We start from the raw sequence: 56,922 nt of genomic DNA on the forward strand, positions 1-56,922 counted from the left end.
TGTCCATCAGGACCACGTCGGGGCGCAGGCGTTCGACCAGTTCCTCGACCTCGCTGCCGTCCGCGCCCTCCCCGACGATGTCGACGCCCTGGCCGCCGCCGAGCATGAGGGTCAGCCCCGCCCGGACCAGCGGGTCGTCGTCGACGATCAGCAGCCGGACGGGCGGGGGCGTGGCGGAGTCCGGGGACGGCGGGGACGGCGGGGACGGCGGGGTGATCATGACGGCCACCGTAGCCAGCCGGTGCCCGTACCCGACCGGCCGGTGCCCTTGTCCGACCGGAAGGCACCCTTGCCCGACCAGTCAGTGCCCGCATCCGACCGGCCGGTCCCCGGCCCCCGCGCGGCGGGCGTCACGGCGCGGGCCACGGCAGACGGGCCCGGACCGCGAAGCCGCCGTCCTTCGTCGGGCCGTGCTCCAGCGCTCCCCCGGCCAGGGTGGCGCGTTCGGTGAGGCCGATGAGCCCCTGGCCGGAGCCGGGTACGCGCTCGAAGGGCTCGGTGGGAGCGGGGTTCTCCACCACGACGGTGAGTCCCTCGCCGGGGCCGCCGTCGACGGTGAGGGATACCTCGGTGCCGGGTGCGTGCTTGCGGGCGTTGGTCAGGCACTCCTGCGCGATCCGGTAGACCGTGCGGCCGGTGGCGGCGGGCGCTTCGCCGGGGTCGGTGACCCGGTTGTCGAGGGCCACCTTCATGCCCGCGAGCCGGGACTCGGCGACCAGGGCCTCCAGGGTGGCGAGAGTGGGCTGCGGCCGGTGGCCCTCGTCCGCGTCGCCGGGCCCGCGCAGGACGCCGATGATCTCCCGGAGGTCCTGGAGCGCTTCGTGGGCGCTGTCGCGGATGACGCCGGCCGCCCGGCCGACCTCGGCGGCCGGGGCGTCGGGCCGGAATTCGAGGGCGCCGGCGTGCACGCTGAGCAGGGTGAGCCGGTGGGCCAGGACGTCGTGCATCTCGCGGGCGATGGCCTCCCGGGCGAGCCGCTGGGCCTGTTCGGCGCGCAGCTCCGCCTCGGCCTCGGCGCGGTGGGCCCGTTCCCGCAGGGTGACGACGAGCTGGCGCCGGGAGCGTACGGCCATGCCCCAGCTGATCACCAGCAGGATCAGCAGGGCGCCGAAGATGACCGAGGCGAGGTAGCCGGTCGTGGGGTCGGGGCGCAGGAACGGCTGCAGCGGCACCAGGGCCAGGGCGAGCGCGCCCACGATCGCGACCGGCTTGAACGGCCGGTGGACGGCGAGGCTGAACAGGGCCACCAGCAGCGCCCCGGCGGCCACGGGCTCGACGGCGGACAGGACGGTCAGGGCGACCGCGAGGCCGACGGGCCAGCGCCGCCGGAGCCAGAGGGCGCAGCACGCGACCGCGCCGACCACCGAGTCCACGAACACGACGACGTCCGCCGTGGTCTCGTCGGCCTCGATGGTGCCGAGGGCGAGCAGACCGATGCCCGCGGCGATGAGGAAGGCGGTGATGTCGACGGCCCAGTCCCGCACGGTCCGCCGCCCCCGGAGCCGGTCGTCCGGCAGCTCGGGGTCGGCCATGGCCGAGGGGAGCAGCCAGCGGTACTCGGTGCGCGTCATATCGACAAAGTTACGCAGCTCCCGGCCGCCCGGGCGGCGTCGTGGGCCGGGCGGCGACCAAAGTCGTACGGTCCGCTACTTTCGGCGGGGCCGCGGGGACCCTCGGACGACGCGGTGGGCCCGGCCTCGGGGAGAGGCTCGGCGCATGAAGAAAATCGTCGAGACGATCGGGTTCCTGGTCTTCCTCCAGGGCGTGGGCGGGCTGCTGTACGAGTGGACGGGCTGGTTCCGGCTGTGGACGCTGGTGCGGCACATCGATTTCCTCAGCGACCGCATGCTGTTCGTCAACATCGTGCTGATCGTCGCGGGGGCGGCCGTGATGATCGCCGCGGACGCGATCAAGAGCTGACGGGGCCCGGCGGAAGGCCGTCTCCCGGAAGGTGCGGCGCCGCTCCGGAGGGCGCCCGTCCCCCGGACGCCGCGCCCCGCGCCCCGGCCGGAAAAGGAACACCTGTCGTAAGGGTCGGCATGTTCCCGGGCAACTCCCGTGGTCAGGGGCGGTCGGGCCGTCCGGAGGGGCGGGAACCGGTCCGTCGGCGACTCCGCCGATCCCTAGACTGACGCCTCGATAACTCTGAGGCACGGAGTGGTCACATGACGTCGGTAAGGGCGGACGGGCGGGTCGAGCGCGGGGAACGTACCCGGCAGCTGATCCTGGGGCGGGCGGTGCAGATCGCCTCGGTCGAAGGGCTGGAGGGCCTGTCGCTGGGGAGGCTGGCCACCGAGCTGGGGCTGAGCAAGAGCGGGGTCTTCGCGCTGTTCGGCTCGAAGGAGGGGCTCCAGCTCGCGACCGTGCGGTCGGCGGTGGCGGTCTACGTCGACCATGTGCTGCGCCCCACCCGGTCGGTGCCGCCGGGGCTCGGCCGGCTCTGGCGGATGTGCGAGGCGTGGATCGCCTACTCCCGGGACCGCGTCTTCCGCGGCGGCTGCTTCTTCTACGCGGCGACCGCCGAGTTCGACGCGCGGGGCGGCAAGGTGCACGACGCTCTGGCCTCCGCGCAGACGGGCTGGGTCACCTTCGTCGAGCAGACGATCGAGGAGGCCCGCGCCACCGGGGAGCTGGCCGAGGACACCGATGTGTGCCAGCTCGCCTTCGAGGTGATCGCCCTGCTGGAGCTGGCCAACGCGGAGTCGGTGCTGCAGAACAACAACCTCGGTTACGAGAAGGCGGCGCGGGCCATCCTGGTGCGGCTGCGGGCGGCGGCGACGGATCCCGCGCGGCTTCCCGCGTGCCTTCCGGCCCAGCCCCCCTCCCACCCCGCCTCCGCGCACCTCCCCGCCCAGCCGCCCTCGCCATGAGCCGCCCGGGCGGGCGCGGGCATCCGGGCGGTGGGCGACTCGGCGGGCCCGGGCTTCCGGACGGCAGCGGGTACCCGGGCGGGAGCGGGTACCCGGGCGGGCGTGAGCGTCCGGGCGGACGTAGGTGACCCGACGGGGGGCGTGACCGGACGGGAGCGGGTGGCCCAGCGGGCGTGGGTGTCCGATACCCGCCGGTGCGCGGGGCACGGGGCGCGTTTGCTGAGGGACGTCGTCGGAGCGACGGCATCCCGATCAGCGAGGAACCAGCCATGTCCAGCACCCTCTCCCCCGCCGTTCCCACCGGTCTCACGGGCCGGGCCGCCCTGGTCACCGGGGGCAGCCGGGGCATCGGCGCCGCGACCGCGCTCCGGCTCGCCCGGGACGGCGCGGACGTCGCCGTCACCTACGTACAGGACGAGGCAGCGGCCCACGCGGTCGTCGCAGGGATCGAGGGCTTCGGCCGCCGGGGCGTGGCCCTGCGCTGCGACGCGGCCGACGCCGGGGCCGCCGCCGACGCCGTGCACCGGGCGGCGGACGCGCTCGGCCGGCTCGACGTCCTGGTCAACAACGCGGGCATCGGCCTCCTCGCGCCGATCGGGGAGCTGACCGGGGAGCAGGTGGACCGGACGCTGACGGTGAACGTGCGGGCGGTCTTCCTCGCCTGCCGGGCCGCTGCGGAGCGGCTGGCCGACGGGGGCAGGATCGTCTCGGTGGGCACCGCCCTGACCCGGTACACGGGCGGGCCCGGATCGACCCTCTACGGGCTCAGCAAGTCCGCCCTGATCGGACTGACCAAACCGCTCGCCCGCGAGCTGGGGCCGCGCGGCATCACGGTGAACCTGGTCCAGCCCGGCCCGGTGGACACCGATCTCAACCCGGCGGACGGGCCGCTCGCCGAGGGGCAGCGGGCGGCGACCTCCCTGGGCCGGTTCGGCACGGCGGAGGAGGTCGCCTCGCTGATCGCGTACCTCGCGAGCGCCGAGGCGGGGTTCATCACCGGCACCGAGCTGGTCGTGGACGGCGGCCACGCGGCCTGAGCGGCGGGGCCGGTGACCGGGTGCCGGCCACCGCCGCCCGCCGGTGCGTGAGCGGGAAGCCCTCCGCGCCGGCGCCCCGCCCGGCACCTCGCGCCCGGCTGCCCCGTACCCGCCCCGGCCCTACGCTGGCCGGGACGGGGCAGCGACGGGAAGGACGGGACCAGCACATGTCCGGCACACCGGATCACGCGCTCAACGACGGCACGCGGCTCCCGGCGGTGGGGCTCGGCACCTACCCGCTGGACGACGCGGCGGCCGAGGAGGCCGTCGCCGGGGCCCTCGGGCTCGGCTACCGGCTCATCGACACGGCCCTCAACTACGGCAACGAGACCGGAACCGGCCGGGGCATCGCCCGCAGCGGAGTCCCCCGCGAGGAGGTCCGCCTCACCACGAAGGTGCCCGGACGCCACCACGGGTACGAGGAGACGCTCGCCTCGTTCGAGGAGTCGCGGGCCCGGCTGGGCGTCGAGTACGTCGATCTGTACCTGATCCACTGGCCGCTGCCCCGCGTCGACAAGTACGTCGACACCTGGAAGGCGATGGTCCGGCTGCGCGAGGACGGACTGGTCCGCTCGATCGGCGTCTCCAACTTCACCGCCGCGCACCTGGAGCGGCTGGAGCTGGAGACGGGCGTCCTGCCGTCCGTCAACCAGATCGAGATGCATCCGCTGCTGCCGCAGGAGGAGTTGCGGGCGGTGCACGCGGCCAAGGGCGTCCTCACGGAGAGCTGGAGCCCGCTGGCCCGGGGCCGTGAGGTGCTGGAGGACCCGACGACCGTGGCGATCGCGCGGGACCACGGGGTGACGCCCGGCCAGGTGGTGCTGCGCTGGCACACGCAGCTGGGCGCGGTGCCGATCCCGAAGTCCGCCGACCCGGGGCGGCAGCGGGAGAACCTCGACCTGTTCGGGTTCGAGCTGACGGCGCAGGAGCTGACGACCCTCTCGTCCGGGCGGCAGCGGCGGTTCGGCGGCGACCCGGAGTCCCACGAGGAGTTCTGAGCGCGGGGCACGTTCCCCGGCGCGGCGGCATTCGGCAGCGCCGCCGCGCCGGGGCCGGCGTCGTCCCCGCTCGCGCGGGGCGGCCGTCACCGCTCGCGCGGGGTGACCTCCGCCATGCGGGACCAGCCGGCGCCCTCCACCTCGACGTTGATGATCTCGGGAACGTCGGCGACCATGTCCGACATCGTCTCGATCGCCGCCTTGAAGTGGTCCGAGTTCACGTGCGCCTCGCCCGCCGCCGCGTCGGCGAACGCCTCCAGCAGGACGAACTCGTTGGGGTTCTCCACGCTGTAGGACCAGTCGAAGAAGACGTTGCCGGGCTCGCTGCGGGTGGCGACGGTGAAGTCCTCCAGACGGGGGAGCCAGTTGTCGCGCTCGTCGACGAGTGCGGTGAACTTGACGGCGATGCAGATCATGGGGGTGCTCCTGGTCGAGACGTCGGACGGTGCGGTTCACCTGCCCTTCGGGCCCGCTCCCACACCCCGGCCAGCCTGGCACACCCTCCCCCGGCGTGGCCTGCAGGACGCACCGCGATCCCCCTGCGACCGCGGTGCGCCGAGCGCGTACGGGATCAGCCGCCGAGCTCCCGGTGGCGGGCGGCCAGCGCGGCGGCGCCGTCCTCGGTGAGCGAGCCGTGGAGCCGCAGCCGGGAGATGCCGCCGTCCGGGAAGATGTCGACCCGTACGTGGGTGGCGCGGGCGGCCGCGTCGAGCACGAAGCGGTGGTCGGTGTCGGGCTGGAGCCGGGTCCGGGGCAGGATCTCGGTCCAGTCGCCGTCCTCCCCGTCCCGTACCGACAGGCTCGCCCAGCCGGCCGCGTTGCCCTTGAGGTAGGCGGTGTCGATCTCGACGGCCCGGATCTCGGACGGGGCGGCGAGGCGGTAGCTGATCCAGTCGTTGCCCCGGTCGCGCCGGCGGCGGGTCTCCCAGCCGTCGTCCATCTTGCGCGAGCGGCCGGGCTGGATGGTGTTGGTGGCCGGGGAGTAGAAGCGGTCGGAGGCGTCCTCGACCTGGCCGCCGTTCTCCAGGGCCGCCAGGTCGAACGTGCCGAGGGCGGCGAGCCAGGCGGGGTCCGGGACGACTTCGCCGTACACGCGCAGCCGGGCGATTCCGCCGTCCGGGTGCTGGTTGACCCGCAGGTGGGTGAAGCGCTGCTCGACGTCGACGGCGAAGCCGTTGGCCGCGTGGCCGCCGACCGCCGTACGGGGAACGAGCGTCGTCCACTTCACGTCGGGGGCGAGCAGGTCCTCGGGGGACGGCGCGCCGGGCAGGGCCGTCGCCTGGACGGAGACGGCCTGCGGGTAGTTGCCGCGGAAGTGGGCGGTGTCCAGGACGATGCCCCGGACGACGCCGGGTGCGCCGAGGCGGACGAGGGCCCAGTCGTGGTCGTCGGCGGTGGGGTGCGGTTCGGCGGCGCTCGCCCCGCGCCGGCGGCGGGTCTCCCAGCCGTCCATGACCTTGCCCTTGTGGCCGAAGTGCTCCGGGTCGAAGACGGCGGGCCCGGGCTTGAGCAGGTTCTCGCGCTCGGCGAAGAACTCGTCGTTGGCCGCGATGACCCCGGCCCCGAGGCAGCGGTCGGCCAGATCGACGAGGTGGGTGAAGGGGAAGTCGGCGGTGCGGTGGTCGGCGTACGGGTCGCCTCCCGCGTACGGGCGGGCATCACCGGTGAAGCGGGGTATCGCGGCGTCCGTCATGGTGGGGCGTTCCTTTCGGGGCGGTGGGCGCGTCGGGGCGGCGGGCTCGTCGGTGGTCGCGTGCGGGAGGAGCGTTCGGTGGGCCCGGTCAGCGGTCGCGTTCGAGGAGGCGGCCGGTGGGCTCGGCGAGTTCGCCGTCGGAGGCGATGCGGACCCCGCGCAGCCAGCTGGAGCGGACCACGCCGTGCAGGGTCTTCCCGGCGTAGGCGGTGACCTGGTTGCGGTGGAAGAGCTCGGCGGGGTCGACGGTGAAGGTCGCTTCGGGTGCGAGGACCGCGAAGTCGGCGTCACGGCCCGCCTCGATGGCTCCCTTGCGGGTCAGTCCCGCGAGTTCGGCGGGGGCGGCGGACATCCAGCGGACGACGTCGTCGAGGGAGTGGCCGCGGCGGCGGGCCTCGGTCCAGATGGCGGGCAGGCCGAGCTGGAGGGAGGAGATGCCGCCCCAGGCGGAGGCGAAGTCGGAGGTCTTGAGGTCGGTGGTGCACGGCGAGTGGTCGCTGACGACGCAGTCGATCGTGCCGTCGGCGAGGCCGGCCCACAGGGCGTCCTGGTTGGCGGCCTCACGGATCGGCGGGCAGCACTTGAACTCGGTCGCCCCGTCCGGGACTTCCTCGGCGGTGAGGGTGAGGAAGTGCGGGCAGGACTCGACGGTGACGCGGACGCCCTCGCGCTTCGCGGCGGCGATCAGCGGCAGCGCGTCGCTGGAGGACAGGTGCAGGACGTGGACGCGGGCGTTCAGCCGCCTGGCGTGGGCGATGAGCCCTTCGATCGCGGTGTTCTCGGCGTCGCGCGGGCGGGAGGCGAGGAAGTCGGCGTAGGCGGGGCCGGGGCGCTGCGGGGCGTCGGCCAGGTGGTGCGGGTCCTCGGCGTGCACGATGAGCAGTCCGCCGAACCCGGCGATCTCCGCCATGGAGCGGGCCAGTTGCTCCTGGTCCAGCTCGGGGAACTCCTCGACGCCGGAGGGCGAGAGGAAGCACTTGAAGCCGAAGACGCCGGCCTCGTACAGCGGGCGCAGGTCCTTGACGTTGGAGGGGATCGCGCCGCCCCAGAAGCCGGTGTCGACGTGCGCCTTGGGCCCGGCGACCCCCTGCTTGGTCCGCAGGTTCTCGACGGTGGTGGTCGGCGGGAGCGAGTTGAGCGGCATGTCCAGGAGGGTGGTGATGCCACCGGCCGCGGCGGCGCGGGTGGCGGTCCAGAACCCCTCCCACTCGGTGCGGCCGGGGTCGTTCACATGGACGTGGGTGTCGACCAGTCCGGGCAGCAGGACGTCGTCGCCGAAGTCCTCCAGCCGGGCGCCCGCGGGCACGTCGGCGTCGTACGCCAGGACCGCGTCGATCGTTCCCCCGGCGACGGCGACCGAGGCCGGGCGGGTTCCCTCGGGGGTGACGACGCGCGTCGAGCGCAGTACCAGGTTCACGTCCTGACCGGACACGCGTGCTCCTTCACTCCAGGAATTCAACGAACTGTTGAAGCTGCGGTGGAGTCTTCACGCGGGGAACGCCCTCGTCAAGACCCCTCCCCCCGGCGCGCGGGCCGCCGGAGCCCGCCACGAAGAGACCTCGCCCTCCTCCCGCCCCACGGTCACCCGGCCGCATCCGACAGGCACCCCGGGACCACTGGAGGTTTCCACAAAGTAAAAGTAGTTTTTCGAACTGCGGAACGTAGCATGGGCCAGGAGGGGCGGCGCGGAGCCGTCCGCTCCGACCGTCGGCACCCGGACAAAACAGGCCCTGACCGGCACGGACGCCGACCGGGGAGCAGTGGGCCGATCGGAAGCCGCCCGGTAGGCTGCTGCCTTGCCTTCCGCTTCGAAAGGATCGCCCACGTGCCGCCGTCCCACGCCAGCACCGCCGACTCCAAGCCCGCCGGTCCCAGCGGCGGGGTGCAGTCCCTCGAGCGCGCCTTCGATCTGCTGGAGCGGATGGCGGACGCCGGGGGCGAGGTCGGGCTGAGCGAGCTGTCCGCGAGCAGCGGGCTGCCCCTGCCGACCATCCACCGGCTGATGCGCACCCTGGTCGTCTGCGGTTACGTCCGCCAGCAGCCCAACCGCCGCTACGCGCTGGGCCCGCGCCTGATCCGGCTCGGTGAGTCCGCGTCGCGGCTGCTGGGCACCTGGGCCCGCCCCTACCTCAGCCGGCTGGTCGAGGAGACCGGCGAGACCGCGAACATGGCGCTGCTGGACGGGGACGAGATCGTGTACGTCGCCCAGGTGCCGTCCAAGCACTCCATGCGGATGTTCACCGAGGTCGGCCGCCGGGTCCTCCCCCACTCCACCGGCGTGGGCAAGGCGCTCCTCGCGCACACCCCGGCCGACGAGGTCCGCGCACTGCTCGCCCGTACGGGCATGCCGGCCGCCACGGAGAAGACGATCACCACCCCGGAGGGCTTCCTCGACGCGCTGGAGCAGGTGCGCCGGGCCGGGTACGCGGTGGACGACAACGAGCAGGAGATCGGGGTGCGGTGCCTCGCTGTCTCCGTGCCGAACTCCCCCACCTCGGCCGCGATCTCCATCTCCGGGCCGGCGGGACGGGTCACGGAGGCGGCAACGGAACGGATCGTGCCGATCCTCCAGCAGGTCGCCGGTGAGCTGTCCGACGCGCTGGCGAGCAACGGGACGAACGGGGGCTGAGGCCGCGTAGCCGGGGAGGCGGAGCATCCGGCCCTGACCGGATGCTCCGCCTCCCCGCCGCCCCACCCCGCTCCCGGCCGCCCCCGCCCTGCCCCCGGGCGGGCCCGGTCTCAGACCGGGGCCGGTGCGGTGGCCAGCCGGCCGTCGTCCATCGTGACCGTGCGGTCCATCCGGTCCAGGTGCGCCAGATCGTGCGTGACCAGCACCGTGGCGGTGGAGCGTTCCCGGGTCAGGGTCACCAGCAGGTCCAGCACGGCCGCGCCGCGCTCGTGGTCGAGCGCGCTGGTCGGCTCGTCGACCAGCAGGACGGCCGGTTCGTTCATCAGGGCCCGCGCGATGTTGATCCGCTGGCGCTGACCGCCCGAGAGCTGGTGCGGCCGCCGGTCGGCGCGGTCGGCCAGTCCGACCGCGTCCAGCAGCTCCAGGGCCCGGCGGCGGGCGGAGCGGGCCGGCCCGCCGGAGAGGTGGCGCATCACCTGGAGCTGTTCGGCGGCGGTGAGCGAGGGCAGCAGGTTGGGCTGCTGGAAGACGATGCCGATGTGCTCCCTGCGCAGGGCGGCCCGTCCGGCGCGGTGGAGGCCGGCGGTCGGCGTACCGGCCACCACGACCTCGCCCGAGTCCGGGGTGACCAGGGTGGCTGCGGCCGCGAGCAGGCTGGACTTGCCCGATCCGGACGGCCCGACGACGGCGGTCAGCGTCCCCGGCGGCACGTCCAGCGACACCCGGTCCAGGGCGGTCAGCCGCCCTTCGCCGTCCGGGTAGGTGAGGGTGACATCGGTCAGGGTGAGCGTCATCGGGCACTCCCGAGTGCGGTGAGCGGGTCGACGGCGGTGATCCGCCGGATGGACAGGGCGGCCCCTAGCGCGCCGAGGGCGATCATCACGGCGGCCGGGACGAGGACGGTCGCCGTGTCCAGGACGAACGGCACCGCTCCCCCGCCGATCAGGGCCCCGGCTCCGGCGGCGAGCGCGGTACCCGCCCCCGTACCGAGGACGAGCATGACCACGGCCTGGCCGAGCGCGTCGCGCAGGAGGTACGGGGTCGACGCGCCGAGCGCCTTCAGCACGGCCACGTCGCCGCTGCGCTGGATCGTCCAGACGGTGAAGAACGCCCCGATGACGAGTGCGGAGATGGCGAAGAGGAAGCCGCGCATCATCTGCAGGGAGCTGTTCTCCGCCTGGTAGGAGCCGATCGCGGTGAGGGAGTCGTCGAGGGTGAGCGTGCTGGTGCCCGCCGCCTCGTCCCCCGCCGCGAGGTCGGCGCCGCCGGTGGTGGTCAGGGCGATCACGGTGGCCTGTTCGGCGGGGCCCGCCCCGTCGTGGCCGATCTGCTGCCAGTCGTCGAGCGTGGTCCAGACGACGGGGGTGTGGCTGTAGGCGGCGTCCCCCGTGACGGCGGCGACCTCGCGCTCGGTCCGGCCGAGTGCGATCCGGTCCCCGGCCGACACGTCCAGTTCCTCGGCCGCCTTCTCCGACAGCACGACGCGGCCTGGCCCGGTCCCGTCCGGGCCGAGGGTGCCGTCCGGTTCGACGCCGAAGGCGGACACGGCGGCGGTCCGCTCCCCGGCGGTGGCGTTGAGCGTATGGATGCCGACCGGCTGCGCGGCCTCGACGCCGGGCCGGGCCGCCCAGGCCCGCCAGTCGTCCTCGCGGACGGTCGAGTTGGTGAACGACTCGGCCTGCCCGTCCGGGGGCGCGGCGAACGCCAGGTGGTCGGCGTCGAGCCCGGTGACGGCCGAGGTGTTCTCCCGGGCCAGACCGGCGGTGAGGCCGGACAGCAGGCCCACGAGCAGCGTGATCAGCACCACGACCGAGCCCATGAGGGCGAACCGGCCCTTGGCGAAGCGGAGGTCTCTCCATGCGACGAACATGGCTCCAGCCTCGTCGGGCCGGGGCCGGAAGACATCGCGCGGCGGACGGGCCCGGGATCAACCTTTCGATTGACCGGGGCCGGGAGGGGCGCGGCTACGCTGGACAGACCATGGATTCGCGTTCGCACACCCACGTCACGGCGGCCCTCCGGCTCTGCCTGCACGCCCTGCTGGCGGGGCTGCTGGCCCTGGTGGTGGTGCGGGCGGTGGGCGAGGGCGGGCCGCGGACGACGGCGGTCGTGGCGGTCGCGCTGCTGACGGCGGCGCTGTACGCGGCGGGGGCGCTGGTCTCCTCCGTACGCCCGGAGGACGAGGGGGCGGCATCGGTCTCCGCCGGGTCTCCAGGACGCGGGGCGGGTGCGTCGGTCTCCGCCGGGCGCCCTGAAGGCGGGGCGGGTGCGTCGGCTTCCGCCGTACGGCGGGGTGGCCGGGACAGGGCCCTGTTCGCTCCGGTGCGGCCCGGCAGCCGGGCCGGGGCGTGGTGGCTGGGCGCGTTGTGGGCGCTGTGGGCGGTGCTGCTGGTCCTGTCGCCGGACGCCCTGTGGATCGCCTTCCCGCTCTACTTCCTCCAGCTCCACTTCCTGCCGATGCGCTGGGCGCTGCCCGCCGTCGTGGTCACCGCGGCCGCCGCGATCACCAGCTTCGTCGTGCACCGGCAGGAGATCGCGCCGGGGGCGTTCATCGGCCCTCTGATCGGCGCGGCCGTCGCCGTCGCCACGGTCCTCGGGTACGACGCCCTGTTCCGGGAGAGCGAGCGGCGGCGGGAGCTGATCGTGGAGCTCGTCGCCACCCGCGCCGACCTGGCGGAGGCGGAACGTACCGCCGGGACCCTCGCCGAGCGCGAACGCCTCGCCCGGGAGATCCACGACACCCTCGCGCAGGGGCTGTCCAGCATCCAGTTGCTGCTGCGGGCCGCCGAGCGGTCGCTGCCCGAGGACGCTCCGGCCGCCGGGCACGTGCGGGCGGCCCGCGAGGCCGCGCAGGCCAATCTCGCCGAGGCCCGGTCCTTCGTCCGCGCGCTGACACCGCCGGATCTGGAGCACGGTTCGCTGGCCGGCGCCCTGGAGCGGCTCTGCGCCCGGACGACCGCGCCGGGCCTGACCGTGCGGTTCGCGGTCAGCGGGACCCCGGTGGAGCTGCCGACCCCGTACGAGGTGGCGTTGCTGCGGACCGCGCAGTCGGCGCTGGCCAACACGGTGCGCCATGCGGGGGCCGGCCGGGCGGAGATCACGCTGAGCTTCATGGACACCTCCGTGGCGCTGGACGTGGTGGATGACGGGCGGGGCTTCGACCCGTCCGCCGCCCCGGTCCACGAACGCGGCGACGGAGGCTTCGGGCTGCCCGCCATGCGGGCGCGGGCGGGGTCCCTCGGCGGTGCGCTGAGCGTCGAGTCGGCGCCGGGCCAGGGCACGGCGGTGGCGGTCACGCTGCCGCTGCCCGTCGCGGAAGCCGGTACGGGAACGGGGACAGGCGGGGGAACGGGAGCGAACGTGGACACGGAAGCGGGGCGTGCGGCGTGAGCGGGAAGGCGATCCGGCTGCTGCTGGCGGACGATCATCCGGTGGTACGGGCGGGGCTGCGCGCGGTCCTGGACACCGAGCCGGACTTCGAGGTCGCCGGTGAGGCCGCCACCGCCGAGGGGGCCGTCTCGCTGGCGGCGGCGGGCGGCTTCGACGTGGTCCTGATGGACCTCCAGTTCGGTGCGGGCCTGCACGGCTCGGAGGCCACGGCGACGATCACCGCCGTGCCGGACGGCCCCCGGGTCCTCATCCTCACCACCTACGACTCCGACGCGGACATCCTGGCGGCCGTCGAGGCGGGCGCCAGCGGCTATCTGCTCAAGGACGCGCCGCCGCAGGAGCTGGCGGCCGCGGTGCGCACCGCGGCGGCGGGCCGCTCGGCGCTCGCGCCCTCGGTGGCGCACCGGCTGATGGACCGGATGCGCACCCCCGCCGAGGCGCTGACCCGGCGGGAGCTGGAGGTGCTGCAGCTGGTCGGTGAGGGGCTGTCGAACCTGCAGATCAGTAAGCGGCTGTTCCTGAGCCAGGCCACGGTCAAGTCCCACCTGGTGCACATCTACGCCAAGCTGGGCGTCGACTCCCGTACGTCGGCGGTGGCCGCGGCCACGGCGCGCCGGCTCATCCGCCGCTGAGCCGGCGGAGTCCGCACTCCGGCGCGGAAGAGCGGTGCGGGCCGGGCGCACCTCCGTACCGGCGAAGCCCGGGCGACACCGCCGGGGCGACGGGCGCGGGACGGCGACCGCCGACGCACGAGGAGACCCCGCGTGGATGTCACCCGCCGACGACGCACGAGGAGACCCCGCATGGATGTCACCCACCGACGCACGGGGAGACCCCGCGCGGGTGTCAACCGCCGACGCACCGGCAGGCGCGGGGCGTCACCCGCGCGGGGGCTCCCCGAAGAGGTCGACCGCGTTGCGCACCTCGCGGAGGGCTGCGGCCAGGGCGCTCACCGAGCCGATCGCCCCCGCGATCAGCAGCAGCGAGCGGCGCATCCGGGGGATCTCCGGCACTCCGCTGACCGCCATGGCGTCCAGAGCCGCGAGCTCGTCCTCGGCGATCGGGCGGTCCGGGAACTCGGCCCGGAGCCCGGCCAGCTCCCTGCGGAGCCGGGAGACGGCCATGCGCAGCTCGGCCACTCTCGGATCCTCGACGCTTCCGGTCAGCCTCTTCCGCCCCACGCTTCGCAACACAGCATTCCCCCTCGCACGTCACGGCGCCGCTGTGACCCCCGCACCCGGGCTGTGGCCAAGTCACCGGGTTCGTCCGCAAGTTAACGCCATGACAGGCTGTGTGCGCCAGCCCACGCAAAGAAATCAGGGTTACCCCGGAGAGTGACATGCGTGTCGCGTGTGCGAACGGCTCGGTGGTATCCAGGCCCCATGGCTACGGAGACGACGACGAGCACGGACCAGGACCGGGCAGCCGGCACGGAGAACCCCAAGGTCGCGGGGGTGGTGCTGGCCGCGGGCGGGGGGCGGCGGCTCGGCGGCCGCCCCAAGGCGCTGCTGCGGCACCGGGGCCGCCCGCTGATCGAACACGCGGTCCGCTCCCTGCGCAACGGCGGTTGCGGACCGCTCCACGTGGTGCTCGGCGCCTCGGCGGACGAGGTGCGGGCCCGGACGGACCTGAGGGGCTGCGCCGTGAGCGTGAACCCGGCGTGGGAGGAGGGCATGGGCTCCTCGCTGCGGCTGGGGCTCGCCGCCCTGAGCGCGGCGGACGCGGACGCGGCGCTCGTCCTCCTGGTCGACCAGCCGGGCATCGGCGCCGAGGCGGTGGCGCGGGTACGGCTGGCGTACCGCTCACGGACGAGCCTGGCGGCCGCCTCGTACGACGGGGAGCGGGGCCATCCGGTGCTGTTCGGCTCGGACCGGTGGCGGGACATCGCGGCGGCGGCCGTCGGCGACCGGGGCGCGCGGACGTATCTGCGGGAGCACCGGGACGCGATCACGCTCGTGGAGTGCGGGGACGTGGCGGAGGCGTACGACATCGACACGGAAGCGGACCTCGGGCGCCTGGAGTGAGCGGCGCCGGGCCAGCGGCCCGGGGCCGGCGGCCCGGGGCCGGCGGCCCGGGGCCGGCGGCCCGGGGCCGGCGGCCCGGGGCCGGCGGCCCGGGGCCGGCGCGTCCGCGTGGGGACGCCCGCCCCGGCCGCGCGGGCCCCGGCACGCCGCCCCTCGCGCACGGGCGCCCCGGAACTCGCGCCGGTCCGCCCGCGCCGCCCGGCCGCCGACCCGGCACGTCGGCGGTCCACCCCGCCCGAAGGTCCGCCCTCGACGGTCCGTGGCCGTCCCGGCACGCTGCGCCGCCTGGGGGCCGTTTCTGTCGAACCGGAGAATCTCGACATCAACAAATCATTGAACTTCCACCATGAGGAAACTAGTATCCACTGATCAGAAGCCATCTGAACCTCAGACGGCACCCACGGCCGTATCTCGGAGCCATGGCACGCCGTGCCGTCTCAGGCGACCCGGCGGCCGGTGAGAGGCCGCCGCCCGCTGAAGGAGTGACAGCTCATGTCCGCACCAGCGCCGTCCACGCTGGCCATCGTCGATGCCGAGCCCCTGCCCCGGCAGGAAGAGGTCCTGACCGACGCGGCCCTCGCGTTCGTGGCCGAACTGCACCGGCAGTTCACCCCGCGCCGCAATGAGCTGCTCGCCCGTCGCGGTGAGCGCCGCGCCGAGATCGCCCGCACCTCCACGCTGGACTTCCTGCCCGAGACGGCGGCGGTTCGCGCGGACGACTCCTGGAAGGTCGCGCCCGCCCCGGCGGCTCTGAGCGACCGCCGGGTGGAGATCACCGGTCCGACCGACCGCAAGATGACCATCAACGCCCTGAACTCGGGCGCGAAGGTCTGGCTCGCCGACTTCGAGGACGCGTCCGCCCCCACGTGGGAGAACGTCGTCCTCGGCCAGCTCAACCTCACCGACGCCTACGAGCGCCGCATCGACTTCACCGACCCGAAGTCCGGCAAGTCCTACGCCCTCAAGGCCGCCGACGAGCTGGCCACCGTCGTGATGCGCCCGCGCGGCTGGCACCTGGAGGAGCGCCACCTCCAGCTCGACGGCGTCTCCGTGCCCGGCGCGCTGGTCGACTTCGGCCTCTACTTCTTCCACAACGCGCAGCGCCTGATCGATCTCGGCAAGGGCCCGTACTTCTACCTGCCGAAGACCGAGTCGCACCTGGAGGCCCGCCTCTGGAACGACATCTTCGTCTTCGCCCAGGACTACGTCGGCGTCCCGCAGGGCACGGTCCGCGCGACGGTCCTGATCGAGACCATCACCGCCGCGTACGAGATGGAGGAGATCCTCTACGAACTGCGCGACCACGCCTCCGGATTGAACGCGGGCCGCTGGGACTACCTCTTCTCCATCGTCAAGAACTTCCGTGACGGCGGCGCCAAGTTCGTCCTGCCGGACCGCAACGCGGTGACGATGACCGCCCCGTTCATGCGGGCGTACACCGAACTCCTGGTCCGCACCTGCCACAAGCGCGGTGCGCACGCGATCGGCGGCATGGCGGCCTTCATCCCCTCGCGGCGCGACGCCGAGGTCAACAAGGTGGCCTTCGAGAAGGTCAAGGCCGATAAGGACCGCGAGGCCGCCGACGGCTTCGACGGCTCCTGGGTCGCCCACCCGGACCTGGTCCCGATCGCGTTGGCCTCCTTCGACGCGGTGCTCGGCGAGAAGCCCAACCAGAAGGACCGGCTCCGCGAGGACGTCTCGGTGGCGGCGGGCGACCTGATCGCCATCGACACCCTCGACGCGAAGCCCACCTACGACGGTCTGCGCAACGCCGTCGCGGTCGGGATCCGCTACATCGAGGCGTGGCTGCGGGGCCTGGGCGCCGTCGCCATCTTCAACCTGATGGAGGACGCGGCGACCGCCGAGATCTCCCGCTCGCAGATCTGGCAGTGGATCAACGCGGACGTGGTCTTCGAGAACGGCGAGCACGCCACGGCGGAGCTGGCCCGCAAGGTCGCCGCCGAGGAACTGGCCGCGATCCGCGAGGAGATCGGCGAGGAGACCTTCACCGCCGGCAAGTGGCAGCAGGCCCACGACCTCCTGCTCCAGGTCTCCCTGGACCAGGACTACGCGGACTTCCTGACCCTGCCCGCGTACGAGCAGCTGCGCTGACCACGCCCGACGAACCCCGCCGCCCCGACACCGCACAGCGCCGGGGCGGCGGCCGCGCGCGGCCCCGACTCCCGGCGCCTGCCCGATCCCTCGGGCGAAAGCCCCGGTCGCGCCGTCACTTGCCCAGCTCCGCGGCCCTCTCGGCGCGGCGGGCGAACACCGCCTCCCGGGCTTCCGCCATCTCGCTCAGGGCCGTCCGGCGCTCCCGGCGGGCGAGCCGGTCCAGATAGAGGCGCCCGTTGAGATGGTCCGTCTCGTGCTGGAGGCACCGGGCGAAGTAGCCCCGCCCCTCGATCACCAGCGGCTCGCCGGTCCGGTCCCGGCCGCGTACGACGGCCCGGTCCGGGCGGGACACCACCCGGTAGGGGCCCGGCACGGACAGGCACCCCTCGGACTCCTCGACCAGCCTGCGCTGTTCGGCCGGGATCTCGTCCAGGACCGGGTTCACGACGTGTCCCACGTGGCGTACGCCCCAGTCGTCGGTGATGTCCCACACGAACACCCGCAGACCCTCCCCGATCTGGTTGGCGGCGAGTCCCGCACCCCCCGCCACCCTGTTCGTGGCGAACATGTCGTCGACGAGCCGGGCGAGTTCCGGTGTGCCGAACGCGGTGACCTCCTCGCAGCGGCGCCGCAGCACGTCTTCGCCGACCACGGTGATCCGGTGCACCGCACCCCGTTCGGCCTCCGGCACGACCTGCGGGTAGGAGTCGACCGGCCGCCCCTGGACACGGGTCCGGCGGTCCTGCGAAGAGCTGTCGAACCGAACAGCCATGAAGTACCCACACCTTTCACCGTGGCGAGCGCGCGTCCGAAACGCACGCTCCGGCCCGACGCACCTGTTGTGACGCCTCGGCCGAGCGCACCCGCGCCTTGACCGAATGCTTTGCAAAGTAGCACCCTTTGCAAAGTGAGTGATGAGAAACGTCCAACGACGTCCGCCCGCAGCACCCTCCCCGACCACCCCGTACGCGTCGCCCTGCTCGACCTCCTGGCCGAGACGGGCACCATCACGTCCACCCAGGCCGCCCACCGCCTCGGGCACAGCTCCGGCCTCTGCTCGTTCCACCTGCGCCAACTCGCCAAGCACGGACTCGTGGAGGAGGCCCCGCACCGCGGGGGGCGGCAACGGCCATGGCGGCTGCGCTGGGAATCCGCGCCCGGGACGCCCGAAGCCGCTCGGCAACGGCCCACGCCGTTCGACGACCTCGCGCGCGGGCTGGAGGACGAGAGCTACCGGCGCTGGCAGGAGAACCGCGCACTGGCGCCGGACGCGTGGCGACGCGAGGAGTCCTTCAGCGCGGTGGTCCACCTCACTCCCGAGGAGATGTCCGAAGTGGCCGACGCCGTACGCCGGTTGCTGGACCCGTACCGCGAGCGCGACGACCGGCCCGCCGCCCGCCCGGCGGGGTCCATGGCGGTGGCCACGATCACGCGGATGTTCCCCCTGCTGCCCGAGCACACCGACAACGACACGGACAAGGACGGGAGTTGAACCACACGATCAGTAGGGTGATCCCGCCATCGGTGTGCGTCGCAGCCGGACCGGATCCGGGTCGCGCCGGGGCTGCGGTGAACCGACGCGAACGGGGGCGCGATGACAGAGGTGGGAGCGGCCGAGGACGCGGCGCACCGCATCCTTCGGCAGGTCGAGAGGGCGGACGGCGACCCCGGGGCCATGGCCTGGTTCGCCGGGCCGGAGGCGGGACGGGCGGCCGACGACGTGCGCGCGGGCATCGCCGCGTCCGGCGGAGACCTCTGGGGCCTGGGAGTCCTGGCGCTCGGCTACGCCGACCTCTTCCGCTACGTCGCGTCCGGCGGGGCCGACCGGACCGCGCTCGCCACCGCCCTGTTCGGGTTCGCCACGGTCCGCGAGCAGGACCCGGACCAGGTGCCGCCCGGACTGCGCCCGCTCTACGCCACGCTGGCGGGCGAACCGGACGGCGCCGCCACCGCGCCCCGCGCGGCGTACGACGCGGGCGTGGGGATGATGGCGGTCTTCCAGCAGAGCCGCGATCCCGAGGCCCTGCGCGGGGCCGAGGCCCTGTTGCGTCATGCCGCCGGAGCGGTCTCCCCCGGCAGCGCCGAGCAGGGCGTCTGCCTGTCGGACCTCGGTCTCGTGCTCTTCTACGGCTTCCAGGACGGCGCCGGGCGGCAGGCGCTCGACGACGCGGTCGCCGCCGGGCGCGCCGCCGTGGCCTGCGCCCCGGGCGACCCGGACGAACAGGCCCGCAGGTACGGCAACTTCGGTCATGTCCTGCGCAACTCGGCGGATGCGACCGGGGACATGGAGACGCTCGGCGAGGCGGTCGCCGCGCTGCGGAGGGCCGTGGAACTCTCCACGGCGGACACCCCCCTGAGCGCGTACCACCGGGCCACCCTCGGTTCCGTGCTGTGCCTGGCCGCCGACCGGCAGGACGAACCGGCCCTGCGCACCGAGGGGATCGCGCTGCTGCGCACCGCGCTCGCGGAGCCGGGCGGCGTCGTGGCCGACCCCGCCGCGCTCCTGTCCGATCTGGGGGTCGCCCTCTTCGCCGAAGCGGCCGAGGTCATGCGGGACGACCAGCGCACCGGGCTCGCCGAGGAGGGGATCGCCGCCTGCCGGAGGGCGGCGGACACCGCGCCCAGCGCCTTCGAGCGCGCCGCGTACCTTGCCAACCTCACGCTGCTGCTGACCGGGTTCGCCCGTCATACCGAGCGCCCCGACCTGCTCGACGAGGCGATCGCCGTCGCCCGTGGGGCCCTCGAAACCGTTCCCGCCGGCCATCCGGTGCGCGCCCAGGCCCACTTCGCGCTCTCGCAGGCGCTGAGCGCCCGGCACTCGGCCCGCGACTCCCCGGCCGACCTGGACGAGGCGATCGACCAGGCCCGCCTCGCCGCGCGGTCAGGTCCCGCCGACGACGTGTCCCGCCGGGTCATGATCGCCACCCATCTCGCGGAGTGCCTCTGGAAGCGCGCGGCCTGGAGCACCGGGTACCGCCACGCTCCGGTGGGCTCCGGCGCGTTCGAGGCCCCGGTCGCCCTGCTGCGGGATCTCGCCGGGCAGGTGTCCGCCCGCTCCGCCGAACGGGCGCGCGTCCTGTGGGCGTTGGGCCGCTGCCTCCTCCTCCCGGGTGACCCCGACGGTGCCGAGGAGGCCGCCGACTGCTTCCGCAAGTGCCTCGTCCTGCCCGCGCCCAGCAGCGACTTCGCGGCCGGCGCGCGCTTCGCCCTGGGGGCGGCGCTGGCCCGGTGCGCCGGGGCGGACGCCGAGCGGTGGCGCGGCGGCGTCGAAGAGATGCTCCGGGGCCTGGAACAGCTCCGAGCCGACGGGCCGGACTACTGGGACTGCCGCACCGAGTACGCCGAAGCCCTCATGGAGCGGGCCGACCGGACGGGCGAAACCGGTCTGTACGAGGAAGCGGTGGTCCTGTTCCGCGACGGGCTCGGACGGGCTCCGCTCTCCCGCGCCCAGGACGCCGTACGCCGCTCGAACATCGGCTTCGGGCTGATGAACATCGTGACGCACACGGGCCGGGTCGAGCTGATCGACGAGGCGGTGGCCGCCCACCGGGAGGCCGTCGACCGGTCGGAGCCGGGAGACCGCTTCGCCACCCACCTGCTTCTCGGTCTCGGCGAAGCGCTGGTGACGTGCGGGGAGTTCCGTTCGGACACGGCCGCGTTGGAGGAGGGCATCACGGTGCTGCGCCGCGCCGTCGCCGCGTCCGACGCCGCCACCTTCGGTGGCGCCGACTGCCGGACGGCGCTGGGTGACGCCCTGCGCAACCTCGCCCGGCTCTCCACCGATCCCGCGTCACTGGAGGAGTCCGTGCGCTGCCACCGGGAGGCGGTCGCCATGGCGTCGGGACCGCCCTCGCCCGGGGCCCTGCTCGGCCTCGGCAACAGCCTGGGGGCGCTGTACCACCGCAGCCGTGACACGCGGCACGCGGACGAGGCGGAGCGCCACTACGAAACCGCACTGGCCTCGCCGGGACCGGTGGCGTACGGCCTTCGCGGTGCCGTCCTCACCGGACTCGGCTTCGTCCGGTGGCTCCGGGCCGTCGGGAGCGGGGACGAGGCACTCCGGGACCGGGCCGTCGCCGCACTGCGCGAGGCGGTCGACCGGTCGCCCAGGCTGCGGGCCGGGATGGCGCTCACCAACCTGGGCAGCGCCCTCATGGACCGGGGGCTGGCCTCCGGCAGCCGGGCCTGGCTGGCCGAGGCGGTGACGGTGCTCCGCCGCGCGCTGGACGACAGCCCGCCGGCGGCGGTGGAACGGACGCTGCACCTCAACAACCTCGCGGAGGCGCTGCGCTGCTGGTACGAGACCGTGGGCGACCCGGCCGCCGCCGATGAGGCCGCCGTACTGCTGCGGGCGGCGATGGCCGTACCGCAGGGCGACCGCGGCGGCACCGACCTGGCCGGGGTCAACCTGGGCGCCCTGCTGATCAACAGGGCGCTCCTGGAGGCGGATCCGCGACTCGCGGACGAGGCCCGGCGGGTCCTCGAAGACGCGGTCGCCCGGTTCGGGCCGGGCCATCCGTCGCGTCCTCACGCCCTGCAGAAACTCGCCTCCGCCTGGGTGATCTGCGCGCACCTGGCGGAGGAGCGCGCCGGGGCGGCTGCCCTGCGGGCGCTCCGGAACGCGGAGGCCGCGGCGCTGGACTCCCTTGCGGCGACCTCCCACGGCCACGGGCTGCACGGCGTCTCGCAGATGCTGCTGTCGACGGTACGGCTGGCGCGGGCGGCGCTCGGGGAACCGGTGGACCTGGCGGAGGTGGCCCGCCTCGCCCGTACCTGCGCGCGCGCCCCGGACACGCATCTCGGCGTCCGGATCCGGGCCGCCCGCGCCTGGGGCGTGGCCGCGGCGAACGGCGGGGACCGTGCGGAGGGGCTGGAGGGGTGTGCGTACGCCGTCGGCCTCTTGCCCCTGATGGCGCCGCGCAGCCTCGCGCGCGCGGACCAGGAGGCGCGGCTGCAGGTCAGCGAGGGCCTGGCGAGTGACGCGGCCGCACTGGCGATCGAGGCGGGGGACGCGGGACGCGCGCTCGCCCTGCTCGAACAGGGACGCGGCGTGCTGCTGGCCCAGGGGCTGGACGACCGGACCGACGTGTCGCGGCTGCGGGCTCTGGCTCCCGGTCTCGCGGCGGAGTTCGAGCGGATACGGGACCGGCTGAGCGAACCGCCGCGCGCCACCTCGGTCGTGGGCACGGGGCCGGGCGGCCCGCTGACCCCGTTCGACGGGGCACACGAGGCGGCGGTGGTCGCCGAGGACAGGCTCTCCCTGACCCGCCGCTGGGAGCGGCTCCTGGACGAGATCCGGACATCGCCGGGGCTCGACGGCTTCCTGCGGCCGCCCTCCGTACCGGAGCTGGTCGCCGCCGCGGCCGAGGGCCCGGTCGTCGTCGTCAACGTCAGCCGCTTCCGGTGCGACGCTCTCGTCGTGACCGCCGACGCCGGGATCGACGTGGTCCCCCTGCCCGGCCTCACCCTGCGGGACGTCGACGCGTGGGCGGCGGAGTACGTCGAGGGGGTCGGCACGGCGTACGGGAGGAACGGGGTGGACGAGGCCGTCGCCATGATGCGCCGGCTCTCCGGAATCCTGGGCAGGCTCTGGGCCACCGTGGCCGCGCCCGTACTGGAGCGCCTCGGCCTGGACGCCGCCCCGCGTGAGGGCGCTCCGTGGCACCGCGTGTGGTGGTGCCCCACCGGGCGGCTGTCCTTCCTCCCGCTGCACGCCGCGGGCCGGGGCGCGGCGGACTCCGGCGACTGGGTGCTCGACCGTGCCGTCTGCTCGTACACGCCCACCGTGCGCGCCCTGGCCCGTGCCCGCGACGGTCTGGCCGCCGGCGAGCGGGGCGGGCGGGCCTCCACAGGCCGGGGCGGTCCCGTCCCCGGCGGTCGCGGGCGTCCCGCACCGCTGGTCGTGGCCCTGGAGGAGACACCGGGGGCCGCACCCCTGCCGGGCGTCGCACGGGAGGCGGCGGTGCTCCGGGAGCTGTTCCCCGAGGGGAGGCTGCTGTCCGGGCCCGAGGCCACGGTGGCGGCGGTCGGCCGGGCCCTGGAGGCGCACCCGTGGGTCCACTTCAGCTGCCACGGCGTCAGCGAGCTCCTCGACCCGTCACGGAGCGGTCTGATCCTGTACGACGGGCGGCTCACCGTCTCCGACGCGGCGGCCCGGCGCCCGGGGTCCCCGGAGCTGGCGGTGCTGTCCGCCTGCTCGGCGGCGCAGGGCGGGATCAGGATCCCGGACGAGGCGGTCCAACTGGCGTCCTCCTTCCAACTGGCGGGCTATCCGCATGTGATCGGCACCCTGTGGCCCGTCGCGGACAAGCTGGCGACGCGGCTGACCGAGGAGTTCTACACGACGCTCGCGGCAGACCTCGACCGCGGGCGGGCCCTCGACCCGGCCACGGCCCTGCACCACCCGGTCCGGGCCCTGCGCGACCGCTACGCGCAGGCCCCGCACCTGTGGGCGGCGCACATCCACACGGGACCGTGAGGTGCGCGGAAGGCACAGCTGCCCCGTCGACAACCCTGCGGCCACTACATCTGGTCGCCGCGCTCCTCGAACCACTCCCGCGCGCCCGGGTTGAGCCGTGCGCGCGGTCCGGGCTTCGGGTCGTGGTAGGCCGCGTACGCCTCCGCGAACCACTCCTCCGGTGTGGAGAACTGGTAGTTGGACACGGCGTGCTGTTCCCGTTCGGCCCGCAGATAGCTGACCCACTGCCCGTAGTGGTCGACGTGGTACGTCCGGTTCCCGATCGCGAGCGTGTCCCCGCCGCCGTTCGTGAGCGTCCACGGCTGCGCGAGGGCGAGCCGTCCGAACTCGACGACGCGGGCGAGCCGGGTCCTGAACTGGTCGTCCTGGTCGGGGAAGCCGTCGGCGAGGTTCGTCAGGCGTTCCGGAGCGGCCCTGGCCCCCTCCGGATCCAGGGCCACCTCGACCGAATCGATGAGAGACATGTGATAGCGGTCCGTGACGTCCAGTTGGTCGCCGAGCCCCGCCTCGGTCAGGATCGCCAGCGCTACCTGCCGCGCGCTGCCGTAGGCCTCCCAGCCCCCGAACCGGGCTTCGTGCTTCAGGTTCTGCGCCCAGCCCGACTGCTTGTCGACGGAGTGGCCGATCTCGTGCCGGAGCGTCCACTTCACCAGGTTGCCGTTGGCCAGCACGTCCGACGTGCCGCCCATGACCTGACGCTTCTCCCCGGCGATGCCCAGGGCCTTGTCCCCGGCCTCGCTGATCCCCTCGTAGTCGGCCATCGCCCCCTTGTCCATCAGGGAACGCTGCCAGGACGCGGCCCGGTTCAGTTCCGTGTAGAGCCAGGAGGGCATGCCGAACGGGCTGACCATGGTGATGCTCCGGTCGTCCCCGTCGTACAGGCTGGCCGCGCTCTCCGTGTCGGCACCGGCGGGCTGGATCGCCACCAACTCCGGGTTGTCCCTGACGTCCTGGGTCGGCAGGCTGCCCAAGACCCCGTCGATCCGATTGAGCATGGAGTGGCTGAAATGATCGTTCGGCCGGTCGTCCGGCGGCCCGATGCGGATTCCGTACTTGGCACTGAGCGCCGTCTCCCGCTCGGCGGCTCCGGTGTTCGCCACCAGCCCGCCGAGGCCGTACCCGCCGGTGTTCCGGTGCGTCATCTGGATCACGACGGCGTTCCCGACGGTCCGCTGCAACGCCATGGCCCGCGCCGCCCGTTCCTCGTGCCGCTCCGTCCGCGCCCGCGGAACGGCACGCGCCCCGTCCGTCTCCGCTTCCCGCCGTGCGTGCATGGTTCTCCTGCCTCGGATTGGTCCAGCGTCCCTCTCCCAGCATTCACCGTCTGCGGGGTGCGCGGGGAGAGACGGGAGGGCAGACCTGGGGGGTGACGGGGGCAGGTTCCGGAAGGTCCTCTCCGCTCTCCGCCCTGGTGGCGTTCCCGCCGTTTCCCCGGCTCGACGCGTACAGAGGCATCCGGGCCCCCGCCCGTACTCAGGGTCCTTCCGGATCGGTGGATCCCTGGGTGGTCGGCGCCTCCGCGCCCATCGCCGTGCCGGATGGGCCGGGCGGCAACTCGTCCGGCTCGGCCATCAGGTCGGTGGGCCGGTAGGTCTTGGTGAAGGAGAACTCCGCGACGAGTTCCGCCAGTTCGGCGTCGCTCCCCGCCCCGTGCTCTCCGCCGTCCCCCGGCCGCGCTCTCTCCGTCATCGGTCACTCACTCCCTCCGGCCGCTGACGCCGCGGGCGGCAGCAGCACCTCCAGTACATCCACGTCGGCCGCCCGCACGTACACGCCGGCCGTACCGGGCACCCTGCCGAGGAAGGTGCCGTCGGGTCCCATCCGGTACTGCGCCTGCAGATAGAGGTCGCCCGGCTGCGGGTACGCCGAGACCGCCGACCGCGAGCCGAGCCAACCGCCCACCCACAGGCCGTTCTTGAGCCGTACGCGGACGAAGCAGGAGCCCCGGTCCTGGAAGAGGGCGTCCCACGCGGTCGGCGTCGGTTCGTACCGTGCCCGGGCGCGCCGCCGCCACCACGACGCCTCCGCCCAGGCCAGCGCGGCGGGCGCGGCGACGATCAGCAGCAGCGCGGCGAGCCCGGCCTCGCGGGGCTGCCGCAGCACACCGGCCATCGGGCCCTCCCCTCCCCCGGCGAGCAGCCGCACCAACCAGGGCCCCGCTACCACCGCGTAGACGAAGTCGAGGAGGGCGCCCGCCGCGATGGCGCGGACCAGCCGGTTCTGCGGCTCCTGCTCGCTGGCCAGGGAACCGCGCAACCGCTCCCGCACCGCCTGGTAGAAGAATCCGGGCAGCACGAGGATCAGCAGAATCGTCAACTGCCCGACTGTTCCCGGGACCATCGTGGTGCCGCCCCCCGTGCTCGTCGCCTCGGCGCGGTCGGCCTCGCCGTCGCCGTCGCCGTCGCCGTCGCCGTCGCCCAAGGATGACGTACGGCCCCCGGTACGCCCAAGCCCCTCAGCTCCCGGCCGTCCCCCTTTTCGGCCGTGCCGTCCCGCCCCTCGGCGCCGCGCCGCCCCGGTCGTTCACGTCCACACCGCGCCCAGTGCCACGAATCCGCAGATCAGGGCCGCCAGGACGGCCAGCAGCGGCCAGACGAACCGCAGGTAGCGGTCGTAGCCGACCTTCGCGAGCGCCACCCCGCCGATGGTGACCGCCGTGGTCGGGACCCAGAGGTTCATCCAGCCGCTCGCCGCCTGCCACGCGGTGACGACCACGGCGCGGGAGACGCCCGCGAAGTCGGCGAGCGGGGCCAGGATCGGCATCGCGAGGGTGGCGTGACCGGAGGTGGACGGGATGAGGAAGGCGAGCGGCAGGTTGACGAGGAAGACGAAGACCGCGAAGAGCGCCGACGAGGTGCCCGAGACCACGCCCTCGATGGAGTGCAGCACGGTGTCGGTGATCCGCGCGTTGTTCATGATGACGGTGACCCCGCGCGCGAGCACGATCACCAGGGCCGGGGAGATGAAGTCCGCCGCGCCCTGGACGACCGTCGCGCTGAGCCGCTGCTCGCCGAACCGGGCGACGACGCCGACCAGGACCGCCGCGACCAGGAACAGGGCGGCCAGTTGGGGGAAGGACCAGCCGAGTTCGAAGCCGTACGGGGTGGCGTCGGCGTCGCCCGTCAGCGCACTCGACCACGGGACGACGGAGAAGATCATGAACCCGAAGACCAGGGCGACCAGGACGAGGACGGCCCGGTGCAGCCCGGTCAGCTCCGGGGGCTCCGCCGCCCCGGCCGCGTCGTGCTCGCGGTCGCCGGGCAGGAAGCCGGAGAGCGAGCGCCCGGGGTCCGCGCGGACCCGGTTCGCGTACCGGACGACGTAGGCGATCGTCACCGCCGTCAGCACGACCCACATGATCGCGCGCAGCACGATGCCGTCGCCCAGCGAGATGTCGGCGGCGGAGGACGCGACCCCGGTGGCGAAGGGGTTGACCGTGGAGCAGAGCACCCCGATGCCCGCGCCGAGGATGATCGTGCCGGTGGCCACCATGCGGTCGTAGCCGAGCGCCAGCATCAGCGGGATGATCAGGCCGTAGAAGCCGAGCGTCTCCTCCGCGAACCCCTCGACCGTGCCGAGCAGCGAGAAGACCAGCATCACCCCGGCGATGAGCAGCGCGCCCCGGTCGCGCAGCCGGTGCGCGAGGCGGCCGATGCCCCGGTCCAGGGCCCCGGTGGCGAACACCACGGTGATGAACGCGCCGATGGCGAGGACGAAGAGGAACACGCCGGCGCTGCCGTACAGTTCGCCGGCCAGATCCGGGCCCACCTCCCCCGTCTTCGCGTCCTGGACCCCGTACAGCCCGTTGACCGGGGAGAGGAAGAGGTCGTTGAGGCGGTCGACGAGGCTCTGGTCGCTGTCGACCCGGTGGTACGTGCCCTGGACCGGGGCCCCCTCCGCGTCGCGGTCGTAGGCGCCGGGCGGGATCAGGAAGGCCAGCGCCCAGACCGCGAGGGTGACCACGACGAGGACCGTGAGGGCGCTGGGGAAGGTGAACTTCCGCCCCGCTGGGGGCTCCTCCCGCTGGGCCGGTCCCGTCTCGGCCGCGCCGCTCACGCCGCGTCCGGGGCGCGGCGGTGCACGGGTGTGGCGGTTCGTGGGATTCCGGTGGGAGGCCGGGCCTCCGGACGGGTGACCGGGGGCTCCGGACGGGTGACCGGGACGCGCCGGGGCTCGCCCGGGGGCGGCCCCGGGGCTGGGGGCGGCCCCGGCGCGTACGGGGTGATGGTCGCCGCCGCGCGCGGGCGCACTCGGCGGCCGGCCGTACGCCCCGGGCGAGCGGGCGGCCGCCCGGTCGGCGGGTCCGCCTGCCCTCTCGGGTCGTCTCCCAGGTGCATGGCCCAGCCCCTTCGGTCCCGTGGTCCGCCGCTCCTCCGGCACCACGGGATCACAGAGCGCGGGGCGCCGCACGCCCGGTGGAGCGACCGCCCCGGCCCTGACGCAGGCGCGGGAGCGACGTCAGGGGAGAACCCGGGACCGGCTCCGGGGCCGAGGCTCCGGGCCTCCGGGGCTCCGGAGCTCCGGGACTCCGGACGATGCCGGGGTGAACCCGGGACCGGCTCCGGGGCCGGGGCTCCCGGGGCGCATCACCCCGGTCGGGCCGTCCCGGTCCGCTCAGTCCGGCAGGACGACCGTCCGCTGAGCCGAGAAGTCGCCCCACTTGCCGTCCGGAAGCTTGGCCCTGAGCTTCACCGAGTACCGGGTGCCGGCCGGGTCCGCCAGGTCGAGCCGATAGGTGGCGCGCCCGGTGGGCGGCGTACCGCCCCAGACGATGGTGGTGGTCAGCTTGCCGTTCAGGTACAGCTCGTAGGCGGGGATGCTGCCGCCCGTCTCGGGCTGGTCCCAGGACAGGTCCAGCACGTAGCGGCCGTCCTTCTCGGTGACCTCGGGCCGCAGGCCGGTGGGCGCGGTGCTCGCGGGGGCGCCGGGGGCGGACTCGGTGGTGAGGTCGAGCGCGTTGCTGTCGGCCGAGGACTTGTCGGAGGCGTCGCGGGCCCGGACGGTGAAGGTGTAGACGGTCCCCGGGCGCAGACCGGTGAGCCTGGCCGTGGTCTCGGAGCCGGACACGCTGTGGACCCGGGAGTCCTCCTGGTAGATGTCGTACGAGGTGACGCCGACGTCGTCCTTCGCCGCACTCCAGGTGAGGGTGGCGGCCCGGCCCCCCTCGGCGCGACCGGTCAGCTTCGTCGGGGTGGTGGGCGGCTCGTCGTCCCGGGGCGGGGTGTCCTGGGTGGTGACCGGGACGGCCTTGCTGGGTTCGGAGAGGTTTCCGGCCGTGTCCTTGGTCCGGACGCTGAAGGTGTAGTCCGTGGAGGCGGTGAGGCCGTTCACGTCGATCATGGTCTTCGTCGCCGGGACGCTCTTGACCTTGGTCTTCCCCCGGTAGACCTCGTAACCGGCGACCTTCTCGTTGTCGGTGGCGGCCTTCCACATCACGTGCACCGACGTGGAGCTGCTGGCCTGGGCGGTGACGCCCCGGGGGGTGCCGGGCGGCTGTGTGTCGGCTTCGGCGGTGCCCCCGCAGGCGGCGAGGAGTGGGGCGAGCAGCAGGGCGGAACAGGCCAACGCGGCAGAGACGTGGGGGCGTTGCACGGTGGTGCCTTCCATCCGGAGAGCAATGGTCCAGACCTGTATGCCACGGCACGGGGGCGGCCCACAAGAGGCCGGAGCGGAACCATCCGCTATGTGACGGTGTGCGCGCCGCCCGCGCGTCCGTGCACCGCGCGTCCGCGTCGGTCACCCGCGTCGACCGCGGGCGACGTGGACGCGGTGGCCGGAATAGGCGGCACGGGCCGTCGCGTTGAACGGACTCGTTGGCGACGACCGGCTGCCGGGCCGGTCCCCGGGCGGCCGTGGCCCACTGCTGTCCGGTGTTCGGACGAGACGACCGGGAGCGGCCCGATGACCATCCTCAAGACGTACGCGCGCCTGTGGAGCGACGACCTGGACCGGGCGCTCCCGCTGCTGGAGGAGCTGACCGGCGAACAGCCCCATCTGCGCATGGCGTTCGAGGAGGTGGCGCTCGCCGCGATCGGCGATTTCCTGGTCATCGCGGGCCCGGCCGAGGAACGCGCGCGGTACGGCCACGGCTCCGCGACCGTCGTCGTGGACGACATGGACGCCCTGCTCACCACGCTGGCGTCCGCCGGGGCGGTCATCACCACCCCGGCCACGCCCGGCCCGACCGGCCGGTTCCTCTACGCCCGCCACGCGGACGGCACGGAGATCGAGTACGTCGAGTGGACGCCGGAACTCGTCCGCCGGATCATCCGCCCCTGACCGCCGCGCGCACCCGGGCGCGCAGCCGCTCGTCGGCGCTCTCCACAGTGCCGTCGAGGCCCGAGTGGATCACTCTGCGGTCGCGCTCCGCCAACTCCGCGAACCGCGCCCGCTGTTCGACGGTCAGCCCGGCGACACCGAGCGCCACCAGCGCCTCCACCGCCTCGGCGGGGGCCGCGCCCGCCTCCGCCGCGTCCAGCAGGAGGTCCGCCGCACGTACGGCGCCCAGCACGTCGGGGGCGACGGCGTGCAGGGCGACGGCCGCCGCCGCGCGCAACTCCACATCGGCCAGGAGCGGTTCCAGTACGGGGACGAGGTCGCGGGCGTCCGGGCCGATACGGGCGGCGGCCTCGGCGGCGCGTACAAGGGTCCAGCGCCGCCACCGCGGTTCAGCGGTGCCGAGGACGCCCGCCAGGACCGCCACCGCCTCCGCCGCGTCACCGGTGAGGCGGTGCAGGGCGGCGGCCAGCGCGATGTCGGCGTCCATCCGCGGGTTGGTCCGCTCGATGCCGGGTGCGGAGAGCGCGGCGCGCAGGGCGGGGACGAGCGGGACGGCGGCGGGCCCGAGGTCGGCGGCAGCGGCCGCCGCGGCGCGCACGCCGTCCCGGACTCCCCCGCCGTCCGTCGCCAGGACCTCGGCGAGAGCGTGCAGCAACGGACCGTGCTCGCCGGTCAGTCCACGGAGGGCGCGCGCCGCTTCGAACCGGTCCTCCAGGGGGCCGGCCTCCGCCTTGCGCGCCAGCGCTTGCGCCACCTCCGTACGGTGCTCGGGCGCGTGGACGGCGGCCAGTGCCTTCGGGACCGCCAGGGGGTGTGCCTCCAGCGCGGCGAGCAGTTCGGGCACGGCGGCGGACGCGTCCGGACCCCAGGCCGTGAGCAGCGCCACGGGCCGGTACGGGGCGCCGCCGCCCGGCTCGCCCTCGGTGAGCCGGCGCCGGACCGCCTCCAGCAGCTCCGGGTCGTACGGCAGGACGGGGAGGGTGCCGACGGGGCCGCCGCACGCCGCCTGGAATGCCCGGGGCCGCCGCGGGAGGTCCCGGGCCAGCAGCGGGGCGGCGCGCTCCGGGGCGACGGCGATGAGGGCTTCGAGCGCGCGGTCCGCCGGGTCGCCGTCACCGTCGGCCCGGGTGGCGAGGAGGTCGGCGGCGGGTGCGCCGGCGGGTCCGAGCCGGCCGAGGACCGCCAAGGCGCCGGTATCGTCGCCGTCCTGCTCGGCGGCCGCGATCAGGGCGGGTGCCAGGCGCGCGGGCATGCCCCGGGACAGTTCGCAGGCGGTGGTGGCCGCCCAGGCCGCCTCGGCGCGCGCGTCGGGGTCGTCGTGGCGCAGGGCGGCGTCGAGCAGCGCGCCCACCGCGTCCCGGTCGGCCTCGGTGTCCCGTTCCAGCAGGGTGAGGGTGAGGTGGTGGACCGGCTCGTTGCGGGTTTCGTCGTACCGGCCGGACACGTGGGGCTCCAGCGGAAGCAGGTCCACGGCCGCCGCGTGGTGGTCCCGCGTCCAGGGCAGCCCGGCGTCCGCGCAGGCCAGGAGGGCGGCGGTCCGCAACTGCGGCGGGTGCTCGGGGCCGATCGCCCCGGCCGCCAGGGGGCCGCTGCCCTCGGGATCCAACTCCACGAGGGCTGTGAGCAGTTCGGCGCGGACGCCCGGCTCCGGCTCGGCCTCCAGCCGGTCGCGGAGAGCCGGTACGGCGAGGGCGGCGCCCGCCGCTCCCGTCCATCCGGCGGCCCAGGCGGCGGCCTGGCGCACGCTCGGGCTCTCATCGGTCAGCGAGGCGATGAGCAGCGGCAGTTCGGCGACGACGGCCCGGCGGCAGGCGACCTCGTCGCTCTCCCCGGCCCGCCCCTCGCTCGGCCCGGTCTCCTCCCGAGGCTCGGCGCCGCACGTCGGCCGCGGGTCCGCGCCGCCCTCCGCGATGCCGCCGAGCAGCAGGAGCACCTCCGCCGCACGGATGCCGGCGGCGGCCGTCCGGGCCAGGAACGGCACCGCCTTCGCGGACGCCTCGTACACCGATCCCTGGTGCAGGATGCTGCCGTACAGCTCGCTCTGCGCCTCGTCCGCCGCCCCGTCGTCGTCCCCGGCGAGGGCGCGCAGATGGCCGGGGACGTCCTCGGCGCTGCCGTAGGCATGGGTGTACGAGGCCCAGGGCTGAGCGTCCAGGTCGGCGTGGAACAGGCCGTGGTCGAAGGTCATGGCCCTGATCATGACAGCCGCCGCCGACACCGCCGCCACGAGCCCGCCCGCGCCCGCGCGGGGCCGCACGGGGCCGCGATCGGCCTCACAGGCCGGTCATGACCCCACAGCCGGGCGCCGACCCGCGGCCGGACAACAGCCCCCTGGGGGGACGCGTCGCCGTCCCGAGGACCAGCCGCCGTCAGCTGGTGAAGAACTCCGTGATGTGCGCCGCCACCTGGTCCGCCCGCGTCGCGTGCATCCGGTGTCCGCCGGGCACGGTGATCAGACGGCAGTCCGGGATCAGCGAGGCCACGTCCGGCTGGCGGTGCTGGTCCATGGTGCTCTCCGGGCCGCCGGCGACGACGAGCGTCGGGGAGACGATGTCGCCGAGGCCGTCGGCCGCGTCCGGTCCGGGGTCGGCGAGCTGCTCCCGTACGGCGGGCACCGCGTTCTCGTCGTAGTCCACCGGGCCCTCGGGGCAGCCGGCCGGACCGGGGTCGCCGGGGAACGGGGCGGGGGCCTCCAGCAGGACCAGCCGCTCCACCCGGTCGGAGTGCTCCTGGGCGACGAGCCGGGCGACGACGCCGCCCATGCCGTGGCCGACGAGCCCGACGCGGTCCAGCTCCAGTTCGTCGAGGAAGCCGACGACGTCCTCGGCCATCAGCTCCAGGTCGTAGTCGTCGGGCCAGTCGCTCTCGCCGTGTCCGCGCAGGTCCAGGGCATGGACCCGCCATTCCCGGCCCAGCAGGGGGCCGGCCGCCTCCCAGTCGGCGGACGAACCGCCGAGGCCGTGCAGCAGCACGACGGGCGAGCCGAACGCGTCGCCCCAGGACCGGTACGCAAGGCGCACATCGCCGACATCCACGACAGACTGATCTTCCATGCCCCCGACGCTACAGGCGGCGGTGCCCCGCGCCGCCCACCGGGGCGCGACGGCGGCCCGGTGGAACCCGCGCGGGGGCTTCACCGGGCCGGAGGGACCCGTGCCGGGCGACCGGTCCGCCGCCCGCTCCGTCAGTGCACGCCGACCCCGGCGGCCGCCGGGACCACGTGCTCGCCGTTCACGGGCGGTTCGTCCGCGGGATCGGGCTTGCGGCCGAAGTGGTTGAAGGCGAGGTTGAGCACGATCGCCACCACACAGCCGGTGGAGATGCCCGAGTCGAGGACGACCAGCAGGTCCTCGGGGAAGGCGTGGTAGAACTGCGGCGCCGCGATCGGGATCAGGCCGATGCCCACGGCCGCCGCCACGATCAGGGCGTTCTCGCCCTTCTCCAGGGCGGCGGTGGCCAGGGTCTGGATGCCGCTGGCCGCGACCGTGCCGAACAGGACGATGCCCGCGCCGCCCAGCACCGGCAGCGGTACGAGGGCGATGACCGAGGCGGCCACCGGGACGAGGCCGAGCAGGATCAGGATGGCGCCGCCGACCGCGACGACGAAGCGGCTGCGGATCTTGGTCATCGCGACGAGGCCCACGTTCTGGGCGAAGGCGCTGCACATGAAGCCGTTGAAGAGGGGGCTGATGGCACTGCCGAGGGTGTCGGCGCGCAGACCGCCCTCGATGACCTTCTCGTCGGCGGGGCGGTCGACGATCTTGCCGAGGGCCAGCATGTCCGCCGTGGACTCGGTCATGCAGACCAGCATCACGATGCACATCGAGATGATGGCGGCGATCTCGAACTGCGGGGCGCCGAAGGCGAAGGGCGTCGGGAAGCCGACCACGTCGGCCTCCTTGATGGCGCCGAAGTCGGTGATGCCGGCGGGGATGGCGATCAGCGTGCCGATGACCAGGCCGAGCAGAATCGCGATCTGCTGGAGGAAGCCGCGCAGGAGTTTGCGCAGGGCCAGCACGATGACCAGGGTCACGGCGGCCATGGTGATGTTGGTCATCGATCCGTAGTCGTCGGCCGTGGCGTTGCCGCCCTGGGACCAGTTGAAGGCGACGGGGAGGAGCGAGACGCCGATCAGGGTGATCACGGTGCCGGTGACGACGGGTGGGAAGAAGCGCACCAGTTTGCAGAAGTACGGGGCGAGGACGAAGCCGAGAAGGCTCGCGACGATGATCGCGCCGAAGATGACGGCTATCCCGTCGTGTCCCCGGTCCTTGCCTATCGCGATCATCGGGGCGACGCCGGCGAAGGAGACGCCGTTGACGAAGGGCAGCCGGGCGCCGACCTTCCAGAAGCCGATGGTCTGGAGGAGGGTGGCGATGCCCGCGGTGAACAGGCTCGCTCCCATCAGGAAGGCGGTCTCCTTGGCGGTGAGGCCGACGGCGGGCCCCACGATGAGCGGCGGGGCCACCACGCCCGCGTACATGGCGGCCACGTGCTGGAGGCCGCTGGTGAACATCTTCAGTGGGGGGAGGGTTTCGTCGACCGGATGTTTCCGGCCGTCACTCGGTCCTTCCGCGACGGAGTCGTCCATCACGTCGGGGGCGTCTGCGTCTTTGCGAAACCTGGGCTTAGCGGCCACGGCGGTTCCTCCGGTCGGTTACACGTCGTCGGCGACGTGGGGTTCAGGGAGGTGGTGCGTAAGTGGTGCGGCGGTGCTTGCGGCTCTCTCAGGTGGTGCAGGTCGTGCAGAGGGGGGGTGCGGGCCGCGCACGTGGGGGTGGGTGCGGGCAGCGTTCATCACCGGTCCGGCGGGCGCGCACATGGGGTGCGCGTCCGCCGGACCGGCTGCCGCGGACCCCGCTCGGGTCCACGGCGGCCGGTCTCGGGCCGTCCCCCTCGACCGGCCGGTCGGGGATCACCGCACGGAGCCGGGCTCCGTGCGGGGCGTGCCGCGGAGTCAGGCTCCGGCGGCGATCCGCGCGAGGCGGCGGGCCTCGTCGCGGGTGACACGGGCGATGGCGTCCTCGTCCACCGTGGTGAGGTGGTCGCCCTCGACGACCGGCTTGCCGTCGACGAGGGAGAGGGTCACCGGGGCGGCCGCGCCGAAGATGAGCGCGGTCACCGGGTCGGCGATCGAGGAGTGGGCCAGGGTGTCCAGCTTCCACAGGACGAGGTCGGCGAGCTTGCCGGCCTCCAGGGAGCCGATCTGGTCGGCGCGGCCCAGCACCTGGGCCCCGCCGAAGGTCCCGAGGCGCAGGGCCTGCCGGGCGTTGAGGGCGGCCTCGCGGTGGGCGCCGAGGCGGTTGATGAGCAGGGCGTTGCGCAGCTCGGTGTGGAGCTCGCCGGACTCGTTGGACGCGGTGCCGTCCACGCCGAGGCCGACCGGGACGCCGGCGGCGAGCATGTCGGGTACGCGGGCGATTCCGGCGGCGAGGCGGGCGTTGGAGGACGGGCAGTGGGCGACGCCGGTTCCCGTACGGGCGAACGCGGCGATGTCGGAGTCGTTCATGTGGACGCAGTGGGCCATCCACACGTCGTCGCCGAGCCAGCCGGTCGACTCGAAGTACTCGGTCGGCCCCATCCCGAACAGCTCCTTGCAGAACTGCTCCTCCTCCACGGTCTCCGATCCGTGGGTGTGCAGCCGCACGCCCTTGCGCCGGGCCAACTCAGCGCCCTGGCGCATCAGTTCCGTGGAGACGGAGAAGGGCGAGCAGGGGGCGACGGCGACCTGGGTCATGGCGTCGAAGGAGGCGTCGTGGTGGGCGTCGACGGTGGCCTCGGTGGCGGCGAGCGCGCCCTCCAGGGTCTCGACGGCGAAGTCCGGGGGCAGGCCGCCGTCCTTCTCGCTGCGGTCCATGGAGCCCCGGGCGAGGGTGAACCGTACGCCCATCTCCCGGGCGGCTCCGATGATCGCGCCGGACAGGTCGCCGGAGCCCTGGGGGAAGACGTAGTGGTGGTCCATGGCGGTGGTGACCCCGCCGCGGGCCATCATGGCGAGCGATCCCTGTGCGGCGGCGCGGGCCATCGGCTCGTCGATGCGCGCCCAGGTCGGGTAGAGGGCGACCAGCCAGTTGAAGAGGTTGTGGTCGGTGGCCAGGCCCCGGGTGATCCACTGGTAGAAGTGGTGGTGGGTGTTGACCAGGCCGGGGGTGGCGAGGTGCCCGGTGGCGTCGACGCGCCGGACGACTCCGGTGAGGCCCTCGGGGGCGCTGCCCGCGCCGACGGACTCGATGCGGTTGCCGGCCACGACGATGTGCCCGGAGGCGTACTCGGTGTCGCGGGCGTCGACGGTGGCGATCGAACAGTTCTCGATGACGATGCGCTGAGGGTCTGCCGAAGCTGCCATGGCGCTTCCTTCTTCTCTCTGTGGCGATGTGGGCACGGCAGGACCCTAGGAGGATTTGAGTGCCACAGCGGTGCGGCTGTGGGTGCCGAGATGGTGGAAGAACAGGTTGAGCACGACCGCGACCAGGGCTCCCGCGCTGATCCCGGAGCCGAGGACGGTCTGCGCCCAGGCCGGGAATCCGGCGTAGAAGGTGGGCGCGGCGAGCGGGATGATGCCCGCGCCGAGCGCGACGGCTACCAGGATGATGTTGGAGCTGTCGTCGAGTCCGGCTTCGGCGAGCGTACGGATGCCGCTGACCGCGATCGAGCCGAAGAGGACGATGCCGGCGCCGCCGAGGACGGGCATCGGGACGAGCGAGACGACCGCGCCGAGCACCGGGAAGGCGCCGAGGACCAGGAGGGCTCCACCCGCCGCCGCGACGACGTACCGGCTGCGCACCCGGGTCAGCGAGACGACGCCGACGTTCTGGGCGAAGGCGCTGGTGGGGAAGCCGCCGAAGACCGGTCCGAGGAGGGTGGCGATGCCGTCGGTGCGCAGTCCGCGGGTGATGGTGCGCCCGTCGGTGCGGCGGTCGCAGATCTCGCCGAGGGCGAGCATGCCGGCCGAGGACTCCGTCATCAGGACGAGCATGACGATGCAGAGCGAGAGGATGGCGGCGGGATGGAACTCCGGTGCGCCGAAGGCGAAGGGGGTCGGCAGGGCGGCGAGCGGTGCGGACCGCAGCGCGGAGAAGTCGGCCATGCCGAACGGGATCGCGGCGAGCGTGCCGACGAACATGCCCATGAGCAGGGCCACTTGCTTGAGGAAGCCGCGGCCGAACCGCTGGATGAGCAGGATGACGACGAGGGTGAAGGCGGCCAGCGCCAGGTACTTCATGGCGCCGAAGTCGTCGGCGGTGGCGTCGCCGCCCTGCGCCCAGGCGACCGGTACCGGCATGAGGGTGACGCCGATGAGGGTGATGACCACGCCGGTGACGAGGGGCGGGAAGAAGCGCAGCAGTCTGCCGAAGAACGGCCCGACCGCCAGGCAGAAGACGCCCGCGACGATCACTGCCCCGTAGATGGAAGGGAGTTGGTGTCCCGGCGCGCTGGTCTCGGCGATGGCGAGCATCGGCGCGATCCCGGCGGACGAGGCCGCGTTGACGAAGGGGAGCCGGTTGCCGGCGAAGCGGCCGAGGCCGACGGTCTGCAGGACGGTGGCGAGTCCGGCGACCAGGAGGCTCGCCGCGATGAGCCGGGTCATGCCGGCGGTGTCCAGGCCGACGGCCTGGCCGATGATCAGCGGAGGGGTGACGACGCCCGCGTACATGGCGGCGATGTGCTGGAGTGCGGCGGGGACGAGCCGCGCCGGCGGAAGTCTCTCGTCGACCGGGTGAACTGCCGTACCGGCGAGGGTTTTCGAGGGGTCTTTGCCTGGGCCTTCGGCCGGCCCCGTTGCAGGCTGTGCCATGGGTGTTCCCTCCGGGTGACCGGCCGCCGCCCGTCTGCGGGCGGGCGGCGGCCGGTTCAGCACCGCGTCAGAGGTTGGTCATGTCGACCGGGATCTTCGGCTCGACGCCGTCCCGGAGCACGGTGGCCTCGATCAGACCGTAGGGACGGTCCGCCGCGAAGTAGACCTCATGGTCGTTCTTGAGGCCGAACGGTTCGAGGTCCACCAGGAAGTGGTGGTTGTTCGGCAGCGAGAAGCGGATCTCGTCGATCTCGCTGCGGCTGTTGATGATGCGCGAACCCATCTGGTACAGGGTCTGCTGGAGCGAGAGCGAGTACGTCTCGGCGAACGCCTGGAGCATGTGCTTGCGCGCCTGCTCGTAGGACTTCTCCCAGTTCGGCATGCGCTGCTCGTCGCTGGTCCAGTTGTACCGCCAGCGGGCGGAGACGTCGGTCGCCAGGATGCGGTCGTACGCCTCCTTCAGCGTCGTGTACTTGTCCTTGACGTAGCCCCAGAACTCGGAGTTGGTCGAGTTCATGACGGTGAGGTCCTTGAGGCCGGAGATGACCTCCCAGCTCTCGCCGTCGTAGGTGATCTGGGTGACGCGGGTCTCCTGGCCCTTGCGGGCGAAGGAGTGCTTGACGTCGTCGGCGCCGATGAACCTGGAGTTGCCGTCCGAGGTCGCGATGCGCTCCCAGGCGTACTCCTCGATCCGGATGCGGGCGCGGTGGATCGGCTCCTGCGAGGAGACGAAATGGCGGGCGAGGTGGATGCCGAACTGCTCGGCGGACTCGATCCCGTGCTCCTTGGCGAACGCGAACACCGTGTTCTTGGTGGTGTCGGTCGGCAGGACGTTGGCGTTGGAGCCGGAGTAGTGGACGTCGTCCATGTCGCCGGAGAGGGCGACCGAGACGTTCAGGTCCTTGATGTGGTGGGTGTCGCCGTCCCGCGTGATCTTCACGACGCGGTTCTCTGCTTTGCCGTACTGGTTCTGGCCGAGAATCGTGGGCATGTCGGTGCTAGCTCCCTCGGTAAACGGAGTAGCCGAACGGGTTGAGCAGCAGCGGTACGTGGTAGTGCTCGCCCGGGACGACCGCGAACGCGATGGTCACCTCCGGGAAGAACGCGCCGCTGTCCCTTACGCGGGGGGCGTCCTGCTGCGCCTCGGCTTGCTTCTTGGAAAAGTACGTCTCGGTGTCGAAGGCGAGACGTACGTGGGTCGTTCCCTCCGGCAGGGCCGGGAGGTCCTTGCAACGCCCGTCCGCATCGGTGGCGGAGGCCCCGAGCGTGACGTACGGCGCGTCGCTCCCGCCGCGGGCGGCGAGCGAGACGGCGACGGACGCGGCGGGGCGGCCGATGCTGGTGTCCAGGATGTGGGTGGACACCGATGCGGTCGTGTCGGTACTCAAGACCGTCACTCTCCTAGATCTCAAGAGTCCTGTGCGGGAGCGTCCTCTGCGAGGGTCTCCGTCACGAGACGGGTCAGCCGGATGCGGTTGATCTTGCCCAGTTCGGTGCGCACGATCTCCTGCTCCTGCTCGGGCGCGTTCCCGATCCGGGACTTCACCGCGTCGCGCATCTGCTCACCGGTGGCTCCGGTGGCGCAGATCAGGAAGACGTGTCCGAACCGCTCCTGGTAGGCCAGGTTCAGTTCGAGCATCTCGGTCTTGAGCTCGTCGGAGGCGCCGGCCATGCCCCGCTGTTCGCGGGAGGAGGTCGGGTCGCCCGGCTTCGGGCGGCCGATCGGCGGGTGGCCCGCCATCGCGTCGGCCAGGTCCGCCGCGGTGAGCCGCGCGGTGGCGGCGTCGCTCGCGGCGAGCAGGGCTTCCCCGGTGGCGTACGGACGCCCGGCGAGGACCGTCTTTCCCCAGGTCGCACTGGCACACACCTCGTGCAGTACGGGGGTGGCCTCGCCGTCCGCCAGGGCGTTGAACCGGGTGAGGCCCGGTGTGTTGCTCGACGTCACGGGAGCCTCCGTGGCTGTTTTTCGCTGTGCGTTGTTCGGGCTGCGGATAGCTAACGCCCTCCGCAACACGACGTCAACAGTTTGTTGAAATCTCGCGAACGAAGAAAGCCGCCGTCCCGGCATGCGGACGGCGGCTCTCCCGTGTGTTCGGCCAACTACTCACCCTTGGCCGTATGTTCCCTGTTGAGGTAGTTGTACACCGTGAACCTGGAGACGCCCAGGGCGCCCGCCACGGTCTCCACTCCGTGCCGCACCGAGAAGGCACCGCGTGCCTCCAGCGTCCGGACGACGGACTGCTTGGCCTTGCGGTCCAGGTCGGCGAGCGGCATGCCGTGCCGCCGCTCCATCGCCGCGAGGATGTGGTCCAGCGACTCGGAGAGCTGCGGCAGCCGTACGGCTATGACGTCCCGGCCCTCCCAGGCGAGGACGACGTCGTCCTGTTCCGCCCGGTCCGGACCCAGCAGTTCGGCGCCCATCGCGTCGACGAGCGGCTTCACGGCGGAGACGAGCGGGTGGTCGAGCCAGGGCCCCGGCGCCCGGTGGTCGGGCTCGGGCGACGGGCTGTCGCCCTCCGGCGCCGGGCGGTCGGGCCCGGTCGGCGGCCGGCCCGTCGCCGGGGAGGGGGCGCCGGCGGCAGGAGGGTGGTCGACGGATTCGGTCACGGCGTCTCCCCCTCGATCACGTTCACCTGGAGCGAGACCCGGGTGGCGCCCGACGCGAGGGCCTGGCGCAGCAGGGAGTCCACGGCGGTGAGCACCTCGTCCGCGCCCCCCTCCGCGGTGTTGCCGAAGGGGCCGACGTCGACGGCGTCCAGCTCGGCGGCCTGGATCACCTCCCGCGCCACCACCGCGTGGGTGGGCGCTTCGTCGAGATCGAACGGCTCGGTGGTGAACTCCACCCTCAAGCGCACTGTGCCTCCATGTGTCCGCGCCCCGGGTGCGGGCTCCCGCGGCTCGGCCACGACTGTAGCCGCTGGGCGGGGCCCCGCCCCGGCGTGCGCGGGACCCCGGCCCGGGGTCACGGCAGCGGCAGGACGCAGACCGCGACGGGCGCCCGGAAGGGGTCGCCGGCGGCGGTCAGCGCGCCGTCCGGGCCGACCGCGAACACGGTCACGGTGGAGGAACGCTGATTGGCCACGAACAGCAGCGCGCCGTCCGGGGACAGGGCGAGCTGGCGGGGCCAGTCACCGCCGACGGGCACGGTGTCCAGCAGCCGCAGGGTCGCCCCCTCGTCCTCGACGGCGTAGCGGGTGAGGCTGTTGTGGCCCCGGTTGGCGAGGTAGACGTACGCCCCGTCCCCGGTGACGACCGGCTGGGCCGGATAGCTGGTGCCGGAGCCCGTGCCGGTGGACTGGCCGGGCCCCGGGGCGAGGGCGCCGGTGGCGGGGTCGTACGCGCAGACGACCATCGTGTCGTCCAGCTCGCAGGCGAGGTAGGCGAACCGACCGCCGGGGTGGAAGGCCAGGTGGCGGGGGCCGGAGCCGGGGGCCAGGGCCGCGCGGGAGACCTCGGTGAGCGTCCCCGCGCCTTCGTCGAGCCGGTAGCTGTACACGGTGTCGGTGCCCAGATCGACGGCGAGGACATGGCCGCCGTCGGGCGAGGTGACGATCTGGTGGGCGTGCGGGCCGCCCTGCCCCGGTCCCGGCGGCGGTGAGCTGTGGGTGATCCGGTCGGTGCGCTCCCCCAGCGAGCCGTCCTCGGCGATCGGGTGCACGGTGACGCTGCCCGAGCCGTAGTCCGCGCTCAGCAGCCAGCGCCCGGAGGGGTGGACGGAGAGGTGGGTGGTCCCGGCGCCGCCGGTGGGACGGCCGCCGATGACCTCGTACGTCCCGTCCGGCGCGCACCGCACGGCGGTGACCGCGCCCGGGTCCTGCTCGCAGGCGGCGTAGACGGTGGCTCCGGAGGGGTGCACGGCCAGGTAGGAGGGGTTCCGCACGCCGCCGATCACCGGCCCGGGGGTGATCGCGCCGCTCACGGTGTCGTACGCGGCGGTGCCGATCCCGGCGCCGCCTCCCGCCTCCGAGGTGTACGTGCCGAGGAGCAGCGACCGCGTGGCGCGCGGGGCGGCGGGGGCGGTACGGGCCTGCGGCCGGGCGGGCGCGGCGAGAGCGGAGGCGGGGGCGACGGCGGCGAGGGCGGCTCCGGCGAGCAGGCCGCCGAGCAGGCCGCGGCGGGTGGGGGCCGGGCCGGGGGGCGTGCTCACGCTCGGGCATGTGCGCGGGCTCGGGTTCGGGTTCGGGAACGGCTTCATGCGAGGCACCTCGTGTGGGGGGACGGCTGCTTCTCGTACGGGCGGTTGCGTTGGCCACCCTGACCCGTCCGCGGCCGTACGGCAAGAGGCGCAACACCGGTTGCATCCTCCGCAACACCCGTCTCGCGTAAGGCCGTTGACCACGACATGAACTCCGCCGCCCGGGGCGATTTCACCGGCACCCCTTGACAGCCCCACCGCTCGCCGGGCAATCTTCCGTTAAGCAGAAACGAACTTCCGCAATACGGAAGGAGCGCCGACATCCTCATGGGATACCCGGACCAGCGCTTCGATGTGAACCTGTCGATCCTCTTCACGGAACTCCCGCTTCTGGAGCGTCCCGCGGCAGCCGCCGCGGCCGGCTTCACGGCGGTCGAGCTGTGGTGGCCCTGGATCGAGACCCCCACCCCTCCGCAGGCCGAGCTCGACGCCCTCAAGAAGGCGCTCGACGACGCCGGCACCCACCTGGTGGGGCTGAACTTCTACGCCGGACAGCTCCCCGGCCCCGACCGCGGCGCGCTCTCCGTGCCCGGCGAGGAGTCGGACCGCTTCCGCGCCAACATCGAGGTGGCGGCCGACTTCGCCGCCTCGGTCGGCTGCACGGCGCTCAACGCGCTGTACGGCAACCGCGTCGAGGGCGCCGACCCGCAGGTCCAGGACGCGCTCGCCCTGGAGAACCTGGTCCTGGCCGCCCGCGCGGCGGACCGGGTCGGGGCGATCCTGCTCGTGGAGGCCCTCAACAAGCCCGAGTCGCCGCTCTATCCGCTGGTCAGCGCACCGGCCGCGATCGAGGTCGTCGACCGGGTCAACGCGGCGACCGGTCTCGGGAACGCCAAGTTCCTGCTGGACCTCTACCACCTGTCGATGAACGGCGAGGATCTGAGCCAGGTGATCAAGGCGTACGCCGCGAAGACCGGCCACGTGCAGATCGCCGACAATCCGGGGCGCGGTGCGCCGGGCACGGGTTCGCTCCCGCTGGAGCGGCTGCTCGACGAGCTGAAGGACGCCGGGTACACGGGCCGGGTCGGCCTGGAGTACAAGCCGGGCGACCGGCCGAGCGCGGAAGCCTTCGACTGGCTCCCGGAGACGGCCCGAGCGGACCGCTGACCGGCCGCCGGCCACGCGGCCGCGCACGCGCCGGGGCGGACCCCGGGGGCTCGCCCGGCCCCCTCCCGTACACATGTTTTCCAGGAAGGCACCCTCATGAGCAACAACCTCCCCAAGGTCGCGTGGATCGGCCTCGGCATCATGGGCTCCCCCATGTCCGAGAACCTGATCAAGGCCGGCTACGACGTCACCGGTTACACCCTGGAGCAGGACAAGATCGACCGGCTGGTCGCGGCCGGCGGCACCGGCGCCTCCTCGATCGCGGACGCGGTCGAGGACGCGGATGTCGTCATCACGATGGTGCCCGCGTCGCCGCAGGTCGAGGCCATCGCGTACGGCCCGGACGGCATCCTGGAGAACGCCCGGCGCGGCGCGCTGCTGGTGGACATGTCCTCCATCACCCCGCAGACCTCGGTCGACCTCGCCGAGAAGGCGGCCGAGAAGGGCATCAGGGTCCTGGACGCGCCGGTCTCCGGCGGTGAGGCCGGTGCCATCGAGGCGGTCCTGTCCATCATGGTCGGCGGCGAGCAGGCGGACTTCGACACCGCGAAGCCGCTCCTGGAGGCGCTCGGCAAGACCATCGTGCTCTGCGGTCCGCACGGCTCCGGCCAGACGGTGAAGGCCGCCAACCAGCTGATCGTCGCGGTCAACATCCAGGCGTGCGCCGAGGCCGTGGTCTTCCTGGAGAAGTCCGGGGTGGACCTCACCGCCGCGCTCGACGTCCTCAACGGCGGCCTCGCCGGCTCGACCGTGCTGACCCGCAAGAAGGACAACTTCCTGAAGCGGGACTTCGCCCCCGGCTTCCGGATCGACCTGCACCACAAGGACATGGGCATCGTCACGGACGCCGCCCGCAACGTCGGCGCGGCCCTGCCCGTCGGCGGCGTGGTCGCCCAGCTGGTCGCCTCGCTGCGCGCCCAGGGCGACGGCGGCCTCGACCACTCGGCGCTGCTGCGCTCGGTCGAGCGGCTCTCCGGCTCCCAGGTCTGACCCTCGCGGCTCCGCGAGGAGCCCGGCCCCGCGCGGAGGCCGGCCGGCCACGACCGCCGGCCCGCCCCCGGGGCCACGGCCCGCACGACGGGCCCCCTCGACTCCGGGTCGCGGTGGCGCTGACACCTGTCCTGTCGCGCCCAGGCGCTGCCGCGACCCGGAACCACATACTTCATTTTCAACAAACTGTTGACGTTGCTCAGTGGCGAATTTACGCTCCTCAAGCCGTCAGCAGCTCGTACGAAAGGTCATCCCGCCACATGGCTAAGCGTGTGCTCACGACCGAGTCAGGCGCCCCGGTCGCCGACAACCAGAACTCCGCCTCCGCCGGCCTCGGCGGGCCGCTCCTCCTCCAGGACCAGCACCTCCTGGAGAAGCTCGCCCGCTTCAACCGCGAGCGCATCCCGGAGCGCGTGGTGCACGCCCGTGGCTCCGGCGCGTACGGCTACTTCGAGGTCACCGACGACGTCACCGGCTTCACCCGCGCCGACTTCCTCTCCGAAGTCGGCAAGCGCACCGAGACGTTCATCCGCTTCTCCACCGTCGCGGACTCGCTCGGCGGCGCGGACGCGGTCCGCGACCCGCGCGGCTTCGCCCTCAAGTTCTACACGGACGAGGGCAATTACGACCTGGTCGGCAACAACACCCCGGTGTTCTTCATCAAGGACCCGATCAAGTTCCCCGACTTCATCCACTCGCAGAAGCGCGACCCGTTCACGGGCCGTCAGGAGCCGGACAACGTCTGGGACTTCTGGGCGCACTCCCCCGAGGCGACGCACCAGGTGACCTGGCTGATGGGCGACCGCGGCATCCCCGCCTCGTACCGCCACATGAACGGCTACGGCTCGCACACCTACCAGTGGACGAACGCGCAGGGTGAGGCGTTCTTCGTCAAGTACCACTTCAAGACGAACCAGGGCGTGCGGTCCCTCTCCGCCGACCAGGCCGCCGAACTCGTCGGCAAGGACGCCAACTCGCACCAGACGGACCTGCTCCAGGCCATCGAGCGCGGCGTCAACCCGTCCTGGACGCTGTACGTGCAGGTGATGCCGGCCGCCGAGGCGGCGGACTACCGGTTCAACCCGTTCGACCTCACGAAGGTGTGGCCGCACGCCGACCACCCGCTCCAGCGGGTCGGCCGCCTGGTGCTGGACCGCAACCCGGACAACGTCTTCGCCGAGGTCGAGCAGGCCGCGTTCTCGCCGAACAACTTCGTGCCCGGCATCGGACCGTCCCCGGACAAGATGCTCCAGGGCCGGCTCTTCGCCTACGCGGACGCGCACCGCTACCGTCTGGGCGTCAACCACACCCAGCTGCCGGTGAACGCGCCGCGCACGCCGGTGGTCGACAACTACGGCCGCGACGGGCTCCACGCGACCCGCTACGGTTCGCGGTACGACAAGAACTACGAGCCCAACTCGTACGCGGGGCCCGCGCAGACCGACGCCGCGCTGTCCTCCCCGCTCGCGGTCCACGGCTGGACGGGCACGCACGAGGCGCCCGCCCACGCCAAGGACGACGACTTCTTCCAGGCGGGCGAGCTGTACCGGCTCATGTCCGAGGACGAGAAGGGCCGTCTGGTCGCGAACATCGCCGGGGGCCTGTCCCAGGTCACCCGCGACGACGTGATCGAGAAGAACCTCGCCCACTTCCACGCCGCCGACGCCGACTACGGCAAGCGTGTGGAGGAGGCGGTCCGCGCCCTGCGCGAGGACTGAGCCTCCCTCAGGACCCCTGCCCGTACCGCGCACCCGGATGAGGGGTGTCGCGCGGCACGGGCAGGACGACGAGGCCGCGGCGGTCGAGCGATGCCAGTGCGGTGGTGAAGGACCGGGGACCGTCTCCTGACCTGAAGGAGACGCCCTCACCCGGGCCGATCGCCGCCGCCGCGGTCCCTGTCACCCGGTGAACGAGGGCGCGGAGTACGGATACGGTCCCGTACTCCGCGCCCTTCCGCGTGCCCGCGCCCGTGCGGCCGGTCCTTCCGGTGCGCGGCGGGGGCGGGTCATTCGCGGTAGGTCCGGGCGAGGTGCCGCTGCAGCCGGATGTGGCGGAACTGGTAGACGGCGCCGGCCTGGCGCAGCACTCCCCGCTGGTAGGCGTCCTCCAGGAAGGCCACCGTGTCCCAGGGCAGTCGGCGCGTCATCGGCAGCCAGACCCGGGACACCGTCAGCCACTGCCCCCACGCGGTGAACACGAGCACGTAGGCCGCCGCTCCGCCCAGCCCGCCGGTGGCCCCGAGGAGCACGGCTCCCCGCAACGGCCAGAGCAGTGTTCCCAGCAGGCCCTGGAACAGGAAGACCACGGCGTACCCGCAGAGGACCACGCCGAGGCCGAGCGCCGGGACGAGCACGAGGAGCTGCCGGCCCGCCGCCGTACGGTTGACGGACAGCAGCCGGATCGGGGTGGCCGCGGCGGTGATGTCCATGGGCGACTCGAACACCGCCAGCGTTCCGAAGACGAGACCGGCCGTCAGGCCGATGATCAGCCCGTAGAGCAGCGTGTTGATGAGCACGATCGTCATCAGTTCCGTGCGCGACAGGGCGTAATCGATCTTCAGCACGCTCATCAGGGCGACCGACCAGGAGTACCCGACTCCCAGCACCGAACCCCCCAGCAGCATGAACCCGAAGCGGGTGAGGAACGTCCGGACGGGTCTTCGCCCGGTGCGGCGGCCCGCGGCGGACAGCCGGAGCCGTACCCGGGACGGCACGGCGGCGGTCCGGCCGACCACGGTCAGCGCGGCGTACGTGATCCCGAAGGCCGTGCCGGAGCAGACACCGACCAGCAGGGCGTACGACACGGACGCGCCCCACCCGATCGGTTCGCCGTGCCCGGATGCGGCGGCGACCCCCTGCACGAGCAGCGTGGCCGCGGCCATGCACACCGTGGAGACCAGCACGGTGAGCAGGACACGGGTGGCGGTCCGCAGGTTCTGGCCGATCCGCCACCAGGCGAGATCCCGCTGGTCGTGCGTGCCCTGGCTCAGGCTGTGCGCCAGATAGCCGAGCCAGCGCAGGGCCTGGTCGGGGTCCCGGTACCGCTGCCCGCTACCGCCGTCGGTCCGTTCGAGGGCGCGGCGCCGGTAGACCGCCGGCACGAAGCCCGCCAGCAGGTGTTCCTCCAGGTGTCCGGCGGTGGGGAAGCGCGCGGTGTCCAGCAGCTCCTCCGGTTCCCTCCCGGGTGCCTCGCTGTACATCGTCCGGGCCAGAATGACCATCAAGGGGGTGCGCAGCACCTCGGCGAGCCGGGTGCTCGCCGCCGTGTCACGAGCCCTCAGCCGTTCCAGGACGGCGTCCCACACGCCGGTGCCGTCCCCCTCGCCGCCCCGCGCGACGAGCCGGTCCGTACGCGGGAGATAGGCGGCCAGGTCCTCGACGCCGAGGTCGGTGAGTTCGATGCCGGCGGCCCACACCAGCGGAGCGTGCGCGGCGCGGACCGCGCGGGCGTACTCGTCCCGGCGGCTGGTCAGGACCAGTGGACAGGAGGTGGCGTTGAGCGTTTCGAGCGCCGCCGCGCGCAGGGCCTCCGCGATCTCGTCGAACCCGTCCAGCACCGGCAGTATCAGGTCGGCGTCGACCAGCGCGGCGGCCAGCGTCGAGCCGCCGGGGATCCGGCGGGCCAGGTGCGGGTGGTCCCGCAGGAGCAGGCCGGCCAGGAAGTCGCGCAACGTGGTGGTGGTCGGGTCCCACGACCCGATGCTGAAGATCACCGGCACCGGGACCGGAGCGGCGGGGGCCGCGAGGAGGTCGAGGGCGAACTTGATGGCCAGCACCGACTTTCCGGAGCCGGCCCGGCCGAGTATCACCAGTCGCCCGGAGGCGATGCTCCGGTAGGCCGCGACCACGCCCCGGAGGTCGCCGCTCAGCCGCAGCGCCCGGGGCGTGTCCCCCGGTTGAAGCCGCTGGATGTTCTCCGGCCGGTCCATCAGCCCGGCCGGGGCCGGCTGCCATCGCACGGGGAGCGGAAAGGGGTCGTGGACGCGTCGGTGTCCCTCCTCGCGCTGCCAGCGGCGCCTGACCTCACGGGCCAGCGAGGCGGCGGCGTCGGCGAGCACGCCGGCCGACGGGGTGGCCGGCTGGACGACCGGTGCGGCCGCGGCGGATTCGGGCGGGTCCGGCGCCGGGGCGATAGGCGCGGGTTCCGGCAGCTCCGACGCCGGTGCGACCGGCGGAGCGACCGGCGCGGGTTCCGGCGGTCCGACGGCCGGTGCGACCGGCGCGGGTTCCGGCGACTCCGACGCCGGTACGGATGGCGCGGGTTCCGGCGGTCCTACGACAGCGTCCTCCGGCGCCCGGTCCAGGGTGTCCGTGAGCTGCCGCCGCTCCTCCGTCCCGACCCCCAGGGCGTCCGCCAGCAGGTGCAGGGTCCTCAGCCGGTGGTCGGTCGACCGGCCCGTCTCCAGCCTGCGAATGGTGCGCACACTCACCGTGGACCGCTCCGCCAACTGCTCCTGCGTGAGGCGGGCGCGCTTGCGTAATCGGCGGAGCAGCGCGCCTTGTTCGTCCGTCAATCCGGGCTCCCAGTTCGCACGGGTACCAAAGTCCGGCCAGGGCGTGTCCGGCGGCTCCCGAAGGGGCCCGCCGGACACGCCCCAGAGCTTAAGGGCTGACCGGCCACACATGGCCGGTCTCCTGGCCTGTTCCCTGAGCTGCGCGAACGCCACCTTTGTGGAACCGGCGGCCCCGCCGGACCCATCGCACAGAGGAGACGCCACGTTGAGATCCCTGACGCCCCTCCGCCTTCGCACCCTCGGCGTCCTGCTCGCGGCACTGCTGCCGGCCTCCCTCGTCGGCACCGCCGCACGGGCGGACGCCCCGGCCGTCCCCGACTTCACCGACGGCTTCGGCCTGACCGAGGCCGCCGACGCGACCGAGGTGCGCTCCGCCACCGACTTCACCATCACCGTGACCACCCCCCAGGTGTCCGGCCCGCACAAGATCCGCGTCTTCCTTCCCCGTGGATACGCCGCCGAACCGGACAAGCGGTGGCCCGTCACGTACTTCCTGCACGGAGGCGGCGGCAACGTGAACGACGCGGCGGCCGTCCCCGCCCTGCGCTCCGACGAGATGATCACCGTCGTCCCGGACGGCGGCCTCAAGAGCTGGTACGCCGACTGGCTGATGCAGAACACCGCCGTGGGGGCGGCCAACTGGTAGACCTTCCACCTGGAGCAGGTCGTCCCCTACATCGACGCCAACCTGCGCACCGTCCCCGACCGCGCGCACCGGGCCGTGGTGGGGCTCTCCATGGGCGGCGCCGGCGCACTGCACTACGCCCAGGCCCGGCCCGACCTGTTCGGCCACACCGCTTCGCTCTCCGGCGGAATCGACTTCGCCATGGCCGAGGTCCGCGCGACGGTCCTGGCCACCGAGCTCAACCTCCCGGGCGCCTGGTGCGCGGTGAGCGGTTCCTCCGGCTCCGGTCAGTGCGCCGACTACGGCCCGTACGTCGACAGCGACGCGATCTTCGGTTCGCCGTACCCGATTCTGGGCGCCGACCGCCTCTGGAACGCGTACGACCCCGCGGCTCCGGCCAACCTGGCCGAGCTCAAGGACACCGGGGTGACGCTCTACACCGGTGACCAGGGCGTCATCGACGGCCGCACCGCGGTCGCCGCCGCCACCGTCAAGGCCCGCCTGGACCGCCTCGGCATCCCCGGCCGGCTCGTCGACTACGGCAACGGGGCGTCGCTCTCCCCCACCTGCGACGGCGGCCACCACTACGGCTGCTGGTCCGCCGCGTTCGCGGACTACGTCCCCCGCCTGGAAGCCGCGTTCGCGGCGGCGACCGACTGACCTCGCGCAGTGACCTTTCCAGCAGACCTCCCGAAGGAGTGGACACCATGATGATCAAACGGAACAGGACGAAGCTCTCCCTCGTGGCCGGCGTCGTCTGCGCGACGCTGCTGACGCTGTCGGCCCCGGCGGCGCACGCCGGGCCCGCCGAGGCCGATCACGCCGCCACGCTCAAGGCGCTCAGGACGTTCCAGGCGAGCGCCGGGCCGGGCGCGGCGGTCCACGCCGGGGGCCCCGGTGGCTCCTGGACGCTGTCGGCGGGCACGGGCACCATCAACACCGACCGGCCCATCCGGTCGGACGAGCACTTCCGCATCGGCAGCCAGACCAAGACGTTCACCGCGGCGGTCGTGCTGCAACTGGTCGACGAGGGCAAGGTCTCGCTGGACGCGCCCATCGCGGACTTTCTGCCCGGCGTGGTCAGCGGCAACGGCTACGACGGCACCCGCATCACCGTGCGCCATCTGCTGCAGCACACCGGCGGCCTCGCCCCGTTCGCCCCGCAGGTGGTCATCGACCAGCCCCCGTCCAACCCGGACGGCACGTACGACCTGGCCGTGCTGGTGCGCAAGGGGCTGAGCCACGCGCCGGTCTCCGCGCCCGGGGCCGCGTTCGCGTATTCCAACACCAACTACCTGGTGCTCGGCATGCTCATCGAGAAGGTGACGGGGCGGCCGGTGCACGAGAACGTCACCCGGCGCGTCATCGAGCCCCTGGGGCTGGGCCGGACCGTCTTCCCCGCCCCCGGCGACCGCGCCCTGCCCGCCCCGGCCGTCAACGGCTACCACGGGCTGCGTGTCGGGGGCTTCTTCTTCTGGACGCCCGCCCTCTCCTACGACCCGTCCCTCTTCAGCAGCGCGGGGGCGATGGTCTCGACGCTGGAGGACCTCACCGCCTTCTACCGGGCGCTGATCGCGGGCAAGGTCGTCTCGGCGGCGGGTCTGGCCGAGATGCGCAAGCTCCGGGAGGTCGGTCCCGGGGTCGCCTTCGGCCTCGGCATCGGCAGGAAGGAGTTGTCCTGCGGTGTCATGGCCTGGGGCCATGACGGCGGCGTCCCCGGCTACATGTCGCAGACCCTGGTCACGGAGGACGGCCGGCACGCGTCCGTCGTGACCAACGCGCTGTTCCAGGTGGGCATGCCGGCCGAGCAGTTGCACGCCCTCCTGGACACGGCCCTGTGCGAGGACGCGGCGCGGCGCCCCTGACCGCACGCCCGCCCCACGCGGACAGCTCCGCGTGCGGGCGGCGCCGGGTGGGGAGCGGATGCCCGCTCCCCACCCCCCGCGCCCCCGCGTCCGCGCCACGGCGAGGGCGGCGCGACACCACCCACCCCTTCCCCCTCTGACGTCAAGGAGCCGACATGGCATACCGCTACCGGTGCGGCGAGTGTGGTTTCTCCACCCGGTGGACCACCGAGTCCGAGGCCGAGGACCTCTCGGTCGCCCACTACGCCGACCGCCACCCGCGACTCGTCCCGGGCGGCAGCGTCGAGATCAACCGGAAGAACCCCGAGAGCGCCGGCTGCCTCACGCTGCTCGGGATCGCCCTCCTCCTGCTGCTGATCATCGCCTCGTGCGGGAGGTAGGCGCCGGGCCGCCGTTCCCGCGCCGCACCCGGCCGAGGCACCCGGCCCGCGCAGCGAGGCCCCGGCCTCCGGAGGTTCGGACCTCCGGAGGCCGGGGCCTCCCGCGTGACGCCTTCGTCAGGTGGTCGTCAGCGGGCGGATCGCGGTCGGGGCGTGGGACGCCTCCGTGGCCAGGTCCTCGAACTCGTTCACCGACGCGATGTCGCTCCCGCTCATCGCGATGTTCGTGACCCGCTCCAGGATCGCCTCCACCACCACCGGCACCCGGAACTCCGCCGCCAGCTTCTTGGCCTCCTCGAAGGCCGGGAGAAGCTGGTCCGGTTCGGTGACCCGGATCGCCTTGCAGCCGAGGCCCTCGACGACCTTGACGTGGTCGACGCCGTAGACGCCCAGCTCCGGGGAGTTGAGGTTCTCGAACTCCAGGTTGACCTGGAAGTCGATGTCGAAGTTGCGCTGCGCCTGGCGGATGAGGCCGAGGTAGGAGTTGTTGACCAGCACGTGGACGTACGGGATGCGGTGCTGCGCGCCGACGGCCAGCTCCTCCAGCATGAACTGGAAGTCGTAGTCGCCGGAGAGGGCCACGACCGTGCCCTCCGGGTCCGCCGTGGCGACGCCCAGGGCGGCCGGGATCGTCCAGCCGAGCGGGCCCGCCTGGCCGCAGTTGATCCAGTGGCGGGGCTTGTACACGTGCAGCATCTGCGCGCCCGCGATCTGGGAGAGTCCGATCGTGGTGACGTAACGGGTCTCCGGGCCGAACGCCCGGTTCATCTCCTCGTACACACGCTGCGGCTTGAGCGGCACGTTGTCGAAATGCGTCCTGCGCTGGAGGGTCGCCCTGCGCTCCTGCGTGGAGGCGGCCCAGGCCGAGCGGTCCTTCAGCCCGCCCGCGGCCTTCAGCTCGCGCGCCACCTCGACGAAGAGCTCCAGCGCGGCCTTGGCGTCGGAGGCGATGCCGAGGTCCGGGGCGAAGATCTTGCCGAGCTGGGTGGGCTCGATGTCGACGTGGACGAAGGTGCGGCCCTGGGTGTAGACGTCCAGCTTGCCGGTGTGGCGGTTGGCCCAGCGGTTGCCGATGCCGAGGACGAAGTCGGACTCCAGGAAGTTCGCGTTGCCGTAGCGGTGCGAGGTTTGGAGACCCACCATGCCGGCGTTCAGCTCGTGGTCGTCGGGGAGGATGCCCCAGCCCATGAGGGTCGGAACGACCGGGACGCCGGTCAGCTCGGCGAACTCGACGAGCAGTTCGGAGGCGTCGGCGTTGATGATGCCGCCGCCCGCGACGAGGAGCGGGCGCTCGGAGGCGTTCAGCATCGCCACGGCCCGCTCGATCTGCTTGCGGGAGGCGGCGGGCTTGTGCACCGGGATGGGCTCGTACAGCTCGGGGTCGAACTCGATCTCGGTGAGCTGCACGTCGATCGGCAGGTCGATGAGGACCGGGCCGGGGCGGCCGGTGCGCATCAGGTGGAACGCCTGCTGGAAGACGCCGGGCACCTGCGCGGCCTCCAGGACGGTGGTCGCCGCCTTGGTGACCGGCTTGGCGATCGAGGCGATGTCGACGGCCTGGAAGTCCTCCTTGTGCAGGACGGCGGTCGGCGCCTGGCCGGTGATGCAGAGGATCGGGACGGAGTCGGCGATGGCGGAGTACAGGCCGGTGATCATGTCGGTGCCGGCCGGGCCGGACGTGCCGATGCAGACGCCGATGTTGCCCGCCGCGGCCCGGGTGTACCCCTCGGCCATGTGGGAGGCGCCCTCGACGTGACGGGCCAGGGTGTGGTTGACCCCGCCGGATGCCTTGAGGGCCGCGTAGAAGGGGTTGATCGCCGCGCCCGGAACGCCGAACGCGTTGCTGACGCCTTCGCGCTTGAGGATCTCAACTGCCGCTCGGGCAGCGGTCATACGAGGCATGGAAGCTCCTGCTCGGGATTGGTGGAGTCGGGCTCTGTCGCGCCACCTGAGAGCACCAATTCCGCATTACGGAAACTCACTTCTGTTATACGGAAGCAATCTAGGACCTGGGAGATCCGTCGTCAAGGTCGTGGGCGGCTCTGGAAGCGGCCGAAAAGCGCCGTGCGTTCGGCGCGAACTCCCCCGTTCCCCTCCCCGGAGCTTCGCTCCTGGTGGACGATGGGGTGACGAGGGAGGCACGGAGCGCGGTCGGTCGCGGGTCCGTGCCGGAGGGAGACGAACGTGGAGTCCGTGCCGGTCCGCTGCCCCGCCTGCGGCCGCGACCACGCCTACAGCACACCGGCCTACCCCTGCCCGTGCGGCGAGCCCACCGCCCCGCCGCTGCTGCGCGGGGCCCCGGCGGTCCGGGTCGCCCACCGCAGCTGGAACGACGTCTGGGTCACCGTGCGCTGCGCCTCCTGCGCCCGGGAGGACCAGTGGCCGCAGCCCGAGCTGTGCTGCCCGTGCGGGAGCGTCCTGCGCATCCCGGTACGCCCCGTGGCGACCGCGGCGGCGCGCGCCGAGCCGGTCCTTCCCGCCCACATCCCGCTGCCGCGCACCGCCGCCCACCCGCGCCCGGCGTTCCGGCCGGTGACGATCCGGACGGGCGACGACGCGGTGACCGCGGCCGGCCGCTACCTGACCTGGCTGGGGTACCGCGACGTCGGCCGGCCCGGCGCGGGCCCCGCCTCCGGCATCGACCTGCGGGGCGACGGGGTCATCGCGCACGTGGACTCCCGCACTCGTCCGGCCGCCCTGCGCGCGGTCGAGACGCTCTGGCTCAACGCGCTGGGCGCCTCGGCGGCCGGGGTCTTCTTCTCCCTGGCGGGGTACGCGGAGGACGCGCGGGCCTGCGCGGACGGCGTCGGCCTCCCCCTCTTCGTCCTGGATCTCACCGGCACCCCGCAGCCGGTGAACGGGCCGGCCGACGAACTGGTGAGCACCGGCGCCTGACCGCCCCGCGCCGCGTGCGGCCCACCGGTCGCGCGTGGCGCCGTGCCGGTCACGCGCGGGGCCGACGTCGACGACGCGTACGGTTGTGGCGCCGGGAGCCGGATTTCGGCCCCTCGCATACCGGCCGGGGCTCCGGCGCGGCACACTGAGTCCATGCGTATCCGCTCCGCCAGACGCTCCGATCTCCCGCTGCTGCAGGACATCGAGCGCGCCGCAGGGGAACCGTTCCGCGCCCTCGGCATGGCCTTCGTGGCCGACGACGATCCGCCCCCGCTCGACCTGCTGGAGGGCTACCGGCAGGCAGACCGCTGCTGGGTGGCCACCGACCCCCTCTCCCCCACCGGCGACCGGCCGCTCGGCTATGTGCTCGCCGACCCCGTCGACGACGCCCTGCACATCGAGCAGGTCTCGGTCCATCCCGCCGCCGCCCGCCGGGGCATCGGACGGGAGCTGATCGCCCATCTCGCCGGCGTGGCCGCGCGGTGCGGGATGACGGCGCTCACCCTGACCACCTTCACCGACGTCCCGTGGAACGCCCCGTACTACGCCCGGATCGGCTTCCGGGTCCTGAGTGAGGAAGAACTCACCGACGGACTGCGGGCGATCCGCGGCGAGGAGGCGCAGCACGGGCTCGACCGCTGGCCACGGGTCTGCATGCGCCGTGACCTGGCCTCCGTCCCCCCGCCGGAGGACCGGCCGGCCTCCGTTCCCCCGCCGAAGGACGCACGAACGGTCGCACAACCGCAGCTCTTTCCGGACACGTCGGAGACGTCCGGCGCTGCGGAGACGGTAGCTGTCGGTGGTGGCGCGTAAGCTGTGCGCATGGCTTTACTCCCGGACAGCTCCTACCCCGCAGACCGCCCCGCGCCCGCAGCCGCCCAGGCCAACGAGGCGATCCGGGCGCTCGTCGACGCCACCGGAACCGACTGGTCCGAGGTGGAGGCGGCGACCTATGAGGTGCTCCTCGTCGAGTGGGCGGCCGCGACCCGGGGCGACCCCGACATCATCGAAGCCGCCTGACCCGGCGTCCGCACCCGCGCGGTGACCCCGTCGTGCACGGGGTCACCGCTTTTCCGTGCTCCGGACCGCGGCACGGCCGGGGCGTGTGTCGAAAGTGGCGCAGGCGGGAATTGTCGGACAGGCCCTGGCCCCTCACTCCGCGTACGTCTCGCGCAGCTCGATCTTGCGGACCTTTCCGCTGACCGTCATCGGGAAGGCCGCGAGGACCCGGAGGCGGCGCGGGATCTTGTAGTGCGCCAGCCGCTCCCGGCAGAACGCGGTCACCTCCTCCAGGGTCGGCGGATCGGCCGGGTCCCGGGGGATGACACAGGCCAGGATCTCCTCTCCGTACCGCTCGTCCGGCACCCCGACCACCTGGACGTCGGCGATCTTCGGGTGGCCGTAGAGGAACTCCTCGATCTCCCTCGGGTACACGTTCTCGCCGCCCCGGATGATCATGTCCTTGATCCGGCCGACCACCTGGACGTACCCGTCCTCGCGCATCACGGCCAGGTCCCCCGTGTGCATCCACCGCCCCACGTCGACGACTTCGGCGGTGCGCTCGGGCTGGTCCCAGTAGCCGAGCATCACGCTGTAGCCACGGGTGCGCAGTTCACCGGCGCTGCCGCGCGGCAGCGTGACGCCGGTGACCGGGTCGACGACCTTGATCTCGATGTGCGGCAGCACACGGCCCACGGTGCCGGTGCGGCGCTCCTGGTCGTCGTCGCGGCGGGTCTGGGTGGAGACCGGCGAGGTTTCCGTCATCCCGTAGCAGATCGACACCTCGGCCATGTGCATCTCGGCGACGACCCGTTTCATCACCTCGGCCGGGCAGGGGGATCCGGCCATGATGCCGGTGCGCAGCGTGGAGAGGTCGTACGTCGCGAAGTCCGGCAGGTTCAGCTCGGCGATGAACATCGTCGGCACCCCGTAGAGCGAGGTGCAGCGCTCCTGCTGGACGGCGGCCAGCACGGCGGCGGGCTCGAAGGACGGCCCCGGGATCACCACGCACGCGCCGTGCGAGGTGGCCGCGAGATTGCCCATCACCATGCCGAAGCAGTGGTAGAAGGGCACCGGGAGGCAGATCCGGTCCTCCTCCGTGTAGGCGATCGTCTCCCCCACGAAGTACCCGTTGTTGAGGATGTTGTGGTGGGAGAGGGTGGCGCCCTTGGGGAAGCCCGTGGTGCCCGAGGTGTACTGGATGTTGATCGGGTCGTCGCAGGACAGCTCCGCCTCGCGGGCGGCCAGTTGCTCCCGGGACACGGCGGGAGCGGCCGAGGTCAGCTCCTCCCAGGACGGGTCACCGATGTAGTGGACGGCGCGCAGGGCGGGGCAGTCGGCGCGGACCTCCTCGACCAGGGCGCGGTAGTCGCTGGTGCGGTGGGCGAGGGAGGCGACCAGCAGGCGGACGCCCGCCTGGTTGAGGACGAACTCCACCTCGTGGGCGCGGTAGGCGGGGTTGATGGTGACCATAACGGCCCCGATCCGGGCCGTGGCGTACTGGACGAGCACCCACTCGGGGCAGTTGACCGCCCAGATGCCGACCCGGTCGCCCTTCCCCACTCCGGACGCCATCAGGGCGCGGGCCAGCACGTCCACGTCGGCGCCGAACTCCGCGTACGTCCAGCGGCGGCCCGAGACGACGTCGACCAGGGCCTCGCGGTCGCCGTGCGCGGCGATCGCGCGGTCGAGGTCGCGGCCGATGGTGTGGCCCAGCAGGGCGGTGTCGCCGGTGCCGTGCGCGTACGAGAGCGAGCTCACTTCAGGTCCCCCTCGTCGAACTCGACGCCGCCGCCGAGCGCCGTGCGTTCGCGGAGTTCGATGCGGCGGATCTTGCCCGACACGGTCTTGGGCAGCTCCGCGAACTCCAGTTTGCGCAGGCGCTTGTACGGGGCGAGGACCGCCCGGGAGTGGGCGAAGAGCACCTTGGCGGTGTCCGGGCCGGGCTCCCAGCCCTCCGCCAGCACGATGTACGCCTTCGGGACGGCGAGGCGGAGCGGGTCGGGGGCGGGCACGACGGCGGCCTCGGCGACCGCCTCGTGCTC

General features: G+C 73.3%; 51 protein-coding genes (2 of these 51 only partly in view). 22 read left to right on the forward strand and 29 right to left on the reverse strand.

From position 1 onward, the window contains the following. Positions 1-220, reverse strand: partial view of a response regulator transcription factor gene (locus IF19_RS0100505; RefSeq protein ID WP_030277391.1) — the 5' portion only. The gene continues 527 nt to the left of window position 1, outside the view; only the first 220 of its 747 coding nucleotides appear in the window; it begins with the start codon at positions 218-220; the stop codon falls past the left edge of the window. A gap of 130 nt (positions 221-350) precedes the next feature. Beyond that, entirely contained in the window at positions 351-1,571 is a 1,221-nt protein-coding gene (locus IF19_RS0100510; RefSeq protein WP_030112576.1) for a sensor histidine kinase, read from the reverse strand. A 145-nt stretch (positions 1,572-1,716) separates the two neighbouring features. On the opposite strand from IF19_RS0100510, the gene IF19_RS0100515 reads away from it, so the two are divergent. The 4 genes from IF19_RS0100515 (at position 1,717) to IF19_RS0100530 (ending at position 4,905) form a co-directional block, all read left to right on the forward strand. After that, complete coding sequence (locus IF19_RS0100515) at positions 1,717-1,920, forward strand: hypothetical protein (RefSeq protein WP_030112577.1); 204 nt, start codon at positions 1,717-1,719, stop codon at positions 1,918-1,920. A gap of 245 nt (positions 1,921-2,165) precedes the next feature. Further along, entirely contained in the window at positions 2,166-2,870 is a 705-nt protein-coding gene (locus IF19_RS0100520) for a TetR/AcrR family transcriptional regulator (RefSeq protein ID WP_050490813.1), read from the forward strand. Between the two features lie 269 nt (positions 2,871-3,139). Beyond that, positions 3,140-3,907, forward strand: a complete 768-nt coding sequence (locus IF19_RS0100525; RefSeq protein ID WP_030119919.1) for an SDR family NAD(P)-dependent oxidoreductase — start codon at positions 3,140-3,142, stop codon at positions 3,905-3,907. A 167-nt stretch (positions 3,908-4,074) separates the two neighbouring features. Next, positions 4,075-4,905 (forward strand): aldo/keto reductase, encoded by an 831-nt coding sequence (locus tag IF19_RS0100530; RefSeq protein WP_030112581.1) that lies wholly within the window; start codon positions 4,075-4,077, stop codon positions 4,903-4,905. Positions 4,906-4,991: 86 nt separating this feature from the next. Here the strand turns inward: IF19_RS0100530 and IF19_RS0100535 are convergent, their stop codons facing one another. The 3 genes from IF19_RS0100535 to allB all read right to left on the reverse strand — a co-directional run bounded on the left by IF19_RS0100535 (position 4,992) and on the right by allB (position 8,030). Continuing rightward, a complete protein-coding gene (locus tag IF19_RS0100535) occupies positions 4,992-5,321 on the reverse strand; it encodes a putative quinol monooxygenase (protein WP_030112582.1) in 330 nt (109 codons plus the stop codon). 155 nt (positions 5,322-5,476) lie between these two features. Further along, entirely contained in the window at positions 5,477-6,598 is a 1,122-nt protein-coding gene (gene alc / locus IF19_RS0100540) for an allantoicase (RefSeq protein WP_030112583.1), read from the reverse strand. Between the two features lie 88 nt (positions 6,599-6,686). After that, entirely contained in the window at positions 6,687-8,030 is a 1,344-nt protein-coding gene (gene allB, locus IF19_RS0100545; RefSeq protein ID WP_030112584.1) for an allantoinase AllB, read from the reverse strand. Positions 8,031-8,423: 393 nt separating this feature from the next. Here allB and IF19_RS0100550 point away from each other — a divergent pair, with 393 nt between their 5' ends. Next, positions 8,424-9,227 (forward strand): IclR family transcriptional regulator, encoded by an 804-nt coding sequence (locus tag IF19_RS0100550; RefSeq protein WP_030112585.1) that lies wholly within the window; start codon positions 8,424-8,426, stop codon positions 9,225-9,227. A 110-nt stretch (positions 9,228-9,337) separates the two neighbouring features. On the opposite strand, the gene IF19_RS0100555 is transcribed toward IF19_RS0100550, so the two are convergent. Together IF19_RS0100555 and IF19_RS0100560 are read right to left on the reverse strand one after the other, a co-directional pair. Continuing rightward, positions 9,338-10,021: an ABC transporter ATP-binding protein gene (locus tag IF19_RS0100555; RefSeq protein ID WP_030112586.1), complete on the reverse strand. Its 684-nt coding sequence runs from the start codon at positions 10,019-10,021 to the stop codon at positions 9,338-9,340. Further along, positions 10,018-11,097, reverse strand: a complete 1,080-nt coding sequence (locus IF19_RS0100560; protein WP_030277386.1) for an ABC transporter permease — start codon at positions 11,095-11,097, stop codon at positions 10,018-10,020. Before IF19_RS0100560 ends, IF19_RS0100555 begins: the two co-directional genes overlap by 4 nt. Positions 11,098-11,207: 110 nt before the next feature. Here IF19_RS0100560 and IF19_RS0100565 point away from each other — a divergent pair, with 110 nt between their 5' ends. Beyond that, positions 11,208-12,617 carry a sensor histidine kinase gene (locus IF19_RS0100565; protein WP_078580385.1) on the forward strand — a complete coding sequence of 470 codons (1,410 nt, stop codon included), beginning with the start codon at positions 11,208-11,210 and terminating at the stop codon, positions 12,615-12,617. Further along, positions 12,614-13,249 (forward strand): response regulator, encoded by a 636-nt coding sequence (locus IF19_RS0100570; protein ID WP_030277384.1) that lies wholly within the window; start codon positions 12,614-12,616, stop codon positions 13,247-13,249. Before IF19_RS0100565 ends, IF19_RS0100570 begins: the two co-directional genes overlap by 4 nt. A 246-nt stretch (positions 13,250-13,495) precedes the next feature. Here IF19_RS0100570 and IF19_RS0100575 read toward each other — a convergent pair whose 3' ends face one another. After that, entirely contained in the window at positions 13,496-13,798 is a 303-nt protein-coding gene (locus tag IF19_RS0100575) for a DUF5955 family protein (RefSeq protein WP_030724398.1), read from the reverse strand. Positions 13,799-13,999: 201 nt separating this feature from the next. Between IF19_RS0100575 and IF19_RS0100580 the strand changes: the two genes are divergently transcribed. Together IF19_RS0100580 and aceB are read left to right on the forward strand one after the other, a co-directional pair. Beyond that, the gene (locus tag IF19_RS0100580) at positions 14,000-14,641 is read left to right on the forward strand and encodes a nucleotidyltransferase family protein (protein ID WP_172674285.1); all 642 of its coding nucleotides are present in this window, start codon (positions 14,000-14,002) and stop codon (positions 14,639-14,641) included. Positions 14,642-15,133: 492 nt separating this feature from the next. After that, positions 15,134-16,753 carry a malate synthase A gene (gene aceB / locus IF19_RS0100585; protein ID WP_030187680.1) on the forward strand — a complete coding sequence of 540 codons (1,620 nt, stop codon included), beginning with the start codon at positions 15,134-15,136 and terminating at the stop codon, positions 16,751-16,753. 115 nt (positions 16,754-16,868) lie between these two features. On the opposite strand, the gene def is transcribed toward aceB, so the two are convergent. Continuing rightward, on the reverse strand, positions 16,869-17,528 hold the full coding sequence (def, locus tag IF19_RS0100590; protein WP_030118799.1) for a peptide deformylase: 660 nt from the start codon (positions 17,526-17,528) through the stop codon (positions 16,869-16,871). A gap of 135 nt (positions 17,529-17,663) precedes the next feature. Between def and IF19_RS0100595 the strand changes: the two genes are divergently transcribed. Together IF19_RS0100595 and IF19_RS0100600 are read left to right on the forward strand one after the other, a co-directional pair. After that, entirely contained in the window at positions 17,664-18,248 is a 585-nt protein-coding gene (locus tag IF19_RS0100595) for a winged helix-turn-helix domain-containing protein (protein ID WP_032748217.1), read from the forward strand. 102 nt (positions 18,249-18,350) lie between these two features. Then, entirely contained in the window at positions 18,351-23,234 is a 4,884-nt protein-coding gene (locus tag IF19_RS0100600) for a CHAT domain-containing protein (RefSeq protein ID WP_030119909.1), read from the forward strand. 44 nt (positions 23,235-23,278) lie between these two features. Here IF19_RS0100600 and IF19_RS0100605 read toward each other — a convergent pair whose 3' ends face one another. The 5 genes from IF19_RS0100605 to IF19_RS0100625 form a co-directional block, all read right to left on the reverse strand. Beyond that, the gene (locus tag IF19_RS0100605; RefSeq protein WP_030118795.1) at positions 23,279-24,508 is read right to left on the reverse strand and encodes a hypothetical protein; all 1,230 of its coding nucleotides are present in this window, start codon (positions 24,506-24,508) and stop codon (positions 23,279-23,281) included. 199 nt (positions 24,509-24,707) lie between these two features. Then, complete coding sequence (locus IF19_RS0100610; protein WP_030118794.1) at positions 24,708-24,923, reverse strand: hypothetical protein; 216 nt, start codon at positions 24,921-24,923, stop codon at positions 24,708-24,710. 3 nt (positions 24,924-24,926) lie between these two features. Next, positions 24,927-25,655, reverse strand: a complete 729-nt coding sequence (locus tag IF19_RS0100615; protein WP_234310421.1) for a DUF6338 family protein — start codon at positions 25,653-25,655, stop codon at positions 24,927-24,929. A gap of 102 nt (positions 25,656-25,757) precedes the next feature. After that, complete coding sequence (locus IF19_RS0100620) at positions 25,758-27,290, reverse strand: YfcC family protein (RefSeq protein WP_030118792.1); 1,533 nt, start codon at positions 27,288-27,290, stop codon at positions 25,758-25,760. A gap of 558 nt (positions 27,291-27,848) precedes the next feature. Further along, a complete protein-coding gene (locus tag IF19_RS0100625; RefSeq protein WP_030118791.1) occupies positions 27,849-28,841 on the reverse strand; it encodes a fibronectin type III domain-containing protein in 993 nt (330 codons plus the stop codon). A 294-nt stretch (positions 28,842-29,135) separates the two neighbouring features. Here IF19_RS0100625 and IF19_RS0100630 point away from each other — a divergent pair, with 294 nt between their 5' ends. After that, on the forward strand, positions 29,136-29,513 hold the full coding sequence (locus IF19_RS0100630) for a VOC family protein (RefSeq protein ID WP_030118790.1): 378 nt from the start codon (positions 29,136-29,138) through the stop codon (positions 29,511-29,513). Here IF19_RS0100630 and IF19_RS0100635 read toward each other — a convergent pair. From IF19_RS0100635 to IF19_RS0100685, 11 genes are all read right to left on the reverse strand, one after another. Next, positions 29,500-31,701, reverse strand: a complete 2,202-nt coding sequence (locus IF19_RS0100635) for a HEAT repeat domain-containing protein (protein ID WP_234310420.1) — start codon at positions 31,699-31,701, stop codon at positions 29,500-29,502. The genes IF19_RS0100630 and IF19_RS0100635 overlap by 14 nt on opposite strands. 181 nt (positions 31,702-31,882) lie before the next feature. Beyond that, positions 31,883-32,566 (reverse strand): alpha/beta fold hydrolase, encoded by a 684-nt coding sequence (locus IF19_RS0100640; RefSeq protein WP_030118786.1) that lies wholly within the window; start codon positions 32,564-32,566, stop codon positions 31,883-31,885. A gap of 131 nt (positions 32,567-32,697) precedes the next feature. Beyond that, positions 32,698-34,104: a nucleobase:cation symporter-2 family protein gene (locus tag IF19_RS0100645; protein WP_050493734.1), complete on the reverse strand. Its 1,407-nt coding sequence runs from the start codon at positions 34,102-34,104 to the stop codon at positions 32,698-32,700. A 366-nt stretch (positions 34,105-34,470) separates the two neighbouring features. Further along, complete coding sequence (locus tag IF19_RS0100650) at positions 34,471-35,859, reverse strand: 8-oxoguanine deaminase (protein ID WP_030118784.1); 1,389 nt, start codon at positions 35,857-35,859, stop codon at positions 34,471-34,473. Between the two features lie 45 nt (positions 35,860-35,904). Beyond that, complete coding sequence (locus IF19_RS0100655; RefSeq protein WP_030118783.1) at positions 35,905-37,308, reverse strand: nucleobase:cation symporter-2 family protein; 1,404 nt, start codon at positions 37,306-37,308, stop codon at positions 35,905-35,907. A 67-nt stretch (positions 37,309-37,375) separates the two neighbouring features. Beyond that, positions 37,376-38,299, reverse strand: coding sequence for a factor-independent urate hydroxylase (pucL, locus tag IF19_RS0100660; protein ID WP_030118782.1), 924 nt, complete (start codon positions 38,297-38,299; stop codon positions 37,376-37,378). Positions 38,300-38,306: 7 nt separating this feature from the next. After that, a complete protein-coding gene (gene uraH, locus IF19_RS0100665; protein WP_003965348.1) occupies positions 38,307-38,696 on the reverse strand; it encodes a hydroxyisourate hydrolase in 390 nt (129 codons plus the stop codon). A gap of 20 nt (positions 38,697-38,716) precedes the next feature. Beyond that, positions 38,717-39,253, reverse strand: coding sequence for a 2-oxo-4-hydroxy-4-carboxy-5-ureidoimidazoline decarboxylase (gene uraD, locus IF19_RS0100670; protein WP_030118781.1), 537 nt, complete (start codon positions 39,251-39,253; stop codon positions 38,717-38,719). Between the two features lie 155 nt (positions 39,254-39,408). Beyond that, entirely contained in the window at positions 39,409-39,729 is a 321-nt protein-coding gene (locus IF19_RS0100675) for a helix-turn-helix domain-containing protein (RefSeq protein WP_032748222.1), read from the reverse strand. A 182-nt stretch (positions 39,730-39,911) separates the two neighbouring features. Further along, complete coding sequence (locus tag IF19_RS0100680) at positions 39,912-40,163, reverse strand: thiamine-binding protein (protein WP_170757228.1); 252 nt, start codon at positions 40,161-40,163, stop codon at positions 39,912-39,914. Positions 40,164-40,270: 107 nt separating this feature from the next. Continuing rightward, the gene (locus tag IF19_RS0100685) at positions 40,271-41,503 is read right to left on the reverse strand and encodes a lactonase family protein (protein ID WP_078580386.1); all 1,233 of its coding nucleotides are present in this window, start codon (positions 41,501-41,503) and stop codon (positions 40,271-40,273) included. Between the two features lie 267 nt (positions 41,504-41,770). On the opposite strand from IF19_RS0100685, the gene IF19_RS0100690 reads away from it, so the two are divergent. From IF19_RS0100690 to IF19_RS0100700, 3 genes are all read left to right on the forward strand, one after another. Then, positions 41,771-42,610, forward strand: a complete 840-nt coding sequence (locus IF19_RS0100690) for a TIM barrel protein (protein WP_030118776.1) — start codon at positions 41,771-41,773, stop codon at positions 42,608-42,610. A gap of 96 nt (positions 42,611-42,706) precedes the next feature. Beyond that, a complete protein-coding gene (locus tag IF19_RS0100695; RefSeq protein WP_030118775.1) occupies positions 42,707-43,600 on the forward strand; it encodes a 2-hydroxy-3-oxopropionate reductase in 894 nt (297 codons plus the stop codon). 260 nt (positions 43,601-43,860) lie between these two features. Then, positions 43,861-45,318 (forward strand): catalase, encoded by a 1,458-nt coding sequence (locus IF19_RS0100700; RefSeq protein WP_030118774.1) that lies wholly within the window; start codon positions 43,861-43,863, stop codon positions 45,316-45,318. 287 nt (positions 45,319-45,605) lie between these two features. Here IF19_RS0100700 and IF19_RS0100705 read toward each other — a convergent pair whose 3' ends face one another. Beyond that, on the reverse strand, positions 45,606-48,113 hold the full coding sequence (locus IF19_RS0100705; RefSeq protein WP_030277376.1) for a helix-turn-helix domain-containing protein: 2,508 nt from the start codon (positions 48,111-48,113) through the stop codon (positions 45,606-45,608). A gap of 205 nt (positions 48,114-48,318) precedes the next feature. Here IF19_RS0100705 and IF19_RS1000000138030 point away from each other — a divergent pair, with 205 nt between their 5' ends. The 4 genes from IF19_RS1000000138030 to IF19_RS0100720 all read left to right on the forward strand — a co-directional run bounded on the left by IF19_RS1000000138030 (position 48,319) and on the right by IF19_RS0100720 (position 50,983). Continuing rightward, positions 48,319-48,759, forward strand: coding sequence for an alpha/beta hydrolase (locus IF19_RS1000000138030; RefSeq protein ID WP_234313174.1), 441 nt, complete (start codon positions 48,319-48,321; stop codon positions 48,757-48,759). 9 nt (positions 48,760-48,768) lie between these two features. After that, a complete protein-coding gene (locus IF19_RS1000000138035) occupies positions 48,769-49,398 on the forward strand; it encodes an alpha/beta hydrolase-fold protein (protein ID WP_267882441.1) in 630 nt (209 codons plus the stop codon). A 47-nt stretch (positions 49,399-49,445) separates the two neighbouring features. Then, positions 49,446-50,603 carry a serine hydrolase domain-containing protein gene (locus IF19_RS0100715; protein WP_030118771.1) on the forward strand — a complete coding sequence of 386 codons (1,158 nt, stop codon included), beginning with the start codon at positions 49,446-49,448 and terminating at the stop codon, positions 50,601-50,603. A gap of 155 nt (positions 50,604-50,758) precedes the next feature. Beyond that, positions 50,759-50,983 (forward strand): hypothetical protein, encoded by a 225-nt coding sequence (locus IF19_RS0100720; RefSeq protein WP_030118770.1) that lies wholly within the window; start codon positions 50,759-50,761, stop codon positions 50,981-50,983. Positions 50,984-51,100: 117 nt separating this feature from the next. Here IF19_RS0100720 and gcl read toward each other — a convergent pair whose 3' ends face one another. Next, positions 51,101-52,885 carry a glyoxylate carboligase gene (gene gcl / locus IF19_RS0100725; RefSeq protein WP_030118769.1) on the reverse strand — a complete coding sequence of 595 codons (1,785 nt, stop codon included), beginning with the start codon at positions 52,883-52,885 and terminating at the stop codon, positions 51,101-51,103. A 282-nt stretch (positions 52,886-53,167) separates the two neighbouring features. Between gcl and IF19_RS0100730 the strand changes: the two genes are divergently transcribed. From IF19_RS0100730 to IF19_RS0100740, 3 genes are all read left to right on the forward strand, one after another. Further along, a complete protein-coding gene (locus IF19_RS0100730; RefSeq protein ID WP_030118768.1) occupies positions 53,168-53,878 on the forward strand; it encodes a hypothetical protein in 711 nt (236 codons plus the stop codon). A gap of 153 nt (positions 53,879-54,031) precedes the next feature. Further along, entirely contained in the window at positions 54,032-54,691 is a 660-nt protein-coding gene (locus IF19_RS0100735) for a GNAT family N-acetyltransferase (protein WP_030118767.1), read from the forward strand. Between the two features lie 9 nt (positions 54,692-54,700). After that, a complete protein-coding gene (locus tag IF19_RS0100740; RefSeq protein WP_030118766.1) occupies positions 54,701-54,898 on the forward strand; it encodes a hypothetical protein in 198 nt (65 codons plus the stop codon). Positions 54,899-55,030: 132 nt separating this feature from the next. Here the strand turns inward: IF19_RS0100740 and IF19_RS0100745 are convergent, their stop codons facing one another. Together IF19_RS0100745 and IF19_RS0100750 are read right to left on the reverse strand one after the other, a co-directional pair. Beyond that, on the reverse strand, positions 55,031-56,638 hold the full coding sequence (locus IF19_RS0100745; protein WP_030118765.1) for an AMP-binding protein: 1,608 nt from the start codon (positions 56,636-56,638) through the stop codon (positions 55,031-55,033). Beyond that, positions 56,635-56,922, reverse strand: the 3' portion of a protein-coding gene (locus IF19_RS0100750; RefSeq protein ID WP_030118764.1) for an AMP-binding protein. The gene runs 1,389 nt beyond the window's last position; 288 of the gene's 1,677 nt are visible here — the last part of the coding sequence; its start codon lies beyond the right edge, outside the window; its stop codon occupies positions 56,635-56,637. The genes IF19_RS0100745 and IF19_RS0100750 overlap by 4 nt, the downstream gene beginning before the upstream one ends.

This window comes from Streptomyces californicus, from assembly GCF_000717645.1.
GTDB lineage: Bacteria > Actinomycetota > Actinomycetes > Streptomycetales > Streptomycetaceae > Streptomyces > Streptomyces californicus.

Excerpts from the sequence above, each read along its gene's own strand:
- IF19_RS0100510 (WP_030112576.1), bottom strand. The coding sequence starts at position 1,571 with ATGACGCGCACCGAGTACCGCTGGCTGCTCCCCTCGGCCATGGCCGAC.
- IF19_RS0100515 (WP_030112577.1), top strand. The coding sequence starts at position 1,717 with ATGAAGAAAATCGTCGAGACGATCGGGTTCCTGGTCTTCCTCCAGGGC.
- IF19_RS0100520 (WP_050490813.1), top strand. The coding sequence starts at position 2,166 with ATGACGTCGGTAAGGGCGGACGGGCGGGTCGAGCGCGGGGAACGTACC.
- IF19_RS0100525 (WP_030119919.1), top strand. The coding sequence starts at position 3,140 with ATGTCCAGCACCCTCTCCCCCGCCGTTCCCACCGGTCTCACGGGCCGG.
- IF19_RS0100530 (WP_030112581.1), top strand. The coding sequence starts at position 4,075 with ATGTCCGGCACACCGGATCACGCGCTCAACGACGGCACGCGGCTCCCG.
- IF19_RS0100535 (WP_030112582.1), bottom strand. The coding sequence starts at position 5,321 with ATGATCTGCATCGCCGTCAAGTTCACCGCACTCGTCGACGAGCGCGAC.
- alc (WP_030112583.1), bottom strand. The coding sequence starts at position 6,598 with ATGACGGACGCCGCGATACCCCGCTTCACCGGTGATGCCCGCCCGTAC.
- IF19_RS0100555 (WP_030112586.1), bottom strand. The coding sequence starts at position 10,021 with ATGACGCTCACCCTGACCGATGTCACCCTCACCTACCCGGACGGCGAA.
- IF19_RS0100560 (WP_030277386.1), bottom strand. The coding sequence starts at position 11,097 with ATGTTCGTCGCATGGAGAGACCTCCGCTTCGCCAAGGGCCGGTTCGCC.
- IF19_RS0100565 (WP_078580385.1), top strand. The coding sequence starts at position 11,208 with ATGGATTCGCGTTCGCACACCCACGTCACGGCGGCCCTCCGGCTCTGC.
- IF19_RS0100580 (WP_172674285.1), top strand. The coding sequence starts at position 14,000 with ATGGCTACGGAGACGACGACGAGCACGGACCAGGACCGGGCAGCCGGC.
- aceB (WP_030187680.1), top strand. The coding sequence starts at position 15,134 with ATGTCCGCACCAGCGCCGTCCACGCTGGCCATCGTCGATGCCGAGCCC.
- def (WP_030118799.1), bottom strand. The coding sequence starts at position 17,528 with ATGGCTGTTCGGTTCGACAGCTCTTCGCAGGACCGCCGGACCCGTGTC.
- IF19_RS0100600 (WP_030119909.1), top strand. The coding sequence starts at position 18,351 with ATGACAGAGGTGGGAGCGGCCGAGGACGCGGCGCACCGCATCCTTCGG.
- IF19_RS0100605 (WP_030118795.1), bottom strand. The coding sequence starts at position 24,508 with ATGCACGCACGGCGGGAAGCGGAGACGGACGGGGCGCGTGCCGTTCCG.
- IF19_RS0100610 (WP_030118794.1), bottom strand. The coding sequence starts at position 24,923 with ATGACGGAGAGAGCGCGGCCGGGGGACGGCGGAGAGCACGGGGCGGGG.
- IF19_RS0100625 (WP_030118791.1), bottom strand. The coding sequence starts at position 28,841 with ATGGAAGGCACCACCGTGCAACGCCCCCACGTCTCTGCCGCGTTGGCC.
- IF19_RS0100630 (WP_030118790.1), top strand. The coding sequence starts at position 29,136 with ATGACCATCCTCAAGACGTACGCGCGCCTGTGGAGCGACGACCTGGAC.
- IF19_RS0100635 (WP_234310420.1), bottom strand. The coding sequence starts at position 31,701 with ATGACCTTCGACCACGGCCTGTTCCACGCCGACCTGGACGCTCAGCCC.
- IF19_RS0100640 (WP_030118786.1), bottom strand. The coding sequence starts at position 32,566 with ATGGAAGATCAGTCTGTCGTGGATGTCGGCGATGTGCGCCTTGCGTAC.
- IF19_RS0100645 (WP_050493734.1), bottom strand. The coding sequence starts at position 34,104 with ATGGACGACTCCGTCGCGGAAGGACCGAGTGACGGCCGGAAACATCCG.
- IF19_RS0100650 (WP_030118784.1), bottom strand. The coding sequence starts at position 35,859 with ATGGCAGCTTCGGCAGACCCTCAGCGCATCGTCATCGAGAACTGTTCG.
- IF19_RS0100655 (WP_030118783.1), bottom strand. The coding sequence starts at position 37,308 with ATGGCACAGCCTGCAACGGGGCCGGCCGAAGGCCCAGGCAAAGACCCC.
- pucL (WP_030118782.1), bottom strand. The coding sequence starts at position 38,299 with ATGCCCACGATTCTCGGCCAGAACCAGTACGGCAAAGCAGAGAACCGC.
- IF19_RS0100675 (WP_032748222.1), bottom strand. The coding sequence starts at position 39,729 with ATGGGCGCCGAACTGCTGGGTCCGGACCGGGCGGAACAGGACGACGTC.
- IF19_RS0100685 (WP_078580386.1), bottom strand. The coding sequence starts at position 41,503 with ATGAAGCCGTTCCCGAACCCGAACCCGAGCCCGCGCACATGCCCGAGC.
- IF19_RS0100690 (WP_030118776.1), top strand. The coding sequence starts at position 41,771 with ATGGGATACCCGGACCAGCGCTTCGATGTGAACCTGTCGATCCTCTTC.
- IF19_RS0100695 (WP_030118775.1), top strand. The coding sequence starts at position 42,707 with ATGAGCAACAACCTCCCCAAGGTCGCGTGGATCGGCCTCGGCATCATG.
- IF19_RS0100700 (WP_030118774.1), top strand. The coding sequence starts at position 43,861 with ATGGCTAAGCGTGTGCTCACGACCGAGTCAGGCGCCCCGGTCGCCGAC.
- IF19_RS0100715 (WP_030118771.1), top strand. The coding sequence starts at position 49,446 with ATGATGATCAAACGGAACAGGACGAAGCTCTCCCTCGTGGCCGGCGTC.
- IF19_RS0100720 (WP_030118770.1), top strand. The coding sequence starts at position 50,759 with ATGGCATACCGCTACCGGTGCGGCGAGTGTGGTTTCTCCACCCGGTGG.
- gcl (WP_030118769.1), bottom strand. The coding sequence starts at position 52,885 with ATGCCTCGTATGACCGCTGCCCGAGCGGCAGTTGAGATCCTCAAGCGC.
- IF19_RS0100735 (WP_030118767.1), top strand. The coding sequence starts at position 54,032 with ATGCGTATCCGCTCCGCCAGACGCTCCGATCTCCCGCTGCTGCAGGAC.
- IF19_RS0100740 (WP_030118766.1), top strand. The coding sequence starts at position 54,701 with ATGGCTTTACTCCCGGACAGCTCCTACCCCGCAGACCGCCCCGCGCCC.